Origin of the sequence: Pseudorhodobacter wandonensis (genome assembly GCF_001202035.1) — a bacterium.
In the GTDB taxonomy this organism is placed as follows: Bacteria; Pseudomonadota; Alphaproteobacteria; order Rhodobacterales; family Rhodobacteraceae; genus Pseudorhodobacter; species Pseudorhodobacter wandonensis.
Genome location: NZ_LGHT01000040.1, coordinates 1 through 48112 on the forward strand (window position 1 = coordinate 1; position 48112 = coordinate 48112).

48 protein-coding genes and 2 pseudogenes are annotated in these 48112 nt (G+C 59.1%); 35 read left to right on the forward strand and 15 right to left on the reverse strand.

Annotated elements, in window-relative coordinates:
* Positions 1–836 (forward strand): IS66 family transposase (gene tnpC, locus AKU79_RS13090; RefSeq protein WP_156209747.1); only part of this gene is annotated, 836 nt, incomplete at its 5' end.
* Between the two features lie 83 nt (positions 837–919).
* On the opposite strand, the gene AKU79_RS13095 is transcribed toward tnpC, so the two are convergent.
* Positions 920–1831: a LysR family transcriptional regulator gene (locus AKU79_RS13095; RefSeq protein ID WP_050524046.1), complete on the reverse strand. Its 912-nt coding sequence runs from the start codon at positions 1829–1831 to the stop codon at positions 920–922.
* Positions 1832–1953: 122 nt separating this feature from the next.
* On the opposite strand from AKU79_RS13095, the gene AKU79_RS13100 reads away from it, so the two are divergent.
* Complete coding sequence (locus AKU79_RS13100; RefSeq protein WP_050524047.1) at positions 1954–2817, forward strand: NmrA family NAD(P)-binding protein; 864 nt, start codon at positions 1954–1956, stop codon at positions 2815–2817.
* A 341-nt stretch (positions 2818–3158) separates the two neighbouring features.
* On the opposite strand, the gene AKU79_RS13105 is transcribed toward AKU79_RS13100, so the two are convergent.
* The 11 genes and pseudogenes from AKU79_RS13105 to AKU79_RS13150 all read right to left on the reverse strand — a co-directional run bounded on the left by AKU79_RS13105 (position 3159) and on the right by AKU79_RS13150 (position 14105).
* Positions 3159–3788: a hypothetical protein gene (locus tag AKU79_RS13105; RefSeq protein WP_050524048.1), complete on the reverse strand. Its 630-nt coding sequence runs from the start codon at positions 3786–3788 to the stop codon at positions 3159–3161.
* 105 nt (positions 3789–3893) lie between these two features.
* Positions 3894–4220 carry a DUF6915 family protein gene (locus tag AKU79_RS13110; RefSeq protein WP_408002843.1) on the reverse strand — a complete coding sequence of 109 codons (327 nt, stop codon included), beginning with the start codon at positions 4218–4220 and terminating at the stop codon, positions 3894–3896.
* Between the two features lie 169 nt (positions 4221–4389).
* Positions 4390–4827, reverse strand: coding sequence for a hypothetical protein (locus tag AKU79_RS13115; RefSeq protein ID WP_047997895.1), 438 nt, complete (start codon positions 4825–4827; stop codon positions 4390–4392).
* A complete protein-coding gene (locus AKU79_RS13120) occupies positions 4824–6857 on the reverse strand; it encodes a site-specific integrase (protein WP_231580182.1) in 2034 nt (677 codons plus the stop codon). The genes AKU79_RS13115 and AKU79_RS13120 overlap by 4 nt, the downstream gene beginning before the upstream one ends.
* A 110-nt stretch (positions 6858–6967) precedes the next feature.
* A complete protein-coding gene (locus AKU79_RS13125; protein ID WP_047998106.1) occupies positions 6968–8794 on the reverse strand; it encodes a hypothetical protein in 1827 nt (608 codons plus the stop codon).
* On the reverse strand, positions 8791–10212 hold the full coding sequence (locus AKU79_RS13130; protein WP_050524050.1) for a tyrosine-type recombinase/integrase: 1422 nt from the start codon (positions 10210–10212) through the stop codon (positions 8791–8793). Before AKU79_RS13130 ends, AKU79_RS13125 begins: the two co-directional genes overlap by 4 nt.
* A 195-nt stretch (positions 10213–10407) precedes the next feature.
* A pseudogene (locus AKU79_RS20025) lies at positions 10408–10551 on the reverse strand (DUF6915 family protein); the annotation flags it as partial.
* A gap of 1 nt (position 10552) precedes the next feature.
* Positions 10553–10936: a DUF6878 family protein gene (locus AKU79_RS13135; protein ID WP_050524084.1), complete on the reverse strand. Its 384-nt coding sequence runs from the start codon at positions 10934–10936 to the stop codon at positions 10553–10555.
* Positions 10937–11015: 79 nt separating this feature from the next.
* Positions 11016–11312, reverse strand: coding sequence for a hypothetical protein (locus AKU79_RS13140; RefSeq protein WP_050524051.1), 297 nt, complete (start codon positions 11310–11312; stop codon positions 11016–11018).
* Between the two features lie 114 nt (positions 11313–11426).
* Entirely contained in the window at positions 11427–11807 is a 381-nt protein-coding gene (locus AKU79_RS13145; RefSeq protein WP_050524052.1) for a DUF3768 domain-containing protein, read from the reverse strand.
* 126 nt (positions 11808–11933) lie between these two features.
* Complete coding sequence (locus AKU79_RS13150; protein ID WP_050524053.1) at positions 11934–14105, reverse strand: ParB/RepB/Spo0J family partition protein; 2172 nt, start codon at positions 14103–14105, stop codon at positions 11934–11936.
* A gap of 561 nt (positions 14106–14666) precedes the next feature.
* On the opposite strand from AKU79_RS13150, the gene AKU79_RS13160 reads away from it, so the two are divergent.
* The gene (locus AKU79_RS13160; protein ID WP_231580186.1) at positions 14667–15794 is read left to right on the forward strand and encodes an IS3 family transposase; all 1128 of its coding nucleotides are present in this window, start codon (positions 14667–14669) and stop codon (positions 15792–15794) included.
* Positions 15795–15821: 27 nt separating this feature from the next.
* Positions 15822–16274 (forward strand): annotated as a pseudogene (locus AKU79_RS19780) (hypothetical protein); the annotation flags it as partial.
* Here AKU79_RS19780 and AKU79_RS13165 read toward each other — a convergent pair.
* A complete protein-coding gene (locus AKU79_RS13165) occupies positions 16216–17115 on the reverse strand; it encodes an AraC family transcriptional regulator (protein ID WP_050524055.1) in 900 nt (299 codons plus the stop codon). The pseudogene AKU79_RS19780 and the gene AKU79_RS13165 overlap by 59 nt on opposite strands.
* Positions 17116–17262: 147 nt before the next feature.
* Here AKU79_RS13165 and AKU79_RS13170 point away from each other — a divergent pair, with 147 nt between their 5' ends.
* The 11 genes from AKU79_RS13170 (at position 17263) to AKU79_RS13220 (ending at position 27820) form a co-directional block, all read left to right on the forward strand.
* On the forward strand, positions 17263–18567 hold the full coding sequence (locus AKU79_RS13170) for an extracellular solute-binding protein (RefSeq protein ID WP_231580183.1): 1305 nt from the start codon (positions 17263–17265) through the stop codon (positions 18565–18567).
* A 162-nt stretch (positions 18568–18729) separates the two neighbouring features.
* Complete coding sequence (locus tag AKU79_RS13175) at positions 18730–19593, forward strand: carbohydrate ABC transporter permease (protein ID WP_050524057.1); 864 nt, start codon at positions 18730–18732, stop codon at positions 19591–19593.
* A complete protein-coding gene (locus AKU79_RS13180; RefSeq protein ID WP_050524058.1) occupies positions 19590–20402 on the forward strand; it encodes a carbohydrate ABC transporter permease in 813 nt (270 codons plus the stop codon). The genes AKU79_RS13175 and AKU79_RS13180 overlap by 4 nt, the downstream gene beginning before the upstream one ends.
* Positions 20403–20412: 10 nt before the next feature.
* Entirely contained in the window at positions 20413–21459 is a 1047-nt protein-coding gene (locus AKU79_RS13185) for an NAD(P)-dependent alcohol dehydrogenase (protein ID WP_050524059.1), read from the forward strand.
* Complete coding sequence (locus AKU79_RS13190) at positions 21459–22592, forward strand: ABC transporter ATP-binding protein (protein ID WP_050524060.1); 1134 nt, start codon at positions 21459–21461, stop codon at positions 22590–22592. Before AKU79_RS13185 ends, AKU79_RS13190 begins: the two co-directional genes overlap by 1 nt.
* A 14-nt stretch (positions 22593–22606) precedes the next feature.
* Positions 22607–23299 (forward strand): GDSL-type esterase/lipase family protein, encoded by a 693-nt coding sequence (locus tag AKU79_RS13195; RefSeq protein ID WP_050524061.1) that lies wholly within the window; start codon positions 22607–22609, stop codon positions 23297–23299.
* Positions 23296–23934, forward strand: coding sequence for a nucleoside triphosphate hydrolase (locus AKU79_RS13200; protein WP_082224046.1), 639 nt, complete (start codon positions 23296–23298; stop codon positions 23932–23934). Before AKU79_RS13195 ends, AKU79_RS13200 begins: the two co-directional genes overlap by 4 nt.
* Positions 23935–23941: 7 nt before the next feature.
* Entirely contained in the window at positions 23942–25948 is a 2007-nt protein-coding gene (gene tkt, locus AKU79_RS13205; RefSeq protein WP_050524062.1) for a transketolase, read from the forward strand.
* Positions 25949–25966: 18 nt separating this feature from the next.
* A complete protein-coding gene (gene tal / locus AKU79_RS13210) occupies positions 25967–26911 on the forward strand; it encodes a transaldolase (protein WP_050524063.1) in 945 nt (314 codons plus the stop codon).
* Positions 26912–27333: 422 nt separating this feature from the next.
* Positions 27334–27543 carry a helix-turn-helix domain-containing protein gene (locus tag AKU79_RS13215; protein ID WP_050524064.1) on the forward strand — a complete coding sequence of 70 codons (210 nt, stop codon included), beginning with the start codon at positions 27334–27336 and terminating at the stop codon, positions 27541–27543.
* Between the two features lie 76 nt (positions 27544–27619).
* Positions 27620–27820 (forward strand): hypothetical protein, encoded by a 201-nt coding sequence (locus tag AKU79_RS13220; RefSeq protein WP_050524065.1) that lies wholly within the window; start codon positions 27620–27622, stop codon positions 27818–27820.
* On the opposite strand, the gene AKU79_RS13225 is transcribed toward AKU79_RS13220, so the two are convergent.
* Complete coding sequence (locus tag AKU79_RS13225) at positions 27814–28392, reverse strand: hypothetical protein (protein ID WP_050524066.1); 579 nt, start codon at positions 28390–28392, stop codon at positions 27814–27816. The genes AKU79_RS13220 and AKU79_RS13225 overlap by 7 nt on opposite strands.
* A 132-nt stretch (positions 28393–28524) precedes the next feature.
* Here AKU79_RS13225 and AKU79_RS13230 point away from each other — a divergent pair, with 132 nt between their 5' ends.
* From AKU79_RS13230 to AKU79_RS13320, 19 genes are all read left to right on the forward strand, one after another.
* Positions 28525–28839 (forward strand): hypothetical protein, encoded by a 315-nt coding sequence (locus AKU79_RS13230; RefSeq protein WP_050524067.1) that lies wholly within the window; start codon positions 28525–28527, stop codon positions 28837–28839.
* Positions 28811–29476: a lytic transglycosylase domain-containing protein gene (locus tag AKU79_RS13235; protein ID WP_231580184.1), complete on the forward strand. Its 666-nt coding sequence runs from the start codon at positions 28811–28813 to the stop codon at positions 29474–29476. The genes AKU79_RS13230 and AKU79_RS13235 overlap by 29 nt, the downstream gene beginning before the upstream one ends.
* Before the next feature lie 16 nt (positions 29477–29492).
* Positions 29493–29774 carry a TrbC/VirB2 family protein gene (locus tag AKU79_RS13240; protein WP_050524068.1) on the forward strand — a complete coding sequence of 94 codons (282 nt, stop codon included), beginning with the start codon at positions 29493–29495 and terminating at the stop codon, positions 29772–29774.
* 15 nt (positions 29775–29789) lie between these two features.
* The gene (locus tag AKU79_RS13245; protein ID WP_038070148.1) at positions 29790–30068 is read left to right on the forward strand and encodes a type IV secretion system protein VirB3; all 279 of its coding nucleotides are present in this window, start codon (positions 29790–29792) and stop codon (positions 30066–30068) included.
* Entirely contained in the window at positions 30043–32436 is a 2394-nt protein-coding gene (locus AKU79_RS13250) for a VirB4 family type IV secretion/conjugal transfer ATPase (RefSeq protein ID WP_197087336.1), read from the forward strand. The genes AKU79_RS13245 and AKU79_RS13250 overlap by 26 nt, the downstream gene beginning before the upstream one ends.
* On the forward strand, positions 32433–32642 hold the full coding sequence (locus AKU79_RS13255) for a hypothetical protein (protein ID WP_050524069.1): 210 nt from the start codon (positions 32433–32435) through the stop codon (positions 32640–32642). The genes AKU79_RS13250 and AKU79_RS13255 overlap by 4 nt, the downstream gene beginning before the upstream one ends.
* Positions 32639–33751, forward strand: coding sequence for a lytic transglycosylase domain-containing protein (locus AKU79_RS13260; RefSeq protein WP_050524070.1), 1113 nt, complete (start codon positions 32639–32641; stop codon positions 33749–33751). Before AKU79_RS13255 ends, AKU79_RS13260 begins: the two co-directional genes overlap by 4 nt.
* On the forward strand, positions 33748–34515 hold the full coding sequence (locus tag AKU79_RS13265) for a type IV secretion system protein (protein ID WP_050524071.1): 768 nt from the start codon (positions 33748–33750) through the stop codon (positions 34513–34515). The genes AKU79_RS13260 and AKU79_RS13265 overlap by 4 nt, the downstream gene beginning before the upstream one ends.
* A gap of 8 nt (positions 34516–34523) precedes the next feature.
* Positions 34524–34949, forward strand: a complete 426-nt coding sequence (locus AKU79_RS13270; protein ID WP_082224047.1) for a hypothetical protein — start codon at positions 34524–34526, stop codon at positions 34947–34949.
* Complete coding sequence (locus tag AKU79_RS13275) at positions 34950–35963, forward strand: type IV secretion system protein (RefSeq protein ID WP_050524072.1); 1014 nt, start codon at positions 34950–34952, stop codon at positions 35961–35963. It begins immediately after the preceding gene.
* 17 nt (positions 35964–35980) lie between these two features.
* Positions 35981–36661: a virB8 family protein gene (locus AKU79_RS13280; protein ID WP_050524073.1), complete on the forward strand. Its 681-nt coding sequence runs from the start codon at positions 35981–35983 to the stop codon at positions 36659–36661.
* 5 nt (positions 36662–36666) lie between these two features.
* Positions 36667–37389: a TrbG/VirB9 family P-type conjugative transfer protein gene (locus AKU79_RS13285; RefSeq protein WP_050524074.1), complete on the forward strand. Its 723-nt coding sequence runs from the start codon at positions 36667–36669 to the stop codon at positions 37387–37389.
* A 2-nt stretch (positions 37390–37391) separates the two neighbouring features.
* A complete protein-coding gene (locus AKU79_RS13290; protein ID WP_050524075.1) occupies positions 37392–38816 on the forward strand; it encodes a TrbI/VirB10 family protein in 1425 nt (474 codons plus the stop codon).
* Positions 38817–38916: 100 nt separating this feature from the next.
* Positions 38917–39894, forward strand: a complete 978-nt coding sequence (locus AKU79_RS13295; protein ID WP_050524076.1) for an ATPase, T2SS/T4P/T4SS family — start codon at positions 38917–38919, stop codon at positions 39892–39894.
* A 205-nt stretch (positions 39895–40099) separates the two neighbouring features.
* Positions 40100–41185 (forward strand): DNA sulfur modification protein DndB, encoded by a 1086-nt coding sequence (gene dndB, locus AKU79_RS13300; RefSeq protein WP_050524077.1) that lies wholly within the window; start codon positions 40100–40102, stop codon positions 41183–41185.
* Positions 41182–42630, forward strand: coding sequence for a DNA phosphorothioation system sulfurtransferase DndC (gene dndC / locus AKU79_RS13305; RefSeq protein ID WP_050524078.1), 1449 nt, complete (start codon positions 41182–41184; stop codon positions 42628–42630). The genes dndB and dndC overlap by 4 nt, the downstream gene beginning before the upstream one ends.
* A complete protein-coding gene (gene dndD / locus AKU79_RS13310) occupies positions 42627–44567 on the forward strand; it encodes a DNA sulfur modification protein DndD (RefSeq protein ID WP_050524079.1) in 1941 nt (646 codons plus the stop codon). Before dndC ends, dndD begins: the two co-directional genes overlap by 4 nt.
* Positions 44567–44941, forward strand: a complete 375-nt coding sequence (gene dndE, locus AKU79_RS13315) for a DNA sulfur modification protein DndE (protein WP_050524080.1) — start codon at positions 44567–44569, stop codon at positions 44939–44941. The genes dndD and dndE overlap by 1 nt, the downstream gene beginning before the upstream one ends.
* Positions 44938–46110, forward strand: coding sequence for a cysteine desulfurase family protein (locus tag AKU79_RS13320; RefSeq protein WP_050524081.1), 1173 nt, complete (start codon positions 44938–44940; stop codon positions 46108–46110). Before dndE ends, AKU79_RS13320 begins: the two co-directional genes overlap by 4 nt.
* A gap of 2 nt (positions 46111–46112) precedes the next feature.
* Here the strand turns inward: AKU79_RS13320 and AKU79_RS13325 are convergent, their stop codons facing one another.
* Positions 46113–47363, reverse strand: a complete 1251-nt coding sequence (locus tag AKU79_RS13325; protein ID WP_050524082.1) for an HNH endonuclease family protein — start codon at positions 47361–47363, stop codon at positions 46113–46115.
* A 182-nt stretch (positions 47364–47545) separates the two neighbouring features.
* Between AKU79_RS13325 and istA the strand changes: the two genes are divergently transcribed.
* Positions 47546–48112, forward strand: a 567-nt coding sequence (istA, locus tag AKU79_RS13330) for an IS21 family transposase (RefSeq protein WP_156209753.1), incomplete at its 3' end; no start/stop codon positions are given.

Genomic DNA, 48112 nt, shown 5'->3' on the forward strand with positions numbered 1-48112 from the left:
GCTCATCAAAACTGTTCATGGATGAGACGACAGCCCCGGTGCTGGACCCGGGGCGCGGCACGACAAAAACTGGATATCTCTGGGCGCTGGCCAGCGATGATAGGCGCTGGGGCGGCGATGACCCGCCTGGCGTAGTCTACTTTTACGCCCCCGGTCGGGCGGGGGAGAATGCCGAAAATTTCCTCACAGGCTTCAATGGCATCCTGCAAATCGCCGGCTATACTGGCTACAATCGGCTGACCAAACCCTCGCGCAAGGGCGGCGTGCCCATTCGGGTGGCGCATTGCTGGGCGCATGCGCGGCGTAAGCTCAAGGAAGTATTTGACCGCGACGGATCAGAGATCGCGGCCGAAGGTCTGCGTCGCATCGCCGAGTTCTACGCCGTCGAGGCCGACATCCGTGGCATCTCGCCCGGTCAGCGTCTCTCTGCCCGACAATCCCGAGCTGCGCCATTGGTGGCGGCCTTCGGTGACTGGCTGCAGGCACAACGCCGCAAGATCTCCGCCAAATCCCGGCTGGGCGAAAAGCTGACCTACATCCATAACCATTGGGACGGGTTGCAAACATTCCTGACCGACGGCCGCGTCGAGATCGACTCCAACAGGGTTGAAAACCTGATCCGCCCCATCGCCCTCAATCGTAAAAACGCACTCTTCGCGGGCCATGACGAAGGCGGAATCGCCTGGGGCCGCATCGCCTCCCTGATCGAAACCTGCAAGATCAATGGCATCGAGCCCTTCGCCTACTTGAAGGCAACCCTGACCGCGATCGCCAATGGCCATCCTCAAAGCCGCATCGACGATCTGCTGCCATGGAACTTCAGGCCGTCAAGCTGAGTTGAACGTGCTGCCCAGCGACCGCTTACAGTTGAACGTGCTGCCCAGCGACCGCTTACAATTCTCATTGGTAATTTGTAACCTTATTCAACCCAAGAGGCCTTACTCTGGCAGGTCTCAATGAATGTCCGTAATGCGTTGGATGTAAACCGGTTGGGGTAGTAGAGCCTTGGCCCATCCAGAGGCTGCCAGTGGTCGTTCAGGATCGGCACAAGCGTCTGTGCGCGAAAATCGTCCTCGAGCCAATTGCGGAACATGGCGATGATCCCCATCCCCGCCCGCGCATAACTCAATCCGGAGTTCAGGGCATTCACGCTGAGGACCAAGCGTGTGACAGGCTCGACCGTGATGGCCTGACCTCCGTTTTGCAATGTCCACGGGAGCAGAGGCCCACCCGGCAGGCGGTATCGTATCGCATCATGCGTGGTCAGTTGGGCAGGAGTTTCTGTGAAACCATGTGCCTCCACATAGGCGGGCGAGGCGGCAAGCGCAATCTGCTGGCGGCGCGGTCCAATGGGGATGGAGATCATGTCCTTTTCAAGCGATGCGCCGTAGCGAATTCCCGCATCGCAATCAGACGCAACGATATCGACCATGCCGTTGTCCACGACAATCTCGACCACAACAGCCGGGTGTCGATGCTGAAATGCGGCCAGAATAGGCGGCAGGATGTCGGGCATGACTGCACCCGGCGCATTGATTTTCAACCGGCCACTCACATGGCCCGCCGACCCTGCAGTTTCAGCACAAGCGGCGCGCACTTCGGCCATGAGTGGCGCGATCCGTTCCGCCAATGCGCGCCCTTGGTCCGTCGCTCTCATGCTGCGCGTCGTGCGCAACAGGAGCGGGACACCGAGCTGTATCTCGATCCGCGCCACCGTGGTGCTGACGTTCGACGGCGCAACCCCGAGACGCCGCGCCGCCGCTCGAAAGCCACCCTCCTCAAGGACCGTCAGAAACACGATCAGATCGTCTTGGGATATATCGTTCTTCATGGAGAACAGGCTATTCGACATTTGGCAGATTATCAAAGACAGAAAGAACAGTGAATGATCCTGATGTAACCGGCGCCGGCCGACATGAGGGACCGGCGGACAGGAATGGAAAGGACAAAGCTATGTTGATCGTAACCGGGGCAACGGGCCAGCTTGGCCGCAAAATTGTTGAAAATCTGCTGCATCACGTCGCCGCCGAGCGCATCGGGGTCAGTGTCCGCGACACCGCAAAAGCCGAGGCATTCACGGCGCTTGGTGTGCGCGTACGCCAAGGCGATTATAACGATCCAGAGAGTTTGCGCCACGCTTGGGACGGGGCCGAACACTTGCTTCTCGTGTCTTCGAACGCTGCAGCGAGCGGGGGGAATCCTTTGGCACAACACGCGACGGCCATCGACGTGGCCCGCGACATTGGGGTGGAGCGCATATTTTACACCAGTCAGGTGTCCAGTTCGCCGGACTCGCATTTCCCTCCGGGTCGCGATCATGCGGCAACGGAAGCGATGCTCGCGACATCGGGGACGTCATGGACGGCCTTGCGCCACGGTTTTTACGCGGCGAGTGCTGTGATGATGAATGCCAAGGGCTTGAAAGCGGGGCGATTGGCTGCCCCGCAAGATGGGAAAGTCGCGTGGACGACCCATGACGATCTCGCTGCGGTGGATGCAGCCTTGCTCGCGGGGCAGGAGGTGATTGACGGCCCGACGCCGCCGTTGACCGGGGCTGAAGCGCTCGACCTTGCCGAGCTGGCGGAGCGCGCGGGTCAGATAATGGGCAGGCCTGTCGAACGCGTTTTGATCAGCGAAGATGTCCTGCAAGCAAATGCGCGGGCCTCCGGTGTCCCGGAAGGCTCAATCGCCGTTATGTTGGGCTACTACCGCGCGGCGCGGGCGGGTGAATTCTCAACGGTCGATCCTACACTGTCACGTATCCTCGGGCGGGCACCGCAGACGATGAGCGCCGTATTACAAGCCAGTCTCAGGTAGGGATCCTCTGTTGCTGTTCGAGAGACCTGTAGCAGGACATCGAACATAACCGAGTTCTAAAACCTGTTGGTACCTCAGAGTGTGGACCGCTTAGGTGTCCCAATTCACCGATAGTGGAACCGCCAGAAAAGAAAAAGGCGGCATCCGGGAGGAGGTGGATGCCGCCGTTTAGCTTGGATCGGTTTAGGGAGGAGGAGAGAACCAATCACAAGACTTAAGATAGAGGCAATGCTGCAGGCGCACAACAGCTGAGCCATGAGATTTCTGCATTGCAGCATTGCGGGAGGCGTGATGCCGGCAGTACCGCGCGCGAGTCTCGCCGCCTTAGCAGGCCAATTCGCCTATAGGTGGGCTTGACCCAGATCGGCATTGGGCGGCTGTTTTGGCGCAGGAGCAGGCACCGCACGTCGCGCCTCCGGCAAACAGTCGGTCTCATAGTCGCCGACGAACCCCCAACAGGAGTCGACCTCTTCGCCGTCCTGCTCAATCACATAGCCATAGACCCGCCCGTCGAGATAGGCGTCGTAGCTGACAATTTCGCCGCACAGGATCTCGGCTGCCTTTTCGCGCAGCGCCTTGGTGACGCGTTTCGCACCGAGCCCCTCCCGGACCGCTTCAAGCGTCACGTATACGAAGCCGACCTGAGCGGAATCCCACGGGCAGTGGAACCCGATGGTGTTCATCGCGAGACCGGAATGGTCATAGAGAAACACGGGCAGAATGACCGCCTTACGCTCCGCACGGTCGCGCAACTGTTCCAGCGAGAGATCACTGTGATCCGAAACATCGGCAAGATCGCGCAGGAACACCTCGGGGCTGTCGAAGGGGTGGCTGTCGCCCAGACGATAGCGCCGATGCCAGCAGATCAGCGTGCCGAGGTTGGACCACTCCCGCGGGCTTTCAGCATCGGGGTCGTGGTAGATCGTGATGACGTGGCCCTTGTAGGTCTCCTCATAGACAGGGTCGTTCATATCGATGTCCTTTCTAGAAACGCAATCGACCCGCCGAGCCGGTTGTGGCGCAGGCGGGTCGAAGTGGATGGGATCTGGTGGTTGGTGCGTTTGCCGCCTGGCGGATCAAGCGGCGGCGCGGTTCTTGCGATGTTGGATGTGCTCGACCGAGACCTTGAGAAGCCAATCCTCGAAACCAAGAATGGTTTGGCGATTGGAGACCGCCTCGATCCAGACCGCGCGCGGATCGCTGCCGATCTGCGTCGGATCGTTGTCGATCCGGCCATTGGCCATCCACGGCTCCGGCTGAATTCGCCCAAGCCAGTCCGCCAGCGATGGGATGCGCCCCTGGCAGTCTTCGCGCACATGCTGCTCGCCGATCCAGCGGATCGGGACGGCCCGGCCCGCGCTGTTGGTCAGACTGTGTCCAAAAATCCGTTGGGCCTCGAAGATACCGACGGCATGTTATCTGGACAGTCAAGCTGTCTCTTAAGGAAAACACCCTGCGATCATTGGGGTTTTCCTGAGTGGCATCGATGAGACAATTCATGGGGGCTCCCTCTCTATCTTATCCCTGTTTCACCCCCACCCAGCTCACCTCTTCCTCTCCCTGATCATGACTTCAGATGCCGCCCTGGGACGGCGGACTGAACGGCAGGACTTTCGGGTCGGCCCGCGCGATCTGTGCTTCAAGAACCGCAATCAGGCGGCGTTGTTCTTCACCCTTCAGCGCGAGTACCTGGATTTGTTGCGCTAGGGTTTTGACGGTCGCGCGCAGCTCTGCCAGTTCGCCGCCGCGGGCGGCCCTCAGCTCGGCTTCGAGTTCACGGATACGGGCTTTCAATCCTGCGACTGATCCCGACCGGAACCGCGCCTCTGCCGCACGAAATTCCGCAAGAACGGCAGTGGCCCGGTTGGCTGTGGCGCGGCTGACGCCGGCCTCGCACGCGAGATTGGCGACACTGAGGCGCCCGTCGGTATGCTCTGAGGCTCCTTCGAGCAGCCGCTTCATGGCGGCGCGCAAGGCGTCTTCGGTCTTCTGACTGACGGGCCATGTCATAGCTTTGGGTCCTCCAAGTGCGCGATCAGTCCGCGCTTTCGATCATTGTCCTGCGCGATTGCGACCTTCTGAAATGCCGACAGGGTGTTGCCCTGCAGGAGGCGCTCGCCCTCCTCGATCGAGGTCCGCCAGGGCGCGACATGGCGCGTGGTCAGGCAGGAATTGGGGCAGCGGTCAGGGCTGCAACGCGAAATCACCGGGGCCTCCGGCTTGTCGTCGGGCCGCAGGCAGAGGGCGCTGGCGGGCTCAAAGAAGCAATCGTTCAGAAATCCGACATGCAGCGTCTTTCCAAGATGCGCCAGCATCGTTCGAAGGCGTTTCTGGTCGAGGATGCGCCCGGGCAGATCACCGAGGGTGTCCCGGACGTGGTCGAACTCCTGCTTGAGACGGGACGAAGCCGGTCCGCCGGGCTCGTCACCCTGCAGGTAGGCCTCATAATAGGCGACCACATCGTCCAATTGGCCAAGGGCGCGTTCCTGCTCGACCGCCCGGCGAAAATCTCCGTGCGGCGCACCGGCATAGCCCTCGAACATCGCCACGGAGGCATGCTTGTACTGGATCTTTCCGGCAATCACGCCGAAAGGGCGGTTCGCGATGTACCATGCGATGGTGCGCCGGAACTGGCGGGTGCTGAAATGCCAGGGGCGTCCGTCGACATGTGGAATTGCGGGCGGGTTTGCGACCTTTGCATCCAGACCGTCGCGGAACATCTTGATGATCGGCGACGCCTGCGCGGCAAGGTAATCCGCCGTCCAGTCCCAAGGCTTCAACGAGACCCAAAGAGATCTCAGGTCGCGCTCGCCGCGTGCGCGCCGTGACAGGACTTCCAAAGCATCGACCGCTCGGGCGACCGGCGCGATAGTGATCCAATCGGCGGAAACACCCGCCGCCTCGCGGTGCTTATAGACGTTGCTGCGTACCCGATAGCGCTCGATCAGGTTGTCAGCACTGCGTTCAACCGAAACGCAGCCCGGCTCCATGTCCTGCAACTCGCTGTCGCGCATCCCCGTCAGATACGCGCAGACGATGTAGCAGGCCGCCTGCAGCATCTGCTCTTCATGTGGCAGGCTGTCCGTGTCGAAACGCTCCCGCCAGGGCAGGCCGGTATCGGGATCGAGGGTGATCGGGGTATCCATTCCGCCGACCTCGGTTCCCATCTCACCCGCCATCTGGTCCAGCATCCTCACGGTCGCGGTGGAACTACTGAGGTTCCCCGTTTGAGGACAGCCGATCTGAAGGCACATCAGCCTGAAATTATACGCGTTGCCTTCCCTAACATCGGGGACACCGCGGGTGGTGTTTGGACGGCGCTCCCAGAGTGGCACGCCCCGCCCTTCCGCCCGACGGGCCTCGAGCCAGGTGCGAAGACGGTAGCGAAACCGTTCGTGGCGGGTCTGGCGCGCATCCTCGGCAATAATCTGGGCAGCGCGGGCTTTAAGGCGATCCAGCTCTTCGCGCGCCGCGAGGATATCCGGAGCGAAGACATCGACGTATCGCATCGACCAGTGGAGCAGTGCGCCGATGACCGGTTCGGGGATGCGCGGCGTGGTGTTCTCCGAGCTCGTCCGGCTCCGACCGCTGACATTGCTTGCCGTGCGCCCACCCCAGGGCAGGAAGGGAATGCCGCCCCCGGTCACCCATGGCCCAAAATGATGGAGGTCGATGGGGACATCGACATAGAGGCGGATCTGTTGCGATGAACGTGCGCCGTCTGCCCCCAGATGCGCCAGATACGCGTCCAGCACTTGCTGGTCGACGCGCGCCAGTTCGACGGAACCGATACGATCGTGCAGGAACTCTCCGAAATGGCGCAGGAACAGCAATGTGCCCTTGGCGGTCGAGGGGCCGCAAGGGCCCCGGTAGCTGCGCAGAGGCGCCTGAAGGCGGGCAAGCATATACTCCTTGGCGAGCCGTCGAAGCGCGGGGTCTTCGATGGCGCCGAAGTCCACGCGAAACGCTGCCGGACGCGCGTTGGCGCGAAACATCGCTGGACTGAGATCCCAGACATCGTCGCCGAAGCGGGACAGCATCGACCGCTCCGATCCCGGTCTGAGCGGTCTGCCTGCGAGGATGTCGGTGTCGTCGGGATGGATTGCCGATGGCAGCGATGGCCTTGCGGTCGTGCAGTCTGGATTTGCTCTCATGCGAGACCCGCCTCCGGGGGAAGGTAGATCTGTGCCGATTGACTGGCCGTGAGGGCACGCGCGGCGGCTAAATCGGGCTCAGAGAATTGCGGCAATATCTGCGCAGAGATCCTGTGGTGGACCCGCCCGAACTTCGCCTGCCAATCTGCTTCGGACAAAACCTTGCGCTGGTCCACCACGAAATCCAGAAACGCCATCAGCGCGGGAAGCTTGCGAGTGGTGATGACGCCGTTGCGGCATTCGAGGCAGCCCCAGAACGGCACCGGGCAGGCCTCTCCCGACGTGGCGAACGGGCTGCTGTAGAAGCCGGAACAGCTTGCCAGCCATACATCCTGTTCGCCTGCCAGCAATGCCGGAACATCGGTCGCCAAGCCCTCCGGAAAACCGGGCTGAGCCGAAGACGGAGCTGCCAAGACTTCGACCTCGGCCTCCGGGGTCAACACGGTAGGCTGCAACGCATCTTCGACAGCGTCCATCAGCGCCTCGGCGATGGTAGCTTCGTGTATCGGCCGCAAGGCGGGAATGTCCCCATAGTGGTTCGCAGCAACCTCGACGGTATGTCCAACCGCAAACCGGCGCAGCTGACCGCCGGTCTTGCGATACCACGCAGCCTTGTGGGTCTTGCGCAAACGCGAGAGGCAGAGCTTCAACGGCTTCCCGTAATCATCCTGCAACCCGTGATGTTTGACCCAGACCTTTCTAGCGGATTGCATCGGCAGAACGACATCGGTCAGGCGCCCGCGGCAGTAAAACGTGAAAAGCTGCTCGCTCTTGAGATGACCGCGCGCCGTTGCGGTCCACTGAATTGCGAGGCGCAGGAGGCCGCCCGGGGTGCCTGACCCTCCGTCCCGAACCCGCAGCCGCTTCCACTCGGCATGACGGGCGCGGCGCTTGCAATACTCGATCTCGACATATCCGCTGGACGGGTTCTTGAGGCAGTCGGCACGCAGGGTCTTGATCGCTTCGATCTCGAGACCGGTCTCCAGCGACAGCAAAACAAAAAGGGCAATCAGATCGCCAAGAAGCAGATGCCGCGTGCCATGCATCCTGTCGCTCAGCCCCTCATTCGAAATCCCTGCATAGTTCCGTGCCCCGTAGAGTTGACGAAAAAGGTCGTTCTTGACGGTAATGAAACCGACACGGTCGATCTCCGCGAAGGCGTCCATCTCCAGCCGGTCGATGCGTGTCTCGCACTCCTGTTCAAGCGCCGGACGGAATCGCTGCATGATCGCTGCAACATCGGCACGTGCGGCCACCTTCAAGGCCACCCGGACACTGTCGCTGTAGGCATCGCGCGGGCGCGGTGGAACACCCGGGCGCGTACTGACATAGAATAATCGGCGGGAAGCCTCTTCGGAAAGGCGGCCTGGTTCGCCCGCATCCGCCAACCGCAGCAGCATCACTACATCTCCCATCTGGTGGCGGCGATGGTTGGGATGCTGCCCGCGCTCATCCATCCAGGCGTCGAAGCCTTCGATGGTAGCAACATCAATCTCGGCAAGCGCCTGTACGGATGAGTCTGTCGCATCGAGATAGCGCCAGAACCGATGGATGGCTTCGGCCAATGACATGGCGGTGCGGACGGTGCCGGCAGGGCCACCGACCTGACATGCCTGCCAGAGTGCCAGCGTGAAGGCCCGTGCAAGCGAATTGCGACCCGGCAAACGCGTCAGGTCCATCGTCGCAGTCTGTCCGGCCAAGGCAATCTCGAAACGGCGGGCGGTGATGGCAATGGCGGCCGCGGGACCGGGATCGGAAAGATTGTCAGGAAAACTCGCGCGTCGCCCTGGGCGGGGCTGTGAGACGCGGGCTCTGCCGGTCATCGATCCTCCGCCATGAGTTCGTCGGTCCAGCGATCCGCCGCCGCATCGACGAGTTCCTGCGCCTCGGCAAGGCTGTCGAGATAGATGTAGGTGCTAGCGATGTTCGCGTGGCCGAGGAGGTGCTGGAGATGGCGGAGCGGATCGCCAAGCATCTGCCGATAGGCAGCACCGTGCGCATCGGTCGGGTTGAAGATCCTGCCCACCTGTTCGCGGATCAGCATCGACAACATGTTGACCGCAAAGGTGTGCCGCAACATGTGCGGTGTGACGATGATATTGAGGCCGAAGGCCTGGCACCGCTGGCTTGCCCTACGAAACGCTACCTCCCAAGTACCCGACGACACGGGCTGGCCGCGTTCCGTGAGCCAGAGCGATGCGTGTTCAGGCATCCCATCAGGCGATCGCAGCAGCCGTTGGCGGTCTTGCGCAAGGAGCCTGGTCAGCGCGATGCGCCGACCACTGTCATCAATGGCGTTGCGGCCATCGGGTGACAATACAAAGGGGACGGCCGGACGAGGCGGCGCCTTGGCGGCGGCAATCCGGCGCTCGATATCGACGTAATCCCCGATCTGCTTGAGCACCCGGCGCGGCAACCGGATGCGTCGCGGGCGTTCGCCCTTGGTGATCACGGCCGGCAGATCGAAAGGAAGTATCCGTGGGCTGTCGGAGATCAGCCGGGGCAGTTCGTCTATGATCAGGCTACCGGCCTCGCCGAGGCGCATGCCTGTCGTGACGAGCAGTTCCGCGAAAACGGCATTCCGCTCGCCATTGCGGCCGCGCCAGGCTGGGTCCTCGGACCCGTCCGGCAATTTACCCCTCAGGCCGATATCCCGGAATACGAGGTAGCGCCCGAGATCGACGAATTGCATGTCATGCGGGCGCGCGGCACGTTCCCGCGCCCTGTTCCCCTCAACCACCTTCGGCGTTCCTCGCCCATGACCATGGCGAAAGGACAGGTCATATCGAAACGGCGAGGATGCGATCAGTCCCTCTTCAAGCGCCCACCGATACAGTTTGTCGAGCGCCGCGATCGCCCTGTTCCAACTGGATGCCGAAATCCGGAACGGTGCATCCGACAAACGCCGTGCATGGTGAAACGCGATGACATCGTTGTAATCGGCACGCCAAAGCTGCTTTCCACCACGCCGTTCTTCCAGAAACCGCATCCAGACGAAGATGTCATGGGCGTAGGCGCGCAAACTGTGCCGCGAACGCACCCCCATGGTCGGACAGGCGCGAAAGAACCGGTTCACGTCATGCAAGTAGCTTCCGTCCCGATCCAGTAAGAAGGGCATGCCATCCATCAGGTCGATCTTGCCAGCGGCCTCCGTCAGGGACACGGAAAGATCGGCCGGAACGCCTTCGACCGAAACGGGCGCGCGCAGCGCCGATCCGTCGGTGAAATAAAGCTGCGTCATCCATCCTCCAAAGGCGTTCGCGTCCAGCAAACGACGCCCGCGACTCCAGTCGCGCTAAAACCGAAGCGCCGCCAGCCCCGTCCCTACGGCCCTTTTGATGGAGAGCGGGCCGGGGCTGGCTCATCTCTCAATCCTAAGGTTCCGCATAACCCGCACCATGCACAGGAATAAGACGCTTCCATAGAGTCAGGATAAGGTATGGTGTTTCTGGGCTCTGTGAACGAAAAGACCTAGGTGCTCTTTCGATGAGTCAAACCAATCATGCACATGCTGATAATCATCCGGCACACCGCCGAACTTTCGGGCCGAGCTTTCTGCGTGATGGAGGGGATGTGCCATATCAGAGCCCCTCGTGTTCGGTGGTCTCAGACACGATATAGCGGTTCGAGTGGCTGACATCGATCTTGTCCACCTCGAGCGCCCAGGTCAGTTCGCCATAGCCGCCTTCATTGTTCTCGAAACCGGGGCTCAGCGCATAGGCGAAGTCCCAGCCGAAGTCTTCGACCCTGCGCCGCAACTCGTCCGTCAGGGTGACTGTGTCAGGGGTCACGACAACATCCTCGACATTGCCGGAATCGCCGTAGCCTTCGTATTGCACCTCGATGCCGGTTACGCCTAGGGCGCGCAACTCGGAGAGAAGCGCCGCGCGGGTCTCAACCCGCTGTTCGGCAGCCCGTCTCTGGGAGTCGAGCATCTGCGTATAGAAATCAGTCGCTTGTGTCATGTTTTTGGTCCTTTGGAATTGAGGGAAGGGGAGGTCGACCGTTACGAGAAGCCGCCCCGGTGGTTTCCTTAAGCGGGCTTCAGGCTGCAGCGTCACCGCGGTTTTCAACCGTCCGGTCAACCAGGTTGAAATAGAGGTTCTCGGTCGCACGCTTGAAACCCGGTGGTTTGCGCGGGGCGAGGCAGCGCACCGAAGCGCTGCAACTCTCGCCATGCTCCATCGCGAACTGCGTTACCTTTTCGATCAGGTCATCCATGCCCGCGGCCTGGATACGCTTTTCCGGGTAGCTCCCTAGCATCTGGAACTGGGTAACAACGAAGGCGCCATCGCGATGCGCGGGGTAGAGGGTGATCTGGTAGTCGAGTGTCTTGGCCATCTCTGGTCTCCTGCGGCGGGCGGGCGCGGTATCGCGCCCCTTGGAACCCGCTAGCCCGAAAGGACCGCCCTTTGTGCAAGGGCGATCCGGGGCGGTGAGTAGGGATTGGAGGCGTCAGTATTCCGATGGGAGAAGGAGGGTCAGAACGCGACGCGTCTGCGCGGGATCAGAGGGCTCTGGCGACCCGTACGTGTAGTCGACGTCATACAGGTCGAGTTTGAACCAGACGGTTGTACCATCGAGGTCGATGATGCCCATCTCGTGCCATCCCTGCGGATCACTGTCGGCATTGAACCCCTCGAAGGCGGCGACACGTCGGGTCAATTCCAGTTGCGCATCGATCCCAAGCGCCGCGACGCCGCGTGTCATCACGAACTGGCCCTGCGGGGCATCGGCGACCGGGGTCGTGCCGAGGATAGAGCGGCGAAACGCGTCATTCTGGGCGGCGATGCGTGCGGCTTCCTGGACGGGATCGAGGTCAAGGGTGGTGGTCATGGGATGTCTCCGGGACGGGCCAGCCGATCCGATATCGGCTGTAGGCAACCCGTCGGCCGGAAAGGGCCGCCCTCGATGTGAGGACGGCCCTAGGCTCACGACGGGATAAAATCAGTGACCGTTTCGTCAGGCCGCATCCCCGCTGAGGAAGGCGGGCAAGGACGATGGTTCATCGCTCTCCGCCTCGGCCAGAGCGTCTGCGGCGGGCACGTCGCCTTCCTCGGCCTCGGGCGCATCGCCAATCATTTTGGCGTCGGCCTCCGTCGCACCGGCAAACAGCATCCCGTCGGGCAACCAGCGCGTCGTTTTTGCAGCTGTCGCCGCGTCGAAACCTTCCGTCTCGCCGGCCGTTTCCGCAAAAGCCCGTTCCATAGCTGCCCCGATATCGCCCTTGCGCTCGCGATTGCGTTCTTCGGCGTAGTCGTCGCCAATCAGCTTGCGCGCAGTGGCCACAGCATGCCCCTTGTTTACCCGCCCCCAGTAGTTCTGCGCGGTCGGGCGCCAGCAGGCCGCCACATCGACATCGAGCCGCGCGCCGATCTCCTCGATGATTGGGGATGGGCGATTGTCTGAGGAGAGTTGCGGCTTGACCGCGAGACCCGTCGCCCAAGCGAAAAGCGCCTGTTTGTCGGCAATAGGCAGCGCCGACATCGCCCGGAAGTCCTCGGGTTTCTCGAGCTTCATCCAATCGGTGGCGAAGCCCCGTTCCAGCGCCTCGAGCATCTTCTGGGCGACAGTGTCCGCATGCAACACCTCGCGGTTCTGCGCCTGGAAGGCCCGGATCGAGATATCGAGCGCCTCGTTGTTGTAGGACCGCCCCAGAACCTGCTCGCAGAGCGCGTAGAGCATCGCATCGAACGCCACCTCGAAATCCGCTGCCAGATGCGCCCGCAGAATATGCTGGCGCGTGGCCCGCAGATCATCCGCCAAGCTCGCCGAAATCCCATCCGCCTTGCGCAAAGTCGCGGCCGGGTCGGAGGTCGGCACCGGCGTGGAGGAGGTCGGCGGCGTCACGTGTGGGCGGGCAGGTGAGGGGGCACCATCCGCATCTGCGGTGGTCTCGTCAGGTTCGGGCGCAGCAGGAATATCCTCCGGTCGCACGAGGCCTTTCTCGACGCGCAACACCCCATCATGACCGATGGTCAGAACGACACCGGCGATAGCGCGATCTTCGTCTGCGTAAGGTTGCCGTTCGCGCTGCAGGGCCTCGATTTCGCGCAGCCGCGGCTCAATGGCGTAGTATTCTTCCGTCTCAGCGTCGGTCCAATCCTTGCCGTCATTCTGCGCCGCCAATTCTTCTTCGCGCGCGATGAGGCGTTCCTCCTCAGCCAGCAGGTCCGGATCAGGCTCAACGTCCTGCGGATAGACCCGCCCGAAGCTGCGAAACGCGCCGTAATCCACCGAGAGATGCACCTCGACCCATTTCCACGCCGCCTCGAAGGGTTTGGCAGCGGTTTGCAGTTTCTCGATGGCGAGACGTTCCAGAAGTTCGGGGTTTTCCATATGGGCGCTAGCGCGGTCGTCAAAGAGATCGCGCAGCAGAACCCCGCCCGCCGCCTCGTATGCCTCGATGCCGACAAAGCGCCCGAGGGCCGAGTTCGCCGAATGCGCGGTCTCGGTCAGGTGGCGTTTGATGCTTTGCGGGTGGATATGATAGCCGCCCTTCACCGCATTCCAGACCGCCAGTTGACGATCATGGTCGTCGGTCAGCGTGAAGGCCATGACGCACTCGAGGGTCAGATCGCCCGCGCGGAACTGCTCGATGATCTCGGGCGCGACACGGGCGAGTTTGAGGCGACGGCGCACCAGGTCAACCGAGACGCCGAATTTCAGCGCGATCTCTTCCTCGCTTCGCCCCTCGGCGATCATCGCCTCAAAAGCTTCGAACTGGTCGGCCGGGTGCATTGCCGCGCGCTGGAGGTTTTCCGTAGCGGAGGTGAGAATGGCGTTGCGCTCGTCCTCCACGAGGCAGGGCACCGGGTGATCAGCGGGGATGACACCGTCATTGGCGAGTTGCTTCAGCGCCTGGAGGCGGCGACCGCCGGCATCGACTGCAAAACGGGCCTCAGACAGCGCATGAACCACAAGATTTTGCTTGATGCCGGTCTCACGAATACTTGCGAAGAGTTCCGCGTCATCCTTCTCACTTGTGGCCACTTTGCGGACGTTGAGCGGGCTGAGTTCCAGTTGGTCGAGCGGTATCATCCGGATGTCGGCAGCGCCGTCAGGTGTTGCCGATCCGGCGGCTTCGGTTTTCGTCGCGGTGGCGGGTTTCGGTCGGGTTGAGGTCTTGGCCATGATCAGGGTCCTTGTCACGCCGGACCCGGAAGAGGCTCTCTCTATCCTTTCAAGCCCGGCAACCGGGCTTCCCTTTCTCTGGCTTTTTTAGTTTGCATGGTGACGGCGTGCCCTCACTGGAATTCACTTTTTGACAGCTCCCATGACATGTACTCCGAATTGATAACATGTTGTTTTTTAGTAGGTTTCACACTTAAGGGTAGCGCGCTCCCAGTTACAAATTTGATTCCTGTAAGGTGATGGATTGGACGCCCCTCCTGCCGGTTCGCAATTGAGCCGGAGTGACCTAAAATGGTCGCAATAGGGGGGGGGATAACACAATGGAAAACGTACGTAATTTTGGCATAGACTTAGCCAAGCGCACGTTCGCGATCTGCGGGGCCGATAAGTTCGGTTACCTATCCATTGAACTGGCCCCCGTTTCGACCGGACACTCGGGCATAACCATGGAGGCTTAGGGATAGCCCTAAGCACGTGCTTATGTCTGACTATGAAATCATCACCGATGGCGGCCGCAGGCGTCGCTGGACGTCGTCCGAGAAGCTGCGGATCGTAGAGGAGATGCTGGACGAGAGGGCCAGCATCTCGGTTGTTGCGCGCCGTAATGGCGTGGCACCGAACCTGTTGTATCGTTGGCGGCGTCTGATGCTGGAAGGAGGAGCCGTGGCCGTGTCAGGAGGTGATGACGTCACAAGCAACCGGGCCGTCCGGCAGATGGAAGATCGCATCCGGGGAACTGGAGCGCCAGCTCGGGCGCAAGACGCTGGAGGTCGAGATCCTCGAGGAGGTGCTCGACAAGTCGCGCTCAAAAAAACTGACGTGGCATGTGCAGTCGCAGCCCAAGGGCGGTTCCCGATGAGCATCGTGGCCGAAACTCTGGGCGTCTCCAGATCGAACCTGCACGCCCGCGTGACGGGATGCGCGAAGCCGCGACGGCGCTATCATAAAGCGCAAGACGCGGCGGTGGTGCGGCTCATCACCGCGCTGGTGGCGGCGCGACCGACCTACGGATATCGTCGCATCACGGCCATCCTGAGCCGGCAGTTGCGTGCCACCGGCGCATCGCCTGTTAATCACAAACGCGTCTACCGGATCATGCAGGCCCAAAACCTGCTGCTGGCGCGTCGCTACCCCGAACGGTCCGATCGCGCGCACAACGGCAAGGTCGTGACCATGCGATCGAACCTGCGATGGTGCTCCGACGGCTTCGAGTTCACATGCTGGAATGGTGACATCGTTTGCGGCGCATTCATTATCGATGCCCACGACCGCGAGATCATAGATTGGTGCGCCGTCGCCAACGCAGGCATCAGCGGATCAGACGTGCGCGACATAATGCTGGCGGCGGTGGAGGCGCGGTTTGGCGGTCACCGTGCGCCGCACCAGGTCGAGATGCTCAGCGACAACGGTTCGCTTTACATCGCCAAGGACACCCGCATCTTCGCCCGCCAGCTCGGCCTGAAACCCTGCTATACCCCGGTGAAGAGCCCGCAGAGCAATGGGATATCCGAGGCATTCGTGAACACGCTCAAGCGGGACTACGGGAACGTCACACCGCTGCCAGACGCCGTCACCGTCCTTGGGTTGATTGCCGGATGGTTCGAAGACTACAATGAGAACCACCCGCATTCGGGGCTGAAGATGCGCTCACCACGCGAGTTCATCGCAGCTCAAACCGCAACCGCCTGAGTGTCCGGTGATACGGGGGCAAGATCATCCATTCGCTACACCGAGAGGCTGGGAGAAGCTGGCATCGAACCCTCTGTCGGCAGTGTCGGCGACACTTACGAGAACGCCTTGGCCGAGACCATCAACCGCCTCTACAAGGCCGAAGTCATCCATCGCGGCGGCCCTTGGCGCTGCTTCGAGGCCGTCGAATACGCGACGCTCGAATGGGTGGACTGGCTCGACAATCGCCGCTTCCTCGAACCTATCGGGAATATCCCGCCCGCGGAGACAGAGACCAACTTCTGCGCAGCTCTAGAAACTGAAGACATGGCCGCGAAACTAACGACAATCAGCCTCCGGAAAACCCGGCGCAGTTTAAGCTTCCGGGCCACCAACAACAAGAGGCTCTCTACCTATCCGACCCAAATGCTATCAAGGTGCACTATGAGAACTGGCGCGCAGCCTTACGGTATTCAGATGGCTTCATACCAGCGACCTTGAAGAACATGCGATTGAAGTTTGACACGTTTCGAAATCCAGACTCAAAGCAGATTTCGGTCACAGGCATGTCACTGTCGCGGAGAAGCTGCTTGGCAGTCCAGACTTTAAGAATAGTGACATGGTCGGTGAAGGTGTTCCCGGTCTGCTTTTTGAAGAACCGTGAGAAGGCAGCCTCTGACATCCCCACGTTGTCGGCGACTTCTTCGATCCTCGGGCTCTCCAAGAAGTTTTCCTGTAGATAACCAAGCGCGGTTTCCAAACGTCTGAGTCCTATTTCGCCCCCGCTCCGGGATCCGGTTGCAAAGCGCTGCGTCGCCAATGTCCGCACATTTGTTGCTTGCAGCATCCTACCAAGTAGTTCCATCATCAACCCAAGGCGCTGCAAACCACTGTGTTGGCCAATCTCCTCCAGAATCGAGGCGCAGACCTGTGCGTCCTTTCCCATGAATTCCAGTCCGAGCTTTGCCTGTGCGAACAGTGACTGAAGTAAGCTCAGTTCCGGAATCCTTTTGCGAGCGTCCAGAAGAATGCCGGGGTGGAACTGCAAAATAACATCTCGGTTGCGGATGAGTTTTCCATCTGCTGGCAGCGTGATCCAGTTATGAGGCAGATCACTCCCGACCATGACGAGGTGGCCAGGTTCAAAATTTCCAATGTAATCGCCGATATAGCAAAGGCCCGAGCTCTTTCGAATGAGATGAATCTCAATCTCGGGGTGGTAGTTCCATACATTTCTGCGCCAGGGATAGTCATCCGTTCTCCAAAGCAAACTGGACCCGTCTGGGATAGAAATATGTTCATAGTAGGCATTTTCATCGCCTACTTCTGGTGATTTGTCCATCCTGCCTACTTTCTACAACTCCTACTCAGGATCATTAAACTATAGAAAGTTGATGTCTAGTGCCGTATTTTCACGGCAAGTGTCCGCTTAGTCTCAGTGCAAGTGCATTGGAGGATGCGCTGTTAACAAGAGCTCTGGGAGGATCTAATGAAATCCACATTTTCTAAACTTGCTACGTCGACAGCTGCGAGCGCGATGGTGCTTGGTTCGCTGAGCGTTGGGGCAATTACACTGACACCGCAGGCCGCTGTTGCTGACGGGCATGCTGTATGTTCCAAACCCGTCCAAATTTTAGCACAGCCACGCGACGGTCTGACACTTCTGGAAGAGTATGCATCCGAGTTCGAAGAGCTGTCTGGCGCATCTTTTCAGATCGACTACTTGAACGAAGGCGATCGTCGAGCAAAATCGCAAGCAGATGCCGCAACCATCGGTAACTACAACGTATACTACGTCGACGAAGCCAACCTGGCTCTGTTCGCGTCCTCCGGCTGGATCGCTCCTCTCTTGGATCACTATCCTGAGGAGTACGACTACAACGACTTTGATCCCGGCCGCATCGCAACGGCGACCTACGACGGCACAGTCTACTTTGCGCCGATCTTGGGCGGTGGCGACCTGATGGTTTATCGCAAAGACCTGCTTGAGGCCGCTGGCATCGAACCGCCGACCACGCTGGAAGAGTTGAAAGCGGCAGTCGAAGCGCTGCACGACCCAGATAACGGAATTTACGGGATCGGCTTGCGCGGGCAGCGCGGCTCGGGTGCAAACGTGTGGCGCTGGATGCCCTATTTTAAAGGCATGGGTGGCGAATGGTTTGACGCCGATGGCAATGCTGCGATGAACAGTGAAGCCGGCATCATGGCGACGGAAACCTATTTGGAACTCTTCCGGTATTCGGCCCCAGGTACCCAGACGGGCAGCTGGGATGAATCCACCGGCGCTTTCCGGGCCGGTCAGATCGCGTTGATCATCGAGTCTGCTCCGCTTGGCGGCATTACTCTGGATGAGTCACAGTCGCAGGTTGCTGATTTGGTCGGTTTTGCTCGCCCTCCGGCCCCTCTGACAGGGGGTGGTTTCGGCCACGGCTTTGCAATCGGCACGCGGGCTAACGCAGATGATGCTGCGCTTGATTGCGCCGGTCTTTGGGCCGCTTGGGCAACTTCCAAAGAGAACGAAATGCGCCGTCTCGAAGCGGGACAAGCAGGTGAGTTGAACCGCCTGAGCGTTATCGGAAGCGACCTGTTCGCTGAGACCTTCGGCACTGAACTCCCGGCGGCTTTGGCTGACACGGCTGAAGTCACGGCTGTGAACTTCTGGCAAGATGCACGCTGGCAGGAATTGGGCGGTCAGTGGGGTATCATCCTCGAAGAGTTGATCACAGGCACCCGAGACGACGTTCCTGCCGCTCTGGCGGAGCTGGAAGAGTTTGCCAACGACCTTGTAGAGTAACCTCCCTGCCAGCAAGGTGCAGGCGCCGCCCAAACCACCGGGCGGCGTCAATACCTCCGGAAACGAGCTCGCCGACCGGGCAGCTGAATAATTCAGCACACATCCAATCAAAAAGCTGGCTTAAGCCAGTTGAAAACAACCTGACAACTCGGGGGAGGACACATGAACAGTCGTCAGACACTACCCTATACGTTCTTGGTGCCGACGATACTGGTGCTGATGGTGTTGGCTTTCGTTCCGCTTGGCTATGCGATCAACATCTCTTTTCAAGACCGGACGCTGATTTCACCAAATAGCAGCTACATTGGCTTTGAGAACTACATCGACCTTTTCTCAGATCGCCGGTTCAAGAATGCGCTGTGGGTGTCATTCAAGTGGGAAATCATCACGGTAACGTCGACAATGATTGCCGCAGTCGGCCTTGGTGTCCTCATGTTCGAGACACTCAAGCCACGCACGCGAAACCTAATGTGCTTGGTGTTTCTCATCCCAGTTCTTTTGCCACGTGTTTCTGCGGCTTTCGTTTGGAGCTTCGCGTTTCACCCGCTCTACGGCATCGTGACGTATCCCTACCGGGCAATAACCGGCAAGCCACTTGATCTCCTGACCAATCCAGACACAGCGCTATTTGCGGTTGCTTTCGTCGATCTTTGGCAGTGGGGTTTCTTTTTTGCTGTCATCGTCCTGAAGCTGCTTGAGTCCTTGCCACCACAACCGCTCGAGGCGGCCCGATTGGATTATGCGAAGACATGGCAAATCCACGCTTTCATCACCTGGCCCATGTTGAAAGCGCCGCTGGTCAGTCTGGCGCTCGTCAAAGCCATCGAGTCGCTCCGGTCCTTTGATCTTGTCTACATCATGACCCGCGGCGGGCCTGGGATCACAACCGAAACGCTGGATATGTACGCTTTTTCACAAGGCTTCATCGAGGCGGGTAAGATCTCATACGCGTCAAGCATGGCAGTCATCATGATGGTTCTGACCGTCGTAATCTTCACATTCATCTGGAAGAGGGTTCGGACATGAAAGCCTCTCATATCATCGGCAAAGCGTTCCTCGCGCTTATGGCCTTTATCGTTCTGTTCCCAATCTTCTGGACGGCGCTCAATGCGTTCAAAGTGAATGCCGACATTCTGGTGACCACACCAAAGTTCGTCTTTGAACCGACCTTTGACAACATCGCTTATGTGCTTAGCCGCAACAGTGTAATGGCGGCACTGACAAACTCGCTCGTGATTTCGCTGACCTCCGTGGTCATCGGGATCGCCCTAGGACTACCTGCTGCCTATGCTGTAGCGCGTTATCCGAACCGGTGGACGGAAGAGATCCAGTTCTTCGTTTTGTCCTTGCGGTTCCTGCCGCCTGTGGCCGTCGCTATTCCGCTCATGGTGATTTGGCTAAATCTCGGCCTTTATGACAGCTGGACGGCAATGATCGCGACGTATTCGTTGCTGACGATCTCCATCACGATCTGGCTGGCGGTACCGGCTTTTCAGCAAGTTCCAAAAGCAATTGAGGAAGCCGCACGTGTCGACGGTTATGGCGCCTATGCGGTGTTCCTCAAGATCGCTCTACCCGTCGCAATGAAGACGCTCATTGGCGCTATCGCGTTTAGCTTTGTACTGATTTGGAACGAGTTCCTTATCGCTTTGATGCTGACCACGGGCAAAGCCAAGACGTTGCCAATCGTTGCTTCGGAGATGTCTCAGGTCGGGATGGATGTGCCTTGGGGCATCTTGAACGCCGCAGTCATTCTTCTGTCGATCCCCCCGCTCCTGCTTTTGGGCCTTCTGAGCGGGTTTATGAACTCGATGTTCTCAAACAAATCACGATAGGCGACCAGATATGCAAGCTCTTGTATTGGAAAAGAAAGGTGAGTTGACAATTCGCGAGATCGACCTGCCAACGAAACTTGGGCCTGAAGATGTTCGGATTGCAATCCACACCGTCGGTGTGTGTGGCAGTGACGTCCACTATTACACCCATGGCGGTATTGGTGACTACATCGTCCGCCAGCCGATGGTTCTGGGCCATGAAGGCGCAGGCACTATTGTCGAAATCGGCAGTCGGGTCGCCAATCTAAAGGTCGGGGATCGGGTCTGTATGGAGCCTGGCATTCCCAATCTCTCATCCCGAGCGTCCAAACTCGGTATCTACAACGTGGACCCGGAAGTGACCTTTTGGGCGACGCCTCCCGATCACGGCATTCTGACGCCGGAAGTAATTCACCCTGCAGCATTTACCTACCGACTGCCGGACAATGTGAGTTTTGCTGAAGGAGCGATGGTTGAGCCCTTCGCGGTTGGGATGCATTCGGCAGCTCGTGCGCGCATTATGCCAGGCGACGTCGCCGTTGTGACTGGGGCTGGCACCATAGGCATGATGGTTGCGCTTGCCGCGCTTGCGGGTGGCTGCAGTAAGGTGATCGTATCCGACATTTCTGCCGAAAAGCTGGAAATTGCCGGAAGCTATGATGGCATCATTCCGGTTGATGTCCGAGCATCAAACCTGGTCGATGAAGTTGCTGCCCACACCGATAACTGGGGCGCTGATATCGTTTTTGAGGCCAGCGGCGCACCGCAGGTGTTCGACGATATTCTGAAAGTGGTGCGTCCGGGTGGCGCATTGGTCCTTGTCGGCTTGCCGCCCGACCGGGTGCCTCTGGACGTGAATGGTGCCATCGCAAGGGAAATCCGGATCGAAACAGTCTTTCGGTATGCAAACGTGTTTGACCGCGCTCTCGGCCTCATCGCATCCGGCAAGGTCAACCTTCGACCACTCATCACCGAGACGTTTCCGTTCTCACAATCAATCGAAGCTTTTGAACGCGCAGCCGAGGGCCGACCAGCGGACATAAAACTTCAAATCGTTATTCCTGGGGAGGAACCCTGATGGCAGGTATCGTCTGTAAGCATCTCAATAAGAAATATGGTGAGGTTGAAGTTGTCCCGGACTTCAACCTTGAAGTCGAAGATCACGAGTTTGTCGTCTTTCTGGGCCCATCTGGCTGCGGCAAATCCACGATCTTGCGCATGCTTGCCGGATTGGAGGACATCACCGGTGGCGAGTTGAGCATCGGTGGCAAGATCGTCAACGACGCTGAACCAGGTGATCGCGGGATCGCTATGGTGTTTCAGAACTACGCGCTCTACCCGCACATGTCGATCAAGGACAATATCGCCTTCGGTCTGCGTCGGCTGAAGACATCCAAAAAGGAGATAAACGAGCGCGTCGATGCCGTCACAAAAATGCTTGGGCTTGAGCCCTACCTTGATCGCAAACCCACCGAGCTTTCAGGCGGGCAGCAACAACGTGTCGCGATTGCCCGTGCCATGATCAAGACACCTGATGTGTTTTTATTCGATGAGCCTCTCTCGAACCTTGATGCAAAATTGCGTGCACACATGCGCTATGAAATCGCGCGACTTCATAAAGAGCTTAAGACCACATCTGTCTACGTTACTCATGATCAGATGGAGGCGATGACGCTCGCCGATCGTATCGTCTTGCTCAATGCTGGTGAAATCGAACAAGTCGGCTCACCAGAGGAGATCTACGACTATCCTGAGACGCTCTTCGTAGCGGGGTTCATTGGAACACCGTCAATGAGCTTTCTCGATCTTGATGTCAGCAAAACAAGTGACGGATGGACTTTAAGCGGCACAGGAATCGTTCTCGAAATTGCAGGGGAACAATTCGCGCTCAACGAGAATGCCAAAGTTGTCATGGGCATACGTCCATCCAAATTTCATCTCGTCGACAAGCCCATTCATGGCAAGACAGTTACGAGCCGAGCGGAGTTTGTAGAGTTTCATGGCGACGAGGTGCTTGTGGGTTTCAGCATTGGTGAAACTCAGATCACGGCATTTGTTAAGGCAGGAAATCGACCGCAGGAAGGTGATACGGTTCACTTCGCAGTCGAAGAAAACGAGATTCATCTCTTCGACAAGAAGTCCGAGCGTACTTTGCGGCAGGGCACCAGCCCAAGCGCAGCATCTCCGGTTTTGGCTGAGGTAGGAACCTAAAGAGGACTCATCGAATGCGTCGCACAATTCTAGTCTACGGCGATTCCAACACGTTCGGTCTCAAGCCTCTACGTTTCGAAGGGGACATTGAACGGTTCGCTTCCTACGCGCGTTGGACTTCTCTCCTGCAGGTCGATTTAGGCTCGGATTTTGAGGTGGCGGTCTCTGGTTTGTGCGCACGTACCACCATCCATGACGACACTGTCGAGGGGAATGACCGCTCAGGTTTGCGACTGCTCCCAACGACAATGGAATGTCATCGCCCCATTGACCTCCTTCTCATCATGTTGGGTACAAACGATCTGAAAGAGCGTTTCAAGCTTTCGCCCGAAGACATTGCAGCGGGGGTAGAACAGCTGTGTTTGAAGGCGCGAGAGACAGGCTTCTTGACGACCAATCTGTCATGTAACCTTCTCATCATTTCTCCTCCCGTCATACTCGAAACTGGTGTTCCGGCGGATAATTTTCTTGGAGGCGCGGCAAAGTCATTAGGTTTGGCGTCCGCCTACGCAGATGTCGCAATACGCGTCGGTGCCAGGTTCCTCAATGCTGCTGATTTTATCGAGAGTGACCCTCTTGATGGCGTCCATTTGTCAGCCGCGGCGCATGCGACACTCGCACGTAAAGTTTCATCCGTGATCTCGCCGCTGTTGCGAAAAGACCCCGATACCAAAGAACCTGAGAACGCCGCCGAGGCCCGGACATGACAGTCAACGATACGAACTCGATACGTGCAGTCGTTAGCCTGCTAGAGGCATTGGTGGCTCAGAAGCCTCGGATTATAGTTGCAGTAGTTGGTCCCCCGGCCACCGGCAAATCGACCTTCGCCGAGGCACTTAACGAAGAGATCAACACTGAAAATTCTCTGAGCGCAAAGATTGTTCCGATGGATGGTTTTCATTTGGACAATGTCCAGTTGGATCGGCTTGGTCTGAGATCAAAAAAGGGGGCGCCAGAAACCTTTGATTTTGATGGTTTCCAATTGCTTCTCCGCCGGATCAAAGATCTTAGTAACCCCATTTATTACCCTCTTTTCGACCGGTCCCTAGACAAGGCAATCGGGGGTATGGGTGTGCTCTTCCCCGAGACAAACATTGTTATTGTGGAAGGTAACTACCTGCTCCTTGATGAGGACCCGTGGCGCGAACTACGACAGCTGTTCGACTACAGTATTTACCTCGAAACGCCGCTTGACGTGTTGGAAGAACGTTTGATCCAGCGATGGATCGACAACGACCACACCGAAGCTGAAGCCCGCGAAAGAGCGCTTTCTAACGACATTCCAAACGCGCGTCGGGTTGTTCAGAACACCCTTCCCGCGACAACAACACTAAGGCTGTAAACCGACCATGCTTGACACCGATGTAGATCTTAAGGCGTGCGCGAACTTGATACGTGGGCTCGCTATTGATGCGGTTGAAGAAGCCGGGCATGGACATCCCGGAGCTGCCATGGGTATGGCAGATATCGCTGCGGTTCTTTACGCCAAACATCTTCGTTTCGATGGAACCTCTCCTGGCTGGCATGATCGTGACAGAGTGATCCTCTCGAACGGTCATGCCTCCATTTTTTTGTATGCCCTCCTTTATCTGACCGGTGTACCCGGGGTGACTCTGGACGACATCAAAGCTTTCCGCAAAGCGGGCTCAATCACACCCGGCCATCCAGAAGTTGGTCATACGCCCGGTGTAGAGGTCACGACCGGACCACTAGGTCAAGGACTCGGTATGTCCGTTGGCATGGCTATCGCCGAGCGTCGCCTTCGTGACGAGTTTACGGCGGATATCTGCAACCACAGAACTTGGGTTTTTGCGGGCGATGGCTGCCTGATGGAAGGCGTAGGCCAAGAAGCCGCATCTCTTGCCGGCCATCTTGGCCTTGGACATCTCAATGCCCTTTATGATTGCAACAAGATCACCATTGATGGCGGAACTGAGCTTTCATTTACCGAAGACACGGCTGCGAAATTCAAGGCTATGGGATGGCATGTCGTCGAAGCATGTGGCCACACCCATACTGAGATCGACGATGCAATTGCGGCAGCCAAGGCGGAAACCTCTAAGCCCTCCTTGCTGATTTTTAGAACCACCATCGGATGTGGTGCCCCAACAAAGGCGGGGACATCTGGTATTCACGGATCCAAGCTGGGTGCAGAAGAAGCGGAGGCCGCAAAAGCAGGTCTCGGTTTGCCCGCAGAGCCGTTCGAGATCGACGAAGCCGCGCTGGCCGTTTGGCGTTCTTTTGGAATGGTCGGCAAGAAAGATCATGAGGCATGGCAGTCGCGACTGGAGGAATTGGCACCTGACTATGCTGCTGAATACCACCGCCGCGTGGGCGGTGAATTGCCAGATTCATTTGCTCAAACCGTTGCCAATGCGAAGCGCGCATGGGCCCAAGAGCCTCAGAAAGTCGCGACCCGAAAAGCCAGCCAAATGGCGCTGGACGTGCTGACCGAGTTGCTCCCGGAGATGATCGGTGGATCGGCGGACCTGACAGGTTCTAATCTCACAAAAACGCGCGCGACAAACGTCGATTTCACAGCGGCTCAGTCAGGCCGCTATGTGAACTATGGGGTTCGTGAATTTGCTATGGGTGCAGCGCTAAACGGCATCGCCCTGCACGGAGGGTTCATACCGTATGGCGGGACGTTCCTCGTTTTCTCCGATTATATGCGCAATGCCATACGTCTGGCCGCCCTCATGAAGTCAAAGACCCTGTTCGTCATGACACATGACTCCATTGGCTTGGGAGAGGACGGACCAACGCACCAGCCGATTGAGCATCTTGCTAGTCTGCGTGCGATACCGGGCCTGAACGTGTTTCGCCCTGCTGATCTTGTTGAAACGCTCGAGTGTTACGAGGCTGCATTGAAGCTCGATGGTCCATCGCTCTTCGCCTTCTCTCGCCAAACCTCCCCGGCGATCCGCACGCAACATGTTGATGATAATCTGTCGGCAAAAGGAGCCTATGTCCTCCACGAACCTAAGGGAGCCCGCGATATCACACTAATCGCCACAGGCACCGAAGTCGCGATCGCGCTTGAGGCGGCAAAGATGCTCGAAGACCAACAAGTTCATGCAGCGGTCGTTTCGATGCCCTGCTGGAACCTCTTTGATGCGCAACTCTACAATCACCGCGCTGACACGCTCGGTCATGGCCCAAGACTTGCCATTGAGGCCGCAAGCACTTTCGGATGGGAAAGGTATGTTGCGCAAACTTCTGATGTGATCGGCGTCAACGACTTTGGTGCCTCTGCAAGCGCCGAAGAACTCTATACGCAGTTTGGTCTGACCCCAGAGAAGATCACAGAGCGGGCGTTGATCAAACTCGACCGTACGAAACCCACAACCCAGTGAGCTTGAAAGGCCGATCCTATGCCGAGTGCCCTCCAACAACTCCAAGAGATGACAGTCATCGTTGCTGATACGGGCGACGCTGCTGAGATTGCCAAACATAAGCCCGTTGATTGCACCACTAACCCTTCGCTTGTTTTGGGAGCGCTAGACAGTCCGGCTACGGGCGATCTGATCGCGACAGAAGTCGCGACGGCGAAGGCAAAAGCTTTCGATGCGGCAGCTCTTTGCGATACTTTGACCGTGGCAATCGGCGCAAATCTGGCCTCGCTGGTTCCGGGCCGTGTCTCCACAGAGGTCGATGCGCGTCTCTCTTTTGATGTCGATGCTTCGGTTCGTCGCGCGCACGGCATCATTACTGACTATGACCGCCGCGGCGTGGCAAAAGATCGTGTCCTGATCAAACTTGCCTCGACATGGGAGGGCATCAAGGCTGCCGAGCAGCTTGAGCGTGACGGGATCAACTGCAATCTCACTCTGCTATTCTCGCTTGAGCAGGCCAAGGCCTGCGCCGACGCAGGCGTGTTCCTCATCTCCCCGTTTGTTGGGCGCATCACCGATTGGTTCAAGAAGGCCCACGGCATCGAGCACTACGCGCCTGACGAAGATCCCGGAGTTCAGTCGGTTCGTGAGATCTATCACCACTACAAGGCTCATGGGATCAAAACGGTCGTCATGGGGGCGTCCTTCAGAAGCGCCGAACAGGTAAAGGCGCTTGCGGGGTGCGACCGCCTAACGATCTCACCAAAGCTTCTGTCCGAGTTGGGCGCAGATGATGGAGACCTCCCACGCACTCTCTTCGAAGACACGACCGTTCCAACAAAGGCCGAGGCGCTGCAAGAAGCTGACTTCCGTTGGGGTCTCAATGGAAACGCAATGGCGACAGAGAAGCTCGCCGAAGGCATCCGCAACTTCGACAAGGACCACCAGAAGCTCCTGAAAATCCTAACAGATAAGCTCTCATAACGCGCTGCCGATTGGTGCACAGTTGCAAGATGAAGATCGGTCATGGCGGCTGTGTTGTTTGTCTGTGCCCCTTTGCAGCCAGATGCCAATAACTGCGTTCAATGCAGTTCAGAGCAGGTTCCAAGAAAGTCATAAGCAAGATTATCCGAGTTTGGCGAACACCAAATTTCCCTGTAGAATTCGTCCTCTACAACCTCCCTGTGGACGACCAACTGGCGGCACCGGTATTGCCGGTGCCGCCCTTTTCCGAAAGAACGATTGAACGGCCCATAATGTTAGCGAGACGGATGATCCCGTGACCTGCGTATCGGCAGGCATCCCATTTCGGCGATCTCGCGCCGCTACAAGATTTCTTCTCTGCACTTCCGAATGTAACATATATCGCGTGGCGATATTTCGCGCACCGTGTCCGTTTCGCGGGCATGAACTTGCGGGACCGTGTAGCACTGAACATCCAGGACTTGAGACGCGCCCGCGGCCTCAGCCAAGAGGAGCTTGCTCATCGGGCCGAAGTGAGCCGCGGCCATATGGGCAAGGTCGAGAACGCCAAGTTCGCCGCCTCCCTCGACCTTCTCGAACGTATCGCCAAAGCGCTGAACGTAGATCCAGAAGAGCTCTTTACAAAACGCTAGCCAGTATTTGCCAGCCCGTGATGCGTCCTGGAGCGGAACGTCTCAAAGGGTAGTCAAATGGAGTGCAGAGAGTTCAATGGGTAAGAAGAAGACAGGCTGGCCCTTCCAAGACGGGTTTCTGCACGACGGGGTGCATGAGCTTCACCTATTCACCGATTATCGTTGGAATGATGGCTCGGTGAGTCGCCGCTGGCATGTCGATCCGGAACGCTTTGATGCTTGTCTGGCCGAGCTGCGCCCAGTTTCCCTGAAGGCATCGGACCCTTCGGATCAGTAGAAAAACCACTCCGAATGGCCCATGTTGCCCTCAAAGTCACCGAACTCGACCATGATGCTGCGGGCATAAAAGTGCCATAAGCCTCCGCCGCTTGGGTAGGCGATCTCCTGCCCGCTTTCCGAGACGAATGTCGCGGGCCAGGGGGTGTGGGAGCCGTAGACCCGCTGGATGTAGCGGCAGGTCCGGTTCTCGCGATCGCAGGAGCGGATCGACCAATCCCACTGGCGCGGCTCGTCGCGCGGCTCGTAGGAGCGCCCAGTGAACCATATCACATGGGTCCGGTTCAGCCATTCGTATTCCGGCAGATTGGTGTCGAGCTCGCCCTCCCCACCGGGCCCGCCCAGCTCAACCGGCACATGGGCGAAGGTGCAGACCCCGAAGGGCGGCAGGCTCGGCCAGGGCGTGATACGGCGGATCATGGTGCGATAGGCGCGGGCACAAACGGCGCTCGGGGGGAAGCCTCCCGCCATGCAGAGCATGATGGCGCAGTCGATGTCATAGGCTTGCGCCTTCTCAGGGGCTCCGAACACCGCCATCACTCCCATTGCAGCTGCCATCGCCTGTCGTTTCATTTCGCTCTCCCGCAAAAGTTGCGGCAACTATCGTGCAATATGTATTTATCTGCAATATGTCGTATTGACTCTATATGACTTTATGGCCTTAGTGTCGTGAAGTAGAAGGGCTCTCGTGGGGAGAGTCCGAACATGCCGATAGCGCGCAACCAGATCCTGATCACCATCGATGGTGTCAAAGACTTGTCCGAAAAGGGCATCGCGTTCCGCTGCCGGTATGAACTCGTGGGGTTCACGGACGATGGCAAGCCGCGCTACCAGTGCATCTACCTGCGCGAGGGCGAGCCGGAAGCCATTCTGGTCTCGACCCGGATCACCCCACACGGGCCAGAGCCGCGGTATTTCAACATTTGGCCGGGGCTCTTCAAACATCATCTCGAGTTCGGTGACGGGCGCGATCTGCGCTTTGGTCCTGACTATGAGCTCACCCTCGAGGAGCGCGGCTGACGTCATCGCCTTTGGCCGTGACGGGGCGGCCCGGACATCCGGCTGGACCTTTCATGGCGAACGACCCGCCTGGGCAGGGCTGCATGATAGCACTGAGGCCGAAGTCGTTCTGGCCTCGCTGGACGCCACGCCGCCTTCCAGTCGCGACGGCATCCTCTCCCTGATCCGGACGACTGCCGTCCGCCACCAGGGGAACCGCGCCCTGCGTCAAGTTGGGCTGACTGCCGACGACTGGCAGGTCTTGTTCCGCGCCTTGGTCGAGGCTGAAAGCAGCTACAACCCGACCGCTGTCAGCCCCAAGGGCGCCGACGGTTTGGGGCAGTTGATGCCGGACACGGCCCGCGCGCTCGGCGTCGATCCGCGCGATCAGTCCCAGAACCTCGATGGCGCCGCACGCTATCTGCTCGCGCAGCTTGCCTCATTCAAGGACATCGATCTGGCGCTCGCGGCCTATAATGCCGGGCCGCACCGGGTGGTCGAGTATTCCGGCATTCCACCCTTCGCCGAAACCCGCGACTACATCGCGCGAATCCATCGGATCCGGTCCCGGCTGGCAGGCACGCCTGTGTCCGCTCCGGACATCCGCGTCGCAGACCAGGTTCCAGCCCGCGCGCCCGTCCTCATCGATCTTCAGTAAAACAAGGGAACTTCGCATGCACAGACATCGCCTCTGCCGCCTCTTGCCCATCGCCACAACCCTGGCGGCTTTCGCAAGCCCTGCCTTCGCGCAGGACTTGTCACCGATCCAGACCATGTTGGAAACCGTCGAGGCCGCGCTGACCGGTCCCATCGGGATCGCGGTCGCCACGCTTGCGGTCATCGGCACCGGCTTCATGTGCATGATGGGACGGCTGAACTGGGGCTGGTTCGCCTCGGTCATCATCGGGATCGTGCTGATCTTCTCGGCCGGCACCATCGTTGACGGCTTCTCCTGAGAACCGAGTACAGCAGTGGCAGAACGATCCCCCCTCTTTCTGGGCCTCGCCCGACCGCCCAAGTATCTGGGCCTCCCTGTCGGATACCTCGTGGTGCTGGCGACCGGGGTCGTTCTGCCGTTCATCTGGACCAAGTCGATGGTGTTCTTCCTGATCGGCCTTGTCGCCTATCCGATCCTCTGGTTCGTTGCTGACCGCGAGCCGCATTTCTTCGAGGTCCTACGCGTCTCCTACGGATCGGTGCGCCCGACGAAGAACCGGGCCCTGCATGGAGGCGACAGCTTTGGCGCTTGATGCGGGCACACTTTCCACTCACGGAACCGCTCTGTTTCAAGCGGGCGGCGGGGAGTTCGCGCGGGAGAGCTATCTCGCCGAACACCTGCCGTATTTTGCCCTCGCCGATGACGATGTCATGGTCCTGCGCGAGGGCGATCTGATGGCGACCCTGCGCCTTGATGGTCTGAACCCGATGACAACTGAGGACGCCCGGCTCGACGCGCTCAAACGCGCGGTCGCCGCCATCGTCGCCCAGACCGGCAACGCCTTCGGGTTCTACATCCACCGGATCTCGGTCCCGCAGGATCTCGGCATGCGCGCGATCGAGGAAGACAGCTTCGCCGCCGCGATCGACATGCGCTGGCAGACCCATGTCAAAGACCTGCGCCCAGCCAAGCGCCAGCTCTATCTCAGCGTCATCCGGCGGCCCGACATTTCGGCGCGCATTCCGCTCCTGCGCGCGCTGGCCCGTAAGGCCTGGGTCAAGGACCGCGCGACACGCCTGCAGGAACTGAACGAAGTCATGGGCTTCTTCGAGGTGGCGCTTGCCTCGGCCAATCCCGTCAGGCTCACGAAGTCGGGCGGTGAATGGCTGGGCTATCTCAATACGCTGAACGCAGGCAGCTTCTCCCCCATTGCCTTCGGGCAAAGCGCTCTGCCTCTGTCGCACACCCTGAGCAATTGCCGTGCGACCTTCGATGGCGATGTCGTCACCCTGACCGACGCCGTGACCGGTCAAGTCAAATACGGCGCGCTATTCTCGATGAAGACTTATCCGGCGCTGACAGACGTCACGCTGCTCGACGCGCTCGACCTGCCGCTCGACATCGTGCTGACGAACTCCTTCAGCCCGATCCCGAACAACATCATGGCCGAACGCATCCAGCGGATCATCCGCCAGATGCACGCCTCAGACGATGCCGCCGTGTCCCTGCGCGAACAGCTCGGCCAGGCTGCCGACGATCAGGAGGCAGGACGCATCGCGTTTGGCGACCATCACCTCTCCATCGCGGTGTACGCGCCGGACCGCGGCACGCTTGAACGGGCAGCCGCCCAGATCAAGCGCGTCGGCCAGGAGATCATGTCCGTCATCGTCCGCGAAAACATGGCGCTGAAGGCCACCTACTTCGCACAATCCCCCGGCAATTTCGGCTATCGCGCCCGCAAGACGCCGATCTCCTCGATCAACTTCGCCGACTTCGCGGCCCTCCATGGCAGCGTCGAAGGGCGTGGCCCGGACCAGTCTCCCTGGGGTCAGACCATTTCGGTCCTGCCGACGGTCGGCACCTCGGGCTATCGGTTCAATTTTCACGAGGCGGGCAGCCCCGGCAAGGAACCAACGGTCGGCCATACGCTTGTGCTCGGGCGCACCGGCACCGGCAAGACGCTCACCACCGCCTTCCTTGCGGCTCAGGCGCAGCGGGTCCGTGCGCGGCTCTTCTTCTTTGACAAGGATCGCGGCCTGGAAATGGCCGTCCGCGCCCTCGATGGCCGCTACAATGAAATCCGGGCCGGTGTGCCGACAGGCCTGAACCCGCTCGCCACCGAGACCGACGAGCGCGGCCGCGCCTGGCTCTCGGATTGGCTTGCGACCCTTCTCACGCGCAATGGCACGCTGACGGGCGAACAATCCCGCCATATACAGAGCGCGGTCGGCCAGAACGCCGATGCGGGCGCGGCCCTGCAGCGCTTCGCCAATTTCGAGACGCTGTTCCAGTCGCTTGACGATGATGGCGAGTTGCAAAGCCGCGTCGCCGAATGGGCGCCGGGCGGGCGCTACGGTTGGGTCTTTGACGAACCCGAACGCGGCACGAGTCTCAAGCTCACGGGCGACATCGTCGGTTTTGACATGACCGAGATCCTTGACATGACCACTGAGCGAATGGCGGTCCTCTCCTACATCTTCCGCCAGATCGAACGCGTGGTCGAAGACCGCCGTCCCACCATCATCGTGCTCGACGAAGCCTGGAAGCTGTTGGACGATCCATATTTCGGGGCGAGACTCGAGAACTGGCTGGTGACGCTTCGGAAGATGAACTGCGTGGTGATCATGATGACGCAATACCCGAGCCAGTTGCGCGACAGCCGCGTCGGCAAGACCATCGTCGAGACGGTGCCGACCCAGATCCTCTTTCCGAACGATCGCGCCACCATCTCGGATTACGACTTCCTGCGCGTCAACGCCAAGGAAGCGGCTCTCCTCGTCCAGCCCACCATCGGCCAGCGCATCGCGCTTGTGCGCTCGGCGGGCGACAGCGTCTTCGTCGATGCCGATCTCTCAGCGCTCAGAGACCTCCTCCCCATCCTTGGCGGCGGCGCCACCGGCGAGGCCCGCGTGCCTGCCGATTGGCGCGCCAACCCCGATTTCTGGAGACATGTGATATGAGTTCAAAACCTCTCCTCGCGCTTTGCGCGGCCGCAAGCCTTCTCACCGCTTGCGAGAAATACACCGAGAAAACCTCGCCCTGCTTCGGACGCAATGGCGAGCCGCAGGTGACGCGCTCGACCCTCTCCTTCTCGACCATGGGCGCACCGGTGCAGGAGACGGCCAAGCCCGACTGCACCTTCGAGCCCCTGCCCCGTCCGGAATGAGCCGTGCCGCGATCATATCCGCCGGGCTCTGCCTCGGCCTCAGCGCCTTGCCCGCGCATGCCCAGGGCGTGCCGACGCAGGACAATTCCGCGATCGGCCGCGCCATCGCGCGGGTGACAGCACTCGCCGAGGATCTGGGCGTCCAGCGGGACAAGGATCGGACCGAGTCCACCTTGGCGGACGTGCAGGCCGACCAACTCCGCATTCTCGAGGAGATGACTGCCGCGATCACCGGCCCCGGCTTCGACATCCGCGCGCTCGAGGGCAATGCGGATTTCGGGGTGGCGGCGGTCTATCCCAATACCGATCCAAATCCGATGAACAGCCGTCTCTTCGGCGAAGGCCGTGAGACCGTCGAGATGATGATCGTCGAGGTCGCGGGCGAGTTCGCAGGTGCCCCCGGTGTGGCCCGCGCAGGTCTCTCGGCCACCCAGTGGCGCTGCCTCTTCCAGGCCCTGATCAAGCAGGAGAGCCGCTTCAACGTCGCGGCACAAAGCCCGGTCGGCGCCTATGGTCTGACCCAACTCATGCCCGGCACCGCCTCCGATTTTGGAGTCGACCGCTATGACGTGAAAGACAACCTGCGCGGCGGCGCGCGTTACATCACCACCCAGCTCAACCGCTTCGGCAATATCCCCCATGCGCTCGCGGCCTATAACGCGGGGCCGGGCCGGGTCATCGAATATGGTGGCGTGCCGCCCTTTGCCGAGACCCAAGGCTACGTGCGCAACATCTCGAAGTTCTACAACGAGTACCTCGCGGTCGTGGGCGGCGCCGACGCGCTCGGCACGCTCTCGCCCTCGGACTTTGCCCTCGCCGAATATGCCAGCATCTCAGAGGCGGGCGTCTATTACGCCGCCGACAGTTCGGCAACGACCGAACAGGTCATCAATCGTCTGCGTGCCATCATCCTGCAGATCGACGCGCAACCCAATGCCAAGGCGGCCTGGGAGCTCAACACCTATGCCAAAGCCGAGATCGGCCGCATCCTCAACCTTCGCGTCCGGCTGATGGCCGCCAACCAGCAGCGCGAGGCGGCCTATGCGCAGCACCTCGTCGCCGACCGTCGGGCCGAGCGCGACTTCATGCAGATGGGAGTTCCCGAATGAGACAGCTTTTCCTGACCGTGGCCGCGGTCGCCACACTCGGGTTTGCCTCGCCCGCAACGGCCCAGGGCGTACCAACCTTTGATGGCTCGCAGCTTGGTCAACTCGTGGCCCAGCTCGAGCACATGGCCGAGGACCTGAACGTCCAGATGCAGCAGCTCGCGACCATGCGGCTGGAACTGGAAACCCAGCTGTCACAGCTCACGAACCTCGAGGCGCAACTGACCTCGCTCATTGAGGGCAGCGGTCTTGGTGAACTTTTCGCCACGGTCGACGAGTTCCGCGCGCTGCGTGGCAAGCTTGTAGCCCCGCTCAACACCGCGCAGTCTTTGGCCAGCGGCGATTTCCTGAGCGGCTTCAATCCCGGCGCAGAACTCTCGGCCTCGGTCGAGCGGGTTTTGTCTGGCAGCGGTTTCACCTCGGAGCGCCTGAGCACGCTCTCGGGCTCCGATCAGCCCGCCGACAACCGCATCGCCACCTCGGCCGGGGCCAGCGCCATGCTCTCCGTCGCGGCGCAGGAAAGCCATGAGGAGGCGGGGCAGAGCCTCGAACGGCTCGAGACCATGGTCGGGCTGATCGATGATCAGGACGGGCTGAAGGCTGCCGTCGATCTCAACACCCGCGTCACCGCCGAGCTCGGCATCATCCTGACCCAGATCTGGCGGCTGGAAGCGGCGCAAGGCGTCAGTGCCGGCCAGCTTGGCGTCGTCGATGCCGCGACCCTCGCAGATGAACGCAAGTTCCGCTCGATGGCGGTGGACCCATGAGGATGTCCATGACCCACAGCTCGGTATCAATTCGGTCTCTTTGTCTCGCCGCGCTCGTCGTGAGTGCCCTGCCCTGTGCCGCGCTGGCCCAGGCCCCGAGCACGAACTCGTCCGGCGACACACCCTTCAGCTCGATGGCCATCGCGCGGGACGAAGCCAATGAATGTCGTGTTCCGAAACCACCCGCCGATCTGGCCGAGACCGCCTATCTCCGCAACGGCTACCGCGCGATCCTGCGTATTCTGATTGCCGAGGAGGCGCTCGCCTCGGAAACCTGCACCTGCCTGCTGGATCAGTTCACCTGGGATCAGGCGCTCACCGCCCTGCCCCGGTTCCAGACTTCGGACAACCCGCGTCTACCCTTCAATGTGCTCGAGCTCTACGCGCAGGCCGACGCGCTCGAGGCACAAGTTTTGGAGGCTTGTGCCGAGTAGATGGGGATCATTCGCGACATTCTGAGCCAGGTCGACGCCGCAGTGGATACCGTGGCGCAGGACGGCTTTGTCTCCTCGGCGGGCGCCGTCGGCGACGTGATCTCAGCGGGCGCCGCGCTCCTTGTCGTGCTCCTCGGGATCAACGCGGTGATGCAACTCCGCCCCCTGCCCTTCGGCACCGGCTTTGCCTTCGGCATGAAGATCGCGCTCGTGGGGATCTTCGCGCAGAGCTGGGACAATTTCAGCATCATCTATGACATCGTCACGCGCGTGCCCGACTCCGTTGGCGCCTCGATCCTGGCGCTCACCGGCTCGGGCGACGAAGCCGGGGTCTATGAGAGCCTCGACAACATGGTCGCCCGCATCACCGCCTATGGCGATACGATCGGCGACCGCGCGGGCTGGGTCTTTGGGGCAGTGCTGGGGGCGATCTTCTTCGTCCTTTCCGCCGTCTTTGCCGCCGTCACCGCCGGGATCATCGCTTTCGCCCGCATCGTCTTCGCATTGATGATCGTGATCGCCCCCTTCATGATCGTGACCTCGCTCTTCAAACCGACCCAGTCCCTCTTCGAGGCCTGGACCCGCGCCACCATCGGCTATGCGCTTATGCCGATCGCCGCTGCCGGGGCCGCGGGCATCATCGTCGCCATCGCTGAGGCCATCGGGGATGCTTCCGCCGATCCGGGCGATGTCGAGACCGTCAGCCTCATCCTGCCCTTTCTCGTGATCCTCATTCTCAGCGCCGGGATCATGGCCTCGGTGCCCTACATCGCCTCCAACCTCACCGGCGTTGTCGGCATTGCCTCGAATGCCGTGGGCTTGACCAGCCTCGCGCGCCAGGGGTTCGTGAACACGCGCCAGTATGGCACCGGCGCGACCTCCCGCCTCTTCACCGGCAAGTCTCCGCACGAGCTGAACCAGATGGCGAACGCGGGCGTGGTCAAAACCGGCGAGATGATCCGGCAAAGCCCCGGCGCGCTTCTCTCCGCCGCCAAGGCCTTCCGCAAACCCTGATGTGAAAGACGACGACTTTGAAGAAGCTTGTGACCAGTTCCGCGAACCACGACCGCGACGCTTTCGAGGCGGATTTCATCTACGGGCCAAGGCGGCGCGAGCGCTTTGCGTGGTTCGTCGCGGCGGCGGGCGTGCTGGTCGGCGTGGCTGGCATGGTCGCGGGCGCGAGCCTCTTTCCCCTCAAGACGACCGAGACCTTCGTGGTCGTCGTGGACAAGGAAACCGGCGAAATGGACCGGGTCGCCGCCGTCCAGGCGCTGACGCTTTCCGAGAGCGACGCCATCATCCAGGCCAATCTCGTGGCCTATGTGGATGACCGCGAGACCTATGACCTGACCGATGGCGAGCAGCGTATCAACTCGGTCCTCGACCGCTCGGATGGCGATGCCGCCCGCACTCTGCGTGATCTCTGGTCCTCCACCAACGAAGACTACCCGATCACCGTCTATGGCCGCGACGCCAAGATCGAGGTGGTGATCAAATCGGTGAACCAGATCGAGCGCGGCGTGGCCCAGGTCCGTTTCACCCGCACGCTGCGCCGTCCCCGCGACACCCGCACCGTGACGCGCTCTTACGTGGCCACCGTCGGCTACGACTTCCAACCCGAAACCCGCCAGCGCCTTCAGGACGTCTGGGCCAACCCCTTGGGCTTCGTGGTGACCTCCTACCGCGTCGACGCCGAGACCCTGGAGAATTGACCAAGATGAACTCCCTGTCCGCGCTCCTTCTGGCGCTTGCCCTTCCTGTTGCTGCACTTGCCGAAGCCACGCCGCAAGGCGGTCCGCTCGATATCCGCATCCGCACCGCCGTTTACAATGAGAACCAGGTCTACCGGATCGAAACCGATCTTCGGCATTCGACGACGATTCATTTCGGGGCGGGTGAAAGGTTCGAGGCGGTGATCGTCGGCGACACCGAAAGCTTCCAGGTCGATCCAATCCCCGAGCTTGGCAATGTGCTGACCATCAAGCCGCATGTGGCGAATGCCTCCACCAACATGACGGTGATCACCAACCGCCGCACCTATTCCTTCCATCTGCGCGAAGGCTCGATACCGAACCGCACCGGCATGTTCTTCGAGGTGCGCTTCCGCTACCCCGACGAGGAGCGCCGCGCGGCGGGTGCGACCCAGCCCAAGGGCTTTGAGGCCCCGCGCAACTACAACTACCGCGTCTCGGGAGAAGGGGATTTCCGCCCCAGCCATATCTATGACGACGGGCGCTATACGTATTTCGTGTTCCCGGAAAACGCCCGTCAGCCCGCCCTCTTCAAGGCCGATGACCAGGGTCGCGAACGCACGGTGAACTGGACCCAGCAAGGCAACACGGTCCGGGTGCTCGGGGTGAACACCTATTGGACGCTGCGCATTGGCGATGAGGCGATCTGCGCCTGGCGCGACGAGAGCGCCATCTATGTGAGCAACTGACCATGGCCGATCAAACCCCTCCCGATCTTCAGGACCGCCTCGATCAATTCAGCCAGCGCGGCAAATCCAAACGCCGGGGCAACGGCCTCGGGGTCGGCGCACTCGCCGCTGCCCTCGCCCTCGGCGGGGCCGGGGTCGCGTATTTCCTGGCCACCGGTCTGCAGGAGGGCGACAGCGCACTCGAGACCTCCGATGTCGAGACCTTCCAGGACCGCCGCCCCGGCACCGGCGGGCGGCTGGAGTTCCCGCCCGATGAGACCGAGCAACGGGTCAACGATGCGCTGATTGCCGTGGAGGAAGCGCTTGATGTGCCCGCCGCCCCTGCCCCGGAACCGAGCGCCGAAGTGCTGGCCGAGATCGCCAAGCTCCGCGAGGCCCTCGCCGCCAGCCAGGCCGCGCGCAACTCGGAAATCCAGTCCGCCGTCGCGGACCTGCGCGAAGCCTTCGACGAACAGAAGGCGGCTTTGGAAGCACTTATAGCGGAGAAGGAGGCCGAGTTGGCCAACCTGCAGCGCCAGACCGAGACCCGCATCGAAGGGCTGCAGGCCATGCTTGATGCCGAACGAGCGCAACGCGAGGGGCTCGAGGCCGAGCTCGACCGCGAAGGGCTGATCGCCGATCAGCGCCTTCTCGAAGAACGCCGCCGCCAGGAAGAGGAACAACGCCAGCGCGAAGCAGAACGGGTCGCCGAGGAACTACTGACCGCGCAGATCAAATCCCCCGCCGTGGTCTACGCCGATGGTCCACGTGGTGGCCAAAGTGGCGCGGCGGTTGCCGATCCTGCTGCCGCTGGCACTGGCGGGCCAGCCCTCTCGGGAAATGAGCAGTTCCTGCAAAGCGCGCGCCCACTCGAAGTGCAGGAGGCCGCGCGCCTCACCCATCCCGAGCGCACCCTGACCCAAGGGTCCGTCATCCAGGCCGCGCTCCAGACCGCCATCAACAGCGATCTGCCGGGCTCCGTCGTCGCGGTCGTCTCCGAGCCGGTTCCGGCGTTTTCCGGGGACCGGATCCTGATCCCTCGGGGTTCCCGTCTTTTCGGCCAATACCGCTCCGGCATCGAGATGCACCAGAAGCGTATCCTGATCCTCTGGACCCGCGTCCTGACGCCTGACGGCACCTCGATGGAAATCGCCGCCGTGGGCGGCGACCAGCTCGGCCGCTCGGGCCTCACCGGTCTTGTCGACACCAAGTTCGCCGAGCGCTTCGGCGGGGCGGCACTGATTTCCGTGATCGGTGCGGCACCGGCCGTGGCGGCGGAGAGTGCCAACAACGAAACCACCAGCATCGTTCTGGGCGATGTCGGTAGCGACCTGCAGGACGCAGTCGGATCGGTCATTGCCGATCAGGTCTCGATCGCGCCGACCATCTATGTCGATCAGGGTGCCTCGGTCACCGTGCTCGTGGATCGGGATATAGTGATTTATTGATTAGGGGGTTTGTTTTCTTGATCGAAAAGGCTTGTCGAAAAACGCGTTCGAGCGGCAGCGAGAGGCAGCGATTTTCGACACTACATAAAACGAACACCCAATGACAGAAAGCCCAGCCTCATACCTCGAGCGCTATCTCGACCCGTTCCGCGACCTTCTGCGACGCGATGACGTGGTCGAGATCGCGATCAACCCGGATGGAAAGGTCTGGCTCGAGGTCGCGGGCGACGCCACCATGCGCCACGAGGGCCAGACCGTGGATCGCACCACCGCCCTCAACATGGCCCAGACCATCGTCGGCGATGCCAAGGCCCGCGTCTCAGAAAAGAACCCGCTCGTCTCCGGCAAGGTGGAATATGCAGGCCGTCCGCTTCGGGTCCAAGTTGCCGTGCCACCCGCCATCGATCGCGGCGCCTCGATCACCATCCGCCTCTTCGCTTCGGGCAGCGTCCGGGACTACGCTCCGGCCTATCTCTTCGGAAAGGCCGTCTCGCTCGATGCGCTCCGCGCCGAGAAGATGAAGAACATTGCCAGTCTGGCAGAGGAGAGCCTTGGAGCGGCGCTGCAAACCCTGGTCGAGGCGCGGCTCAACGTCCTTGTCAGCGGCGGCACTTCGACCGGCAAGACCACCTTCGCAAGGCACCTACTGACCCATGTCAATGAGCACGAACGGCTGATCACCATCGAAGACGCCTTTGAGCTGTTCCCCGGCCAGCTGAACACCGTCGCGCTCCTGGCCGACCGCGGCGCTGGCTCACAACGCAGCGCCAACGCCCTCCTGCAGGCCTCCCTCCGCATGCGCCCCGACCGGATCATCGTCGGCGAGTTGCGCGGTGCCGAAGCCCTGACCTATCTCGAGGCGATCAACACCGGCCATGGCGGCTCGGTCTCCACAATCCACGCCGAAACCGCAGAACTTGCCATAGACCGGCTGGCGATCATGGTGCTGCAGGCTGGCACGCCGCTGACCTTCGCCGAGGTGCGGGAATACATCCGGAAATCCATCGATGTGATCGTGCAGCTGGGACGAGCAGAGGGGAAGCGGGGGATTACGGAGTTCTATCTGCCGGGAAAGTGAGACAGCTCGCCGTGCAGAAGCAATCATGCAGAAACCGCGGCGCTGTGGCCATCGCGGTGTCTACGGTTCGGGGAAAGCTCGACGACGCGCAGCAACAGGCGGCACGCACCGTCAATTCGCATCTGCCAAATCGAGACGATCAAAAATCAGATACAAGTATAGACTTCCAGTCTAACTTCCACTAACTTCCGACTAGGAGGTATCCATGGCAAATGAACTGACCTTTGAAGCGATCCGGGGTGTGCAGTCTCGCACTGCCTACTACACCGTAATGGTGCCGATGAAAATGGTTCCACGCCTCTTCATCTTCGATGGAGATGGTTTGCCGCCTGACCTACGTGCACAACGTGTACTGTCGAAATCAAGGGTTCCGCAAATTGCGAGCTATCTAGCAGAAAATTGGGATAATTACATACTATCTTCCCTTTGCGCTTCGGTAGATGGAGACCTCACGTTCACGCCGGCCAGCCGCGATGGTGCGCTTAGAAATGTCGGCACCCTCAGCTTTGCAATGGATGCGCGCATCATATTGAACGACGGTCAGCATCGCCGCGCAGCAATCGAAGACGCCCTGAAGACCCGACCTGCCCTAGAGAACGAGACTATTTCGGTCGTAGTTTTTGCGGATCGCGGGCTGGAAAGAAGCCAGCAAATGTTTTCTGATTTAAATATGAACGCAGTAAGACCCTCGAATTCACTCAATATACTTTACGACAAGCGCGATCCACTTGCGGGACTATCTGTTGAAGTGTTTCGTCAGGTCCCTTTCTTTAATCGTTTTCTCGAACTTGAAAAAAAATCACTCTCAAACCGAACAACGAAACTTTACACGCTGTCGAGTTTGCAGCAAGCGCATGAGTGGATGGTTGGCCCTGCGGCTGAACGCTTTGGCTCATCTACGCTCGACTACGTCGTACAATTCTGGAATGCGCTTTATGATATTATGGATGACTGGCAGAGGCTAGACGGAGGTAGTCTGAATGCACATGACCTTCGACAGAATACGGTACACTCCCATGGTGTTCTGTTACAGTCCTTCGGCGTTCTCGGAGGGTCGTTAATTGATGCCTTTCCTGATACATGGCCCGAAAAACTCCAATCACTGTCATCCTTGGACTGGTCGCGACGCAATGCCACCCTTTGGGAAGGCAAGGTAATGAATGACGCGCGTATGAATGGGCAACGCAGAAGCGTTCTACTTGGCGCAGCGGTTTTGCTCGAGACAGTCGGTTTGCCATTGGAACCCAGAATGAAAGCTGCGATCGACGCACAGGGCCAGGTTGCGGCATGAACACAGACAAAAATGCAAATTCGCCAACCGCGCCACTCACCTTCGACGCGCTAGAAGAACGGATCCGGGTCGCCTACTGTAACGACAATCGGCCTTGGGTCATTGGATATAGCGGCGGGAAGGATTCGACATGCGCACTGCAGATGATCTGGCGCGCGCTGCAGGCACTACCAGAACCAGAACGGCAGAAACCGATTTACGTATTAAGCTCAGACACATTGGTGGAAACACCCGTGATTGTGGACTATATTGATGAGGCACTTGCGAAGATCAATAGCTCCGCCAAGGCACAAGGCATGCCAATTACGGCACATAAGGTCGTACCCGATATTGGCGATAGCTTTTGGGTCAATCTCATTGGACGCGGCTATCCTGCGCCTTCGCGGCGTTTCCGCTGGTGTACCGAGCGTCTGAAAATTGACCCCGCGAATGCATTTATAAAAAGTCGAGTCGCAGAATTTGGCGAAGTAGTTATGGTCCTCGGTGTTCGGAGCGCAGAAAGCGCAACACGAGCGCAAGTAATGGCGCTACACAAATTGGAAGGCAGCCTCTTTTCACGCCATTCATCGCTATTGGGCGCTTTTGTCTTCACGCCTATTGAAGCGCTATCAGTTGATGATGTCTGGGATTACATCCTGCAAACACCCGCCCCTTGGGGAGCCGACAACCGCCAACTGCTCAAAATGTACCGGAACGCTCAAGCAGGTGAATGCCCGCTCGTGGTAGATAAGAACACGGAGAGCTGTGGCAACTCGCGATTTGGCTGTTGGGTGTGCACTGTCGTGACTAAAGACAAGGCCATGGAAGCTATGGTCGACAATGGCGAGGAATGGCTCGAACCACTATTAGACGTCCGTGATTTCTTGGCGGAAACACTCGACCCGGAACGCAAGAAAGTTGTGCGTGACTTCCGCAGGAGAACTGGACGCGTCACACTCAACCGCTCTGGCGACGGTTTGGTCCCGGGCCCCTATAAATTCGAGTTCCGCCAGGAAGTTTTGAAGCGGTTGTTGGAAGCCCAGAAGGAGGCTTCCAACCTTGTTGTGGACGAGCCAGCGCCAACGCTTATTCATGAGGCTGAAATTCACGAGATCCAGCGCATCTGGCGCAGAGAACTAGGAGATTGGGGGAACACGGCATATAGGATCGTCAAAGAAGAACTTGGCAATGACCTTTACGCCCAGAAAGCGGACGACTTCGAGTTTTCGTCAAGAGACGGCGACATCTTGCGTCAGGTTTGCGATGAGCATGAAATCTCATTGCAACTATTGAGTGAGCTGCTCGATGCGGAACGATCTGTTCAAGGCATGCGTCGCCGGACGTCCATTCATAACCGGATCGCCAGCATTCTCGAGAAAGAGTGGCGTTCGGAAGAAGAAGTGCTGGCCGATTTGGAAATAGATACCGAAGAAGGCGAATCTTCGGAAGAAGGGCTAGTCAGATGAAATTCCGTGAAATAGCCTTGGAAAATGTTGGCCTCTACGTAGGAAAGCACACTTTTGATCTGGAGACTGCGCCCTCAGAAGGAGCTAATGTGGTTGCCATTCTTGGGCACAATGGCGGCGGCAAGACCACTTTTCTCGACGCGATCCGACTGGCTCTATATGGCCGTAGATCACTCGGTCCAAGAACCGCTCAATCGACATATGAAAATCATCTTCTAAGAAAAATCAGTGCAACAGCTTCGTCTCGTGAGGCTGCAATCACACTTTCATTTGTGAGAGTAGAGAACGGACGGGATATTTCATACGAAATTACAAGAGCTTGGTCAGCAAGAGGCAAATCAATCGTTGAAACGTTAGACCTTGTCAGGGAAGGTCAGCCGATTTCCGACCTGGACCGCACTGAGTACGCCCAGTACGTAGAAGACCTTGTTCCATTTGGTCTCTCTCAACTGTTCTTCTTCGATGGAGAAAAAATTCAGGAAATTGCGGACGAGGACGGCAGCGTCGGACTGCGAGATGCCATCCGATCTCTTCTCGGGTTGGACATCATTGACCAATTACAAACTGACTTGACGGTCTACACGAGCCGCCGGGCGGATCAAAACACATCTGGCAACATAGAACGCCTACTCGCAGAAAAAGAAACTTTACAAATAGAACTCGCGGCAGAACAAGTTCGCCGTGCCGAACTACAGAGCAGGTGCGATCAAGCAGCCAGGCGCGTTGAGCGATCAGAAGCGGCATACCGTAGCGAAGGCGGCCGACGTGCTCTGTCCCGCGAAGATGCCCTTGCAAGACTTCGTTTGGCCGAAGATGAGCAGGCCGAACTGAGCTCACAGTTAAAGCGCGCGGCGAACGAACTCTTGCCGCTGAGCCTAGCCCCACTCTTGGTACAAAAGCTCCATCATAGGGCCAGTGAGGCGCGCCAGGGAAATCACTCGAATGCCATCCGAAATTTCGTCGATGCATTCGAGAAGCGATGCCGCACCGACAGATCGAAAATGAATATTTGGTCTGACAATCATTTCGATGATCTGCGTTCGGATTTCGACACCGATAGAGGGAGGCAGAATATACACCTCTTTGCCGAGCCTGATTGGATTCTTCAAAGACTCGGCTTGCTCTCTGACGGTCGCCAGAACCTCATGGCACAACTCGCCGCTAAATTTGACCGAAATCGGGAGCTTAAGGCCAAACTCAAGAGAGAACTGGAGGGTTTCGACACGGGACAAGCTGAAAAGGCACTTGCAGATCTGAAAGAAGCTGAGCGCACACTCGGTGGGCTAGAACGTGATCTGGAGTTCCGTGATGAAGCAATCGATCGAAAGTTGCGAGAGCTAGACACGGTTGAGCGTCGTTTCAAGCAGGAGGAAAACGCACTGAAAAAGCTAGCGCAGGAGGAGAGAGGTTCAGCTTTCGCTCTACGTGCTCAGAGCGCGCTCGCTTCTTTTGGCAGCGCATTGTTGAAGGATCGTATCAGCCGACTGCAATCCGAATTCGTCGGATGTTTCAATCGCCTAAGTCGCAAGAAGTCCTTGGTTTCCAAAGTCGAGATCAACCCAACCGACTTTAGCGTAATCCTGATAGGCAGTGACGGCGTTACGATCGAGAAGAGCAGCCTATCAGCGGGCGAACGTCAGATATATGCGATCTCCATGCTTTGGGCGCTCGGTAAAACGAGCGGGCGTCAATTGCCGATCGTGATTGACACCCCGTTCTCGCGGCTCGACCAATCTCATCGGCTCTCGATCGTGCGAGATTATCTGCCAACGGCAAGCAACCAAGTGATCTTGCTTTGCACCGATACAGAGATGACGCCAACTCTTGCTGAGACCCTTACGCCACATATCGCCCGGACCTACAAACTGGAAGCGACTACGGAAGCCAGGAGAACATCCGTCTCATCAGTAAATGACCTGTACGAGGAACTCGTCTGATGCATTTTACAAAACTCAGAGTATCCTCGGAGGCTACTGGTCGCCTGAGAATGCTGAGGCAACGCAGCGGCCTTACGCCAAACCTGTTATGCCGCATGGCGCTAACCTCATCTCTGGAGATGGGTCCAGTGGGCGGAATGGTTGCACCTGAGGAGAGTGGGCAAGAATTCAACGCGTATACTTTGTTCGGATCCGATCAACCCATTTTCCTGTCGCTTCTCTCCCTCGTTGAGACAAGCGATGAACACGAACTCAACGACGAGGAGCTCATACGCCGCCTGCGGTGCCACATAGACCGCGGCATAGGACACATCGCCATCCGCATCGACACACCTGCCGATGCAGCTAGGTTGTTGGCAGGGGAGGCCGCATGACCCAATCTGCAATCTATTTGGATCACAATGCCTCTACACCTGTAGATGAAAAGGTAATCGACAAAATCGTCGCGGCGATGCGCGAGTTGCCAGCCAATCCATCTTCCGTGGACCATCGCGAGGGAGCCGCCGCTTCGGCTGCCGTTGAAGAGGCCCGTGAGCGGGTCGCGAAGGGGATAAATGCCAGGTCGGCCGACATCATCTTCGTAAGTGGTGCGACAGAGGCCAATAATTTGGCAATTGTCGGCACGATGCGAGCTCAAAACAAAACGGGCCGCACCCGGATTGTTACCATCGCAACAGAGCACCCATCGGTGCTCGAAGCAGCCAGAAATACTGGTGCCGGTAATGAGATCGTCGTGCTCGCCGTTGACGACCAGGGACGGATCGACCTCAACTTGCTTGAGTCGGAGCTTAAAAGGGGCACAGCGCTCGTAAGCTCCATGGCCGCAAATAATGAAACAGGTGTCTGCCATCCCCTTTCGGCAATCGGGCGGCTTTGTGAAAAGTACGGCGCACTCTTTCACTGCGACCTCACGCAACTGACGGCATACCATCCCATTGACGTCCAATCGTCTAACATTCACCTCGCGAGCCTTTCCGGGCATAAGATGTATGGCCCCAAGGGAACCGGTGCACTCTATTGTCGCCGCCGACGTCCTCACGTCGCACTAGAACCGATCCTTCGAGGCGGCGGCCAGGAGCGCGGGCTGCGCTCTGGCACTCTCAATACTTCTGGGATCGTCGGGCTGGCGGCGGCTTTCGAGCTGAGAGAACCGCGGCTGAAAATTGCCGCCAATATCGCTGATCTTCGCAACGCTTTGGAACGGCGTCTTGTCCAGGAAACGGGCGCCTTCGTAAATGGTGGCGAGGCTGATCGCTTACCCAATACTCTCAATCTATCGATTCCCGGCATCGAACCTCTTGCACTCATGAGACGGCTGAGTGGGCAGATTACTTTTTCGAGCTCCAGCGCCTGTTCGACAAAGTCAGTAAAAGACTCGCATGTGCTTGAGGCTATGTTTGGCGCAAATACTGAGCGCACGAAATGCGCATTTCGCCTCGGTCTGGGCTTTGGCACTACAAAGGATCAAGTCGAAACTGCCGCAGAACTATTTATCGAAGCGGTTTCCGGCATTCGTCAGGGCCGCGTAGGAAGTGCCGCCTAACTTCAGAAATTTAAGTTGAAGATCCTCATCGCCTGCGTCCTCAAGGCCTCCTGCCGCGCTCTCGCTTGGTCGGCACCCCATTCGTCATTCTCGGCCAAGACTTGATTGATCTGCAGGCGGGACTCCTGCAAAATCGCCCTCTTGTTATGGAAAGGTCTATTGCCCGCCCGGTTGTTCTCATCCTCGCTAAGCAATGTCAGATTTCCAAGCTTATGCAGATGAGGTAGCATCTCCACTCCCGCCTCTTCGGGGTTTTGTGGGCTGACATGCTCCAAAGTCATTGCACGAATGTCGATCGATACATTCGGGGCCATCACAGTTGGTCGGCCGTTTGCTTGGCCGTTGTACCAAGCCGACATGAACTCTGAGATGGCAAGAAGGTACTTAAGCTCCTTCTTGTTCTTGTCGTAGTCCAATCCATCAAGTTGGCGCTCTAGCGCGTCAGTGGTCGCATAGCGATCCAAAAGATCTCTCAAGATTGCCTCCAGATCAGCGAGGCGATACTCGTTTGGAGTATCTCTAATCTTCGTGATCATCGGGCCAATTTTTCTATCGTATTCCGCAATCCTGGCGCGCGCCAACACCCCGTAGCGAAACGCAAACCGCTCAAGGACACACATCAAACGTTCTTGATGGTCTGCGTGAAGACTCTGGGCCGCATAGACGAGAGGGAGGATCCAATGTTGCTTCAAGTCGCGAAGCGTGTAAGCAAGCCGATCCGACATAACCTGTGACAGGTTCAACCCGCCGCCGACGATGTTTCCTTCAGCGAGGGCTCTGATCTTCAACATATCCACTTTGAGAGCTTTAACTCTCTGGACGAGAGCTCTGGCGTCTGCTGCTCCCAGCAGCTCACCGCTCGCGAGCTCCTCAAAGTGCATCGCCTCGAATTCAGTGGATGTGCGGGCGATATTGAAACGCCGACCCGTCCGCGCTTGGTAGGCAAGCACAAGGTAGTCATCGGGATTGGGAGCGATGCCACCTATTTCCCTCCATGCCGCAGCCAGCTGATCTCTCTCCGCCGCTTCTAGCCTTTGACCGGCCCGCTCCATCGTGGTTGCACGAAGAAGATCGCAGTCGCTAACAGGCAGGCCTCTGTTGTTCAGAACTCTAAATATCAGGCTCGCGTGTTCGGGGGCATTTGCCTCTATGTGCACAACTTCCCAGTCCTCGAGGGCGCTCGCGTAAAACTGGTTCAGCGCGTTGAACTCACGCTCATGCGAACCCGTGGCATCCCGGCGTTCCTGAAGCATAGCGAAACATGCTTGATACGCTGCTTGAAGTAGCCGATGCGACGGAGCTGTTGTTTGCACATCATCCCCTGTTGATTGTCATTGAGAACTGACCCGGCACCAGCAGAAATTGTCATTGAGAATTGACCCATGTGTAACCTTGCCCCGGCTTGAATCAGCTGGGGGCGCATGGAGTGATAGACATGGGATTTTTGAGGGTAATTCGGAAATGGGCACTGCGGGATAAGATGCCTATTCGCGAGATCGCGCGGCGGACGGGCGTATCTCGCAACACGATCAAGAAGTATCTGCGGGAGGGGATTGTTGAACCTGCATTTCAGGTGCCAGATCGCCCCAGCAAGCTGGACCCTTATGCTAAGCATCTTACTGCGTGGCTGACGACTGATCAGCGCAAATCACGCAAGGAACGCCGAACGGCGAAGCTGATGCATGCCGATCTTGTAAAGCTTGGATATGACGGTTCCTACGAACGTGTTGCGGCCTTTGTGCGGGAATGGAAGGGTGACCGGCAGCGTGCGCATCACACGACAGATCGTGGGACTTTCGTGCCGCTGGTGTTCGCGCCGGGCGAGGCTTTCCAGTTCGATTGGAGCGAGGACTGGGCCTATGTCGGCGGCGAGCGTATCAAGCTGCAGGTCGCGCATATCAAGCTGTCGCACAGCCGGGCATTTTTGGTGCGGGCCTATCTGTTGCAAACGCATGAGATGCTGTTTGATGCCCACTGGCATGCATTCCGCGTCTTCGAAGGC

Bases quoted from the DNA above. Each gene is read 5' to 3' on its own strand.
- AKU79_RS13095 (WP_050524046.1), bottom strand. From the start codon at position 1,831: ATGAAGAACGATATATCCCAAGACGATCTGATCGTGTTTCTGACGGTC.
- AKU79_RS13100 (WP_050524047.1), top strand. From the start codon at position 1,954: ATGTTGATCGTAACCGGGGCAACGGGCCAGCTTGGCCGCAAAATTGTT.
- AKU79_RS13105 (WP_050524048.1), bottom strand. From the start codon at position 3,788: ATGAACGACCCTGTCTATGAGGAGACCTACAAGGGCCACGTCATCACG.
- AKU79_RS13115 (WP_047997895.1), bottom strand. From the start codon at position 4,827: ATGACATGGCCCGTCAGTCAGAAGACCGAAGACGCCTTGCGCGCCGCC.
- AKU79_RS13120 (WP_231580182.1), bottom strand. From the start codon at position 6,857: ATGCTGTCCCGCTTCGGCGACGATGTCTGGGATCTCAGTCCAGCGATG.
- AKU79_RS13125 (WP_047998106.1), bottom strand. From the start codon at position 8,794: ATGACCGGCAGAGCCCGCGTCTCACAGCCCCGCCCAGGGCGACGCGCG.
- AKU79_RS13130 (WP_050524050.1), bottom strand. From the start codon at position 10,212: ATGACGCAGCTTTATTTCACCGACGGATCGGCGCTGCGCGCGCCCGTT.
- AKU79_RS13135 (WP_050524084.1), bottom strand. From the start codon at position 10,936: ATGACACAAGCGACTGATTTCTATACGCAGATGCTCGACTCCCAGAGA.
- AKU79_RS13140 (WP_050524051.1), bottom strand. From the start codon at position 11,312: ATGGCCAAGACACTCGACTACCAGATCACCCTCTACCCCGCGCATCGC.
- AKU79_RS13145 (WP_050524052.1), bottom strand. From the start codon at position 11,807: ATGACCACCACCCTTGACCTCGATCCCGTCCAGGAAGCCGCACGCATC.
- AKU79_RS13150 (WP_050524053.1), bottom strand. From the start codon at position 14,105: ATGGCCAAGACCTCAACCCGACCGAAACCCGCCACCGCGACGAAAACC.
- AKU79_RS13160 (WP_231580186.1), top strand. From the start codon at position 14,667: ATGCTGGACGAGAGGGCCAGCATCTCGGTTGTTGCGCGCCGTAATGGC.
- AKU79_RS13165 (WP_050524055.1), bottom strand. From the start codon at position 17,115: ATGGACAAATCACCAGAAGTAGGCGATGAAAATGCCTACTATGAACAT.
- AKU79_RS13170 (WP_231580183.1), top strand. From the start codon at position 17,263: ATGAAATCCACATTTTCTAAACTTGCTACGTCGACAGCTGCGAGCGCG.
- AKU79_RS13175 (WP_050524057.1), top strand. From the start codon at position 18,730: ATGAACAGTCGTCAGACACTACCCTATACGTTCTTGGTGCCGACGATA.
- AKU79_RS13180 (WP_050524058.1), top strand. From the start codon at position 19,590: ATGAAAGCCTCTCATATCATCGGCAAAGCGTTCCTCGCGCTTATGGCC.
- AKU79_RS13185 (WP_050524059.1), top strand. From the start codon at position 20,413: ATGCAAGCTCTTGTATTGGAAAAGAAAGGTGAGTTGACAATTCGCGAG.
- AKU79_RS13190 (WP_050524060.1), top strand. From the start codon at position 21,459: ATGGCAGGTATCGTCTGTAAGCATCTCAATAAGAAATATGGTGAGGTT.
- AKU79_RS13195 (WP_050524061.1), top strand. From the start codon at position 22,607: ATGCGTCGCACAATTCTAGTCTACGGCGATTCCAACACGTTCGGTCTC.
- AKU79_RS13200 (WP_082224046.1), top strand. From the start codon at position 23,296: ATGACAGTCAACGATACGAACTCGATACGTGCAGTCGTTAGCCTGCTA.
- tkt (WP_050524062.1), top strand. From the start codon at position 23,942: ATGCTTGACACCGATGTAGATCTTAAGGCGTGCGCGAACTTGATACGT.
- tal (WP_050524063.1), top strand. From the start codon at position 25,967: ATGCCGAGTGCCCTCCAACAACTCCAAGAGATGACAGTCATCGTTGCT.
- AKU79_RS13215 (WP_050524064.1), top strand. From the start codon at position 27,334: ATGAACTTGCGGGACCGTGTAGCACTGAACATCCAGGACTTGAGACGC.
- AKU79_RS13220 (WP_050524065.1), top strand. From the start codon at position 27,620: ATGGGTAAGAAGAAGACAGGCTGGCCCTTCCAAGACGGGTTTCTGCAC.
- AKU79_RS13225 (WP_050524066.1), bottom strand. From the start codon at position 28,392: ATGAAACGACAGGCGATGGCAGCTGCAATGGGAGTGATGGCGGTGTTC.
- AKU79_RS13230 (WP_050524067.1), top strand. From the start codon at position 28,525: ATGCCGATAGCGCGCAACCAGATCCTGATCACCATCGATGGTGTCAAA.
- AKU79_RS13235 (WP_231580184.1), top strand. From the start codon at position 28,811: ATGAGCTCACCCTCGAGGAGCGCGGCTGACGTCATCGCCTTTGGCCGT.
- AKU79_RS13240 (WP_050524068.1), top strand. From the start codon at position 29,493: ATGCACAGACATCGCCTCTGCCGCCTCTTGCCCATCGCCACAACCCTG.
- AKU79_RS13250 (WP_197087336.1), top strand. From the start codon at position 30,043: ATGGAGGCGACAGCTTTGGCGCTTGATGCGGGCACACTTTCCACTCAC.
- AKU79_RS13255 (WP_050524069.1), top strand. From the start codon at position 32,433: ATGAGTTCAAAACCTCTCCTCGCGCTTTGCGCGGCCGCAAGCCTTCTC.
- AKU79_RS13260 (WP_050524070.1), top strand. From the start codon at position 32,639: ATGAGCCGTGCCGCGATCATATCCGCCGGGCTCTGCCTCGGCCTCAGC.
- AKU79_RS13265 (WP_050524071.1), top strand. From the start codon at position 33,748: ATGAGACAGCTTTTCCTGACCGTGGCCGCGGTCGCCACACTCGGGTTT.
- AKU79_RS13270 (WP_082224047.1), top strand. From the start codon at position 34,524: ATGACCCACAGCTCGGTATCAATTCGGTCTCTTTGTCTCGCCGCGCTC.
- AKU79_RS13275 (WP_050524072.1), top strand. From the start codon at position 34,950: ATGGGGATCATTCGCGACATTCTGAGCCAGGTCGACGCCGCAGTGGAT.
- AKU79_RS13285 (WP_050524074.1), top strand. From the start codon at position 36,667: ATGAACTCCCTGTCCGCGCTCCTTCTGGCGCTTGCCCTTCCTGTTGCT.
- AKU79_RS13290 (WP_050524075.1), top strand. From the start codon at position 37,392: ATGGCCGATCAAACCCCTCCCGATCTTCAGGACCGCCTCGATCAATTC.
- AKU79_RS13295 (WP_050524076.1), top strand. From the start codon at position 38,917: ATGACAGAAAGCCCAGCCTCATACCTCGAGCGCTATCTCGACCCGTTC.
- dndB (WP_050524077.1), top strand. From the start codon at position 40,100: ATGGCAAATGAACTGACCTTTGAAGCGATCCGGGGTGTGCAGTCTCGC.
- dndC (WP_050524078.1), top strand. From the start codon at position 41,182: ATGAACACAGACAAAAATGCAAATTCGCCAACCGCGCCACTCACCTTC.
- dndD (WP_050524079.1), top strand. From the start codon at position 42,627: ATGAAATTCCGTGAAATAGCCTTGGAAAATGTTGGCCTCTACGTAGGA.
- dndE (WP_050524080.1), top strand. From the start codon at position 44,567: ATGCATTTTACAAAACTCAGAGTATCCTCGGAGGCTACTGGTCGCCTG.
- AKU79_RS13320 (WP_050524081.1), top strand. From the start codon at position 44,938: ATGACCCAATCTGCAATCTATTTGGATCACAATGCCTCTACACCTGTA.
- AKU79_RS13325 (WP_050524082.1), bottom strand. From the start codon at position 47,363: ATGCTTCAGGAACGCCGGGATGCCACGGGTTCGCATGAGCGTGAGTTC.